Genomic DNA, 56,450 nt, shown 5'->3' with positions numbered 1-56,450 from the left:
ACGCTTTTCGCTTTCCTTCATGGGAGTGGTTGAACTGGCCCGGAAGGCGAGTTTTGGCTGATTTATACGGATGCGGGCGGGGCTAAAAGCCACGGTAAACCGTTACCGTTACAAAATACAGGCCGTATACGGACTGGGCTGTAAATAATTGTTTTTCAGAAAAATAACTTGCCTGTAAGGTACCGCTTTTTCGCCCGGCAACGGCTGGCAACTCCCTCTTCAGCGGCAGTGCCCCTGCCATCGCCTTGATTGTTATCTGGTTTGAGCAACCATACAAAATGCGTGCCTGAGCTAAAAGCAGGTTCCGTCGGAATCACCCAAAGCCAGAAAGCTCATTCGGGCTACCAAATGGGCTTTCCTGAAAGGCTTGCGCGTGCGGCCCAGCCAGTCGAAAAGCACGCGCTGCCAGCGCACCGCGTTTGGTGGCTTCAGCACCCGGTGGCCCGCGTGGAGTGGGCTAGCCGCTGACGCGCAACCGTTCGTTCTGAAATACGGCAAAACAGCCAGGTAATTCAGCGGCATGGCTGTCGAGAATCAAGCGTACAACGGTGGCGCGCTCGGGCCCGGTAGCTTCTTCTAGTCGGAGCAGGAGCACCCCATGATGCGGGTGCATTTCTTTGAAAATCAAGTCACCAAAATCTTTGTCCATGGTGATGACGATGGCCGCATGCCGGCTGGCCAAGGCCAAAACCTCCACATCGGGCATGTGGGGATTAAGGTCCCGAACCGCCACCATATCGTGCCCCAGCTCTTGCAAGAGCCTTTCCACGCTCGTACCCACTCCGGCATCCACCACAAACCGCTTGGCTTAGGCGGTGAGGCGATACACGCGCTGCTCGCCCACTACATCGGCGGCGTAGAGCAGGACGCTCTGAAAATCTTCGGGTTCCAGTTCCGGATATTCCTGCATCAGCTCCGTTGGCGTTTGGCCGGCGGCCAGGGCTTTCAGCACCTGCTGAACCGAAATCCGCAAGCCCCGGATGGTGGGTTTGCCGGCTAAAACACCTGGGTCAACGGTAATGCGGGCGAGAAGAGCATCAGTAGCTTGCATGGTGGAAAGATACGCAAAGCGCCCGTTTGATGCGTCAAACGGGCGCTTTCTGAGGAGAATAGTTGCGAGGATTACGACTTACTTCGCCGCTCCACCGTCGGGCTTGAGCGTGCGGCCCAGCCAGTCGAAAAATACGCGCTGCCAGAGCACCGCGTTCTGGGGCTTCAGCACCCAATGGCCCTCATTGGGCAGGTACAAAAAGCGACTTGGAATGCCCCGCAGCTGCGCCGTGCCGAAGGCTTCAATAGCCTGCCCCTCGGGCACGCGGAAATCCTTGCCGCCCTGAATGACCAGAATGGGCGTATCCCAGTTCTTGGCGAACAGCTGGGGGTTGAATTCCTGATAGGATTTCGTGGGCGTGGCGTCCCAGGGCGTGCCGCCCATGTCGTGTTTGGCGAAGAACATTTCCTCGGTGCTGGGGTACCAGCTGGTGAGGTTGTAGAGGCCGTCGTGGGCGATGAAGGTTTTGAAGCGGCCCTCGTGGTGGCCGGCCATGTAGTACACCGCGAAGCCGCCGTAGCTGGCCCCCACGCAGCCGCGCCGGTCCTTGTCCACAAACGGCTCCTTACTCAGGGCATCAATCGCCGAGAAGTAGTCCCGAATCGGCTGGCCGCCCCAGTCGCCCGAAATAGCGTCGTTCCACTCGCGGCCGAAGCCGGGCAGGCCGCGCCGGTTGGGGGCCACCACGATGTAGCCGTTGGCCGCCATCAGCTGGAAATTCCAGCGGTAGCTCTGGCTCTGGGTTATGGGCGACTGCGGGCCGCCCTGGCAGTAGAGCAGGGTGGGGTACTTCTTGGCGGGGTCGAAATCGGGTGGGTAAATGACATACACCTGCATCTGCTTGTTGTCGGTGGTGGTCACGCGGCGGTCCTCCACGCGGCCCAGCTTGATGCCGGCCAGCTCTTCTTTGTTGATGGTGGTGAGTGGGGTTTCGCGGCCGGTTTTCAGGTCGAGCCGCACGATATCGGCAAAAGCCGAAAGGGTGGTGCGGTTGGCCACGGCCTGGTCTTTTCCGACTAACTCAAAGGCATTATAATTCTGCACGCCGGTGGTAATCTGGCGGATTTTGCCGCCCTTGCTAGGCACCGAATACAGCTGCTCAGTGCCCGTCACCACGGCCACGAAGTAGAGGATTTTGCCATCGGCGCTCCAGCGCACGTTGGCCGCGCTCAGCTCCGAGCCTTTGGTGATGTCGACGCGCTTTTTGCTGGCAAAATCATACACCACGATGCCGTTGCGGTCCGATTCGAAGCCGGGCGTGGCCATGCTCAGCCAGGCCACCTGGCGGCCGTCGGGTGAGAAGGCGGGCTCGGTGTCGTAGCCGCCCAGGCCTTCGCTCAGGTTCACGGTTTTCTGGTCGCGAATGTCGAAGAGGTAAATGTCTGAGTTGGTGCTTTCGGCCTCGGCCTTGCCCGTGAGCTTGCGGCTGGTGTAGGCAATTTTATAGCCATCGGGCGAGAAAGCCAGCTGCTCGGAGCCGCCGTCGGGCAGCAGGGGCGAGTCGAATTTCTCACCGGTCATCACGTCCTTGCCGGAGCCTTCGGGCTTGCCATCGCTGCCGATGGGCTGGAAGAAAACGTGGCTGGCGAGGTGGTCGTCCCACACGTTCCAGTGGCGGTAGTTCAGGTCGTCGATGATTTTGGCATCGGCCTTGGGCAGGTCCGGGAACAGGTCCAGCGTGGTCGGGCTCGATTTCACATCCTGTGTATAGAGGATGAAATTGGCCTTCGGGGCATATTTCAGATTACTCAGGCCTTGGTCGGGAAAGTCGCTGAGCTTGGCTTTGCCCGAGCCATCGGCATTCATCACGTAGAGTTGGTCGGTGCCGCTTTCGCCCGAAATGAAGGTCAGCTTGCCATCGGGCCGCCAGTTCAGGGTGTTTTCCGAGCCGGGCGTGTCGGTGAGACGCTTGGGGGCCCCGCCGGCCACGGGCACGGTGTAGATGTCGGCGTTGCCCTTGTTTTCGGCCAGGTTGTACTTGGTTACGGTGTAGGCCACCGTTTTGGCGTCGGGCGAAACCTGCATTTCGCCCAGCCGGCCCAGCTGCCAGAGCTTTTCGGGGGTGAGAACTTGGGTGGGAGTTTGGGCGGCGGCCGCCAGCGGCAATAGCGCCAGCGCCGCGGATAGGAGCTTGTTCATGGCCGAAAATTACGGCTCAATCCCGCAGTCCCGTCTTCCACGAAAAGCACCCACAAACAAGACGCCTCCCCAATAGTATTGGGAAGGCGTCTTGTTTGTGGGTGACAGCCACTTGCGACCCCGAAGCGCCGCAAGAATTAGGAAAGTTACTTACCCGGCTTTTTACGGCCGGAGCCGCCGGGGAGTTTCCCGCCGCCGTCATTTTTATTCACCGTGGCCCAGGCGCGGGCCTCGGCTTCTTCCTTCGAAACGCCGCTTTTCTCATCGCCTTTTTCGATGTGCTTGGCCGGGCGCTTTTGCTTGTCGGGGTACCTCGATTTATTTCTCTAAGGCATGGCAGTACGTGAGGATAAAAAAATCGGAACAAAAACGGCCCGTAGCGCCGGGCCACCGTATTTTTACGGCCGTGGCAGGGGAGGAGTCAGGCGGGGCTACCTATCTTCGTGGCGGTTCTGGCTACTCAAAACTTCGTTATGCGCCACGTCGCCGACATTCCCCATCCCGCCGTTAAAATCACGCTCCTGGCCTGGAACGGCAAGTTTCTGCTGAAACTGGAGCAGGGCAACCTGGAGCAGACCTACAAAGTGGCCGAGCTGGACCTGCTCACCGGCACCGATGCCGAAGTGCGCGAGCTGCTGGACGAGGAATTCCTGGCCGCCGCCATTGCCCGCTTCCAGGCCATGCGCGCCGATTTGCAGGCTGCCTTCGACCGCCATGAGCTGCGGTAAAAACTGTTGTTCCGTCTTATCCAATGATTAGAATCTACTTCCTGCTACTACTTGCCAGCCTAGTTACGGCCGCCCCGGCCGCCGCCCAGCTCTACGACGTGCGCCCCGGCGAGGTGAACTACAATAAGAAGCCCCGCGCCGCCCTCAAGGTGCAGGTCGACGGCAAGGCCACCGACGTGCGCGAGTACTTCCAGGACTGGATGAAGAGCAGCTACAACGTCAAGTTCAAGACCGGCGGCGTGCTGGGCTTTGGCAAAAGCGACGTGCTGGTGGCTCGCCAAACGCCCGCCAGCACCATTTCCGGCAAGCTCGTAGACCTCTACTCCACCGTCATCGCCCCCACGGACTCAACCGCGGAAGTATCCTTTTTTGGTGGGTTCGACGACAACACGTTCTTCGACCCCAGCAGCACCAAAACCGAGTACGACGCCCTGCGCGCCATGGCCCAGAACTTCGCCGGGGCCTCCCGCCTCAAGGCCTACCGCGACATGATTGCCGAAGCCGAGAAGAAGCTCAAAGCCACCGAAAAGGAAAAGGACCGGCTCGAAAAGGAGCAGGCCAGCCTGCGCACCAACACCGAAGCCAACCTGGCCCGCATCGAAGAGCTGAAGAAGAAGAACGCCGAAAACCGGATGCAGTCGCGCACCGATTCGGCCGCCCAAATCAAGAACACCAGGGTGCTCGACGAAAGCCGCCTGCGCCTGCAGCGCCGCCGCGACCGGCTCTCCGCCCTCGACCGCAAAAACTAGCCCCGCCCCGGGCCGTATGCTGCCTCATGCAAAACCCTCCTTCTCCTCTTGATACGCTGCGCCAGCTGAAGGAAATGCTGGACGCCGGGGCCCTCACGCCCGCCGAGTTCGAGGCCCTGAAGCAGCGGCTGGTGTTTGAAGCGCCCGCCAACACCCCCGCTACCCCGGCACCAGCAGCCCCCGAGGTGCCGGTAGCGCCCCAGGCTTCTTTCGTCGCTCCGGCTTACTCGGAGCCAATACCGGTAACGCTGGAGGAGCTGCCCGCGTCGGCCGTGCCCTACGAAACGGTCGCACCTGCTTACAGTGCCGAGCCGCTGCCCACCGAACCGGTGCCCGCGCCCGCCTGGCAGACCAGCGACGAGTTTCCGGCTGATATGGTGGAGGCGCCGGCCCGCAATCCGCTGGCACTCATATTGTCCATTGGCGGGGTGCTGGTTTTTCTGGCTGTGGTGGCGTACCTCTCGTTCAACCAGCCGCCTTCGGAGCGGGTGTCCAGCACGAGCATGACGGCCGCCGACTCGGCGGCTACGGTTATTGAAACCGGCCCGCAGGCTGAGCCGCTGCCCCAAAGTGCCGCCGTGCCCGAAACCGTGCGCGTGGCGCCCACCAACCCGGCCCCGCCCACGCAGCCCCGGCCCGCGCGGGCCGTGTCCGACTCGATTGCAACACCCGCGCCCGCTGCCGTTCAGGATTCCGCCGCCGGGCAGTAGCCGAGCCCGTTTGCCAGCGTCGAGCTTACGCTTTTAGGGCCCAACATGCCCCGGCCGCCGCCGTATGCAAAACCCCAGCCACTGCGGCTGGGGTTTCTTTTTTCCAGCTACTCCACCTTTCACTTTCTTTCACGATGTCGTTTTCACACCTTTTTTCGTTCCGCTGGCCGCTTGCGCTGGTGGCTACAGGTCTGGTGCTGGGCAGCTGCTCGGGGCCAACTGCCAAAACTGATAATCCGATGGCTGCTGCCCCAGCCGACTCCACGGCTACCGCAACCGCTGCGGCCGCAGGCAACTCCCCGCTGCAAGTGGTAGCCGAATTCACCGACCCCCAGCTGGTGGCCGTGGCCGTGGCTCCCGGCGGCGAGATGTTCGCCTGCTTCCCGCGCTGGGACTACAATCCGGTGTTTCCCATTGCTAAAGTGGGCCCCAAAAGCACCCTCACGCCCTACCCCAACGCCAGCTGGTGCCTGTGGAACGACTCTGTGAAAAACGAGCCCCTCAAGCACTGGATTTGCCCCCAGGCCGTGTTTGCCGATAAAGCGGGGATGCTGTGGGTGCTCGACCCCGCTTCGCCCGGCCTAAAATCCATCGTGCCCGGCGGCCCCAAGCTCGTCAAAACCGACCCCAAGACGGGTCAGGTGCTGCTCACCATTCCGTTTCCGGAAAGCGTGGCCCCGCGCAAATCTTACCTCAACGACGTGCGGATTGACTTACAGCACAACTACGCCTACCTCACCGAATCGGGCATGGGGGCCTTGGTCGTGGTCGATTTGAAAACCCTCAAGTCGCGCCGCCTGCTCGCCAGCCACGCATCCACCAAAGCCGAGAAAGGACTGGTGATAAAAGCGGAAGGCCACCCCATGCTTGACCCCAAAGGCCAGCCCGCGCAATTCAATGCCGACGGTATTGCCCTGAGCACTGACAACACCTACCTCTACTACTGCCCGCTCACCGGGCACACGCTCTACCGCATCAAAACCGCCGCCCTGCGCGATGCCGCCCTCACCGAGGCGCAGCTGGGCCAGCAGGTCGAAACCGTGGGTAAAATACCCGCCTCCGACGGCCTGGAAATCGACGCCAACAACAACGTTTACATCACCTCCTTCGAGCAAAGCGCCCTGCTGCGCCGCACCCCCGCCGGCAAAATCGAAACCGTGGCCAGGGATGCGCGCCTGCAGTGGCCCGACACCTACAGCTTCGCGGCCGATGGCAACTTGTACGTGGCCAACTCCGCCATTCACAAAACGGCTAGCTGGAACAAGGGCGTAGGCCAGCCGCGCCAGCCGTTCCGCATTTTCAAAATTACGCTACCCAAATAGTCCTTCCCGTACCGGCCCAAACACAAAGAAGCCGCGCCTGACAAGGGCGCGGCTTCTTTGCCTGATAGCATAGCATAAGTTGTTTCTACAGCACGGTCAGGGACTGAATCTTCACGCCCTTCTGGAAAATATCGTATTTCTCGGTGGGGTGGGTCAGAATGTCCATGCAGTGGCGATGGCGACGGTTCATGGTATCGTGGATGGTGTACACGCCGTCGAGTTTGGATGAAAGGCCGCGTACGCGCACCTTATCACCGAATTTGAAGGGGCCGCCCCAGGGCTTCAGCAGGTCGCGCGACAGGGCCATCCAGCGCTTCTTGCTCCCGTAGTGCGGCTTGATTTTAGAATTGTCAGCCGTGATAAACGGCTCATCGTCCGTTTGGCCCGGCACGGCTTGGTAAGCGGTGGCCGTCACGGTGTAGGTAAGGGCATGCGCCACCGTTTTCCGGGCTGTGGTGGTGTGCCGTGATGTTGCGGTGGTGTGCCGTAGTACCTCTCGGTTAGGAGCTAAGAACTTTGTCAGGCCTCGGGCTTCAGTGGCAGGCGTGCTATAAAAAAGCGGCGTAGTCAGGGCCGCAGCAGCTAATAATAGGTCGGCTAATAAGTTTGCATTATTCATCAAAATGGCATTCGTACGCCCGCCAATTTGCCCGGCGGTATAGGCCCTGCCCGAGCTTGTAAAACGGGCAGAAAAGTATTAACGATTTGATTCATAGATAAGTTTGCTGAAAAGTAAATATCCAATTCGGATACATCCTTACAGCCTTTCAGGCCATGATATAGAAAAAATGTTATATCAATACTATCTGCCGCATTAGACAGTAACACTCAACTTGAACTGGCAACCTTTCCTTAATGAGCGGGCCGTGATTGCTGAACTTGCGTAGGAGAAAAGCAGGGTGTCCTTTCGATTTTTGATAAATTGACCATCCAAGTGATTACTGCGGATTAGGTTTATTGCCTCATTTAACTGACAACCAAACAGATTTGCGTACCCGAATGTAGGTTTTTGCCTGTGTTTTAAGCATCTTACTTTTACGCGGCCTTACCTAAGCTGCATTCCCAATGGATTCTTACTCCTATATCGCCAACGCCGAAGCGGCGGCCATCGAAACCCTGTACCAGGCTTATCAGCAAAACCCGGAGTCAGTTGATTTTGGCTGGCGTAAGTTTTTTGAAGGATTCGACTTCTCCCAGCAGTTTCCGGAAGGTGCGCCCGTAGTGCCCGGTGCGGCCGCCAATGGCGCGCCCGCTGCCAACGGCAGCGCCGCCGGGGCCACCAAAGCGGAACCGGCCCCCGGCCCCGTGCCCCAGCCCGATACCTACGGTGTACTCAATACCCCGGCCTCGACCAACAACGCCCCGGGCCTGGCCAGCGGCGAAGTGGCCGCCGATAAGGAAACGGCCGTACGCAACCTTATCCACGCCTACCGCAGCCGCGGCCACCTGCGCGCCAAAACCAACCCGGTACGCGAGCGCAAAGACCGCAAGCCCCGCCTCGACCTGACTGATTTCGGCCTGAGCGAAGCCGACCTCGACACCCCGTTCCGCAACGGTGAGGTGCTGGGTCTGGGCACCCAGGCCAAGCTACGCGACATCGTGGCGGCGCTGGAGAAAATCTACACCGGGCCCATCGGCTTCGAGTATATGTATATCCGCGACCCGCAGGTGCTGGACTGGTTCCGCGAGAAAGTGGAGCGCGACTCGCTGGCCTTCAACCCCGGCGTGGAGTACAAAAAGCGCATTCTGAAGAAGCTGAACGAGGCCGTCGTATTCGAGAACTTCCTGCATACCAAATTTTTGGGGCAGAAACGGTTTTCGCTGGAAGGCGGCGAAACCACCATTCCGGCACTCGATGCCATCATCGGCAAGGGGGCGGAGCTGGGTGTAAAAGAAGTGGTGATTGGCATGGCCCACCGCGGCCGTCTCAACGTGCTGGCCAACGTCATGGGCAAAACCTACGAGCAGATTTTCTCGGAGTTTGAAGGCACCGCCGTGCCCGACCTCACCATGGGCGACGGCGACGTGAAGTACCACATGGGCTACAGCTCGGAAGTGGAAACCAGCACCGGCCTGAAAGTCAACCTGAAACTGGCCCCCAACCCCTCGCACCTGGAGGCGGTGAACCCCGTGGTGCAGGGCTTTGTGCGGGCCAAAATCGAGCACCAGTACGGCAACGACTACCACCAGATTCTGCCCATCCTCATTCATGGTGATGCCGCTTTGGCCGGCCAGGGCATCGGCTACGAGCTGACCCAGATGTCGTTGCTGGAAGGCTACAAGACGGGCGGCACGGTGCACTTTGTGATTAACAACCAGGTTGGCTTTACGACCGATTTTGAGGATGCCCGCTCGTCGATTTACTCGACCGACCTCGCCAAAATTATCGATGCGCCGGTGGTCCACGTCAACGGTGACGACCCCGAAGCCGTGGTGTTTGCCGTGCAGCTGGCCACCGAGTACCGCCAGCAGTTCCACGCCGATATCTTCATTGACATGGTGTGCTACCGCCGCCACGGCCACAACGAGTCGGACGAGCCCAAATTCACCCAGCCCACCCTCTACAACCTCATCTCGAAGCACCAGAACCCGCGCGAGGTGTACAACGCCATGCTGGTAGCCCGCGGCGACGTGGACGCCGAGCTGGCCGCCCAGATGGACAAGGACTTCCGCGACACCCTGCAGGCCCGCCTCGATTTGGTGAAGCAGAAGCCGCTTCCTTATAAGTATCAGGCCTTGGAAAACGAGTGGCGCAGCCTGCGCCGCAGCACGCCGGAGGACTTTGAGCAGTCGCCCGAGACCGGCATTTCGGCCGAAATCGTGGAGAAAGTGGCCAAGGCGCTGACCACGATTCCCGACGGCTTTAAGCCCATCAAGCAGATTGATAACCTGCTGAAGGAGCGCCGCAAGATGTTCTTCGAAACCCGCACCCTGAACTGGGCGGCGGGTGAGCTGCTGGCCTACGGCTCGCTGCTGACCGAAAACCACATTGTGCGCGTGAGCGGTCAGGACGTGCAGCGCGGCACCTTTTCGCACCGCCATGCGGTGCTGCACGATGCCGAAACCTCGGCTCCTTATAATTCGCTGAACAACATCGAAGGCGAAAACGAGAAGCTGAGCATTTTCAACTCGCTGCTGAGTGAGTACGCGGTGCTGGGCTTTGAATTCGGCTACGGCATGGCCAATCCCACGGCCCTGGTGGTGTGGGAGGCGCAGTTTGGCGACTTCGCCAACGGGGCCCAGACCATGATTGACCAGTTTGTGGTGAGCTCTGAGAGCAAGTGGCAGCGCATGAACGGCCTCGTGATGCTGCTGCCCCACGGCTACGAAGGCCAGGGCCCCGAGCACTCCAACGCCCGCCCCGAGCGGTTCCTGCAGCTCGCCGCCGAGAATAACATCGTGGTGGCCAACCTGACTACCCCGGCCAACTTCTTCCACGCCCTGCGCCGGCAGCTGACGTGGAGCTTCCGCAAGCCGCTGGTGGTGATGTCGCCCAAGAGCATGCTGCGCCACCCGCTGTGCGTGTCGCCGATTGAGGACTTCACCAGCGGCCGTTTCCGCGAGGTGATTGGCGATGACTTTGCCGAAGCCAAAAAGGTGAAGCGTGTGCTGCTGTGCTCGGGCAAAGTGTATTTCGACCTGCTCGATGAGCAGCGCACTTCCGAGCGCAAGGACGTGGCCATCGTGCGCATGGAGCAGCTGCATCCCTTCCCCAAGAAGCAGCTCGATGCCGAGCTGGCCAGGTACCCCAAAGCCAAGGTGTACTGGGTGCAGGAAGAGCCCGAGAATATGGGCTGTTGGAGCTTCATGCTCCGCTACATGCGCCGCGAGCTGGAAGACGTGATTTCGCGTAAGCCCTCGGCTTCGCCGGCCACGGGCTACAACAAAATCCACATCAAAGAGCAAAAGGACCTGGTGGCCCGCGCCTTCGATAAGCCCAGGGAAGCCGTGGCCGATGACAACATCAAGGCCACCGTCGAAGTGGCCAAGAAGCAGGACTAATTGTAGCGCACGCTTTAGCTTGCGCTTTTCCCACCAGCCGCCGAACAAGCTAAAGCGTGTTCTATAAATGATAACCGAAGCCCAGATTCAAGCCATCGTGCAGCGCATCGTAGCTGGCTACCAGCCCGACCGGATTATTCTGTTCGGCTCGTACGCCTATGGCACGCCTTCGGAGGATTCCGATTTGGACTTGCTGGTGGTGAAGGGTAATGATGAGCGACGCAAAATTGACCGCATTGTGGAAATCAGCGAATTGGCCCATAGTATTCCCGACGCGCCTGCGATGGATATTCTGGTGCTCAACTCCGCGGAGGAGCAGCGGGCACGGCAAATTCGGTTTATTGTTGAACACAAAGCGTTGCGCGACGGGCGCGAACTGTATGCAGCCGCTTAACGCTCTGGAGAAGGACTTGCTGCGGCAATGGCTTCGAAAAGCCGATGGAGACCTCCGGGCTGCGGAGCGGCTTGCCGATGCTCCCGAGGATTACGATGCTGTGGCATTTCATTGCCAGCAGGCGGCCGAAAAATATTTGAAGGCGCGCCTGGCAATAACAGGCGAGGACCCGCCCCGTACACATGATTTGCGCCGTCTGTTGCTCGTGTTGCATCCAGTGGAGCTTTTTACAGCCTCGGAAACGAGCATGGCGGATTTGCTGACGCCTTTCGGGGTAGCTATTCGTTATCCCGGCGAGAATGATGAGCCGCCCGTTCTCGAACTGTTGGCTGCGGCGCGCCATTTTCGCGACAAATTGCGGCCTGTCGTAGAGGCTGCTCTGAACTAGCACTTATTCACCGAAACTATTCAACTCCCCACTTATGGGTCTGGAAATCAAAATTCCCGCCGTTGGCGAATCCATCACTGAAGTCACCATTGCCAAGTGGCTCAAACAGGACGGCGAGGCCGTGAAGCGCGACGAAATAATCGCCGAGCTGGAGTCGGATAAGGCCACGTTTGAGCTGCCCGCCGAAGCCGACGGCGTGCTGAAAATTCGCGTGGCCGAGGGCGAAACCATCGGTATCGGTACCGTGATTGCTGAGTTGGATGGGGCTGCCAGCGGCAGCGCTGCGCCGGATGCTGCACCTGCTGCTTCGGCCCCGGCCAGTGCCCCGGCCGCCGACCCCATTGCCAAAGGCGAGGACAACCCCCAGGCCAGCGACCAGGCCGGTTATGGCGGTACGCCCGCAGGTGGCGCGGCTCCGGCTGCGGCCCCAGCGGCCCCGGCTGCTGGTGGCGGTTCCATCGAAATGAAAATCCCCAACGTGGGAGAATCCATCACGGAAGTGACGGTGGCCAAGTGGCTGAAAGAGGACGGCGCGCAAGTGAGCCGCGACGAGGTGATTGCCGAGCTGGAATCGGACAAAGCCACGTTTGAGCTACCCGCCGAAGCGGCCGGCACGTTGCGCCACGCCGTGAAGGAAGGCGAAACCATCGGCATCGGGGCGGTGATTGCGCGCATTGAAGGTGGCAGCGGTGCTGCCGCAACTGCTCCGGCTCCGGCCGCCGCGACCCCGGCGGCTGCGCCGGTTGCGGCATTGGCTACGGCTCCGGCCGGCAGCGGCGCGGCCACTTATGCCACGGGCGTGCCCTCGCCGGCCGCCGGTAAGATTCTCGGCGAGAAAGGCATTGCCGCTACCGACGTAGCCGGTACGGGCCGCGACGGCCGCATCACCAAAGAAGACGCCCAGAACGCGCAGGCCAAGCCCGCCGCGCCGGCTCCGGCCGCTGCCGCACCTGCACCTGCCCCAGCTGTAGCAGCCCAGGCACCAGGCACCAGTAACCAGGCACCAACCGGCAGCCGCGAAGTGCGCCGCGAGCGCATGAGTAACCTGCGCAAAACGGTGGCCCGCCGCCTGGTGTCGGTGAAGAATGAGACTGCGATGCTCACCACCTTCAACGAGGTGAACATGCAGCCCATCATGGACATGCGCACCAAGTTTAAGGACCAGTTCAAGGCGAAGAATGGCGTGAACCTGGGCTTCATGTCCTTCTTCACCAAGGCCGTGTGCGTGGCCCTGCAGGAATGGCCTTCGGTGAACGCGCAGATTGACGGCACCGACATCGTGTTCAACAGCTTCTGCGATATCAGCATTGCCGTATCGGCTCCGAAAGGCCTGGTAGTGCCCGTGATTCGCAACGCTGAGCAGCTGTCGTTCGACGGTATTGAGAAGGAAGTGGTGCGCCTGGCCACGCTGGCCCGCGACAACAAGCTCACCATCGAGCAGATGACCGGCGGCACGTTCACCATCACCAACGGCGGCGTGTTCGGCTCCATGCTCAGCACCCCGATTATCAACGCGCCGCAATCGGCCATTCTGGGCATGCACAACATCATTCAGCGGCCCATCGCCGAGAATGGCCAGGTCGTGATTCGCCCCATGATGTACCTGGCTTTGAGCTATGACCACCGTATCATCGACGGCCGCGAGTCGGTTTCGTTCCTGGTGCGCGTGAAAGAATTGCTCGAAGACCCCACGCGTTTGCTGTTGGGCGTATAAGCTCCGTGGAATAGTTGAGAAGGCGGCCGGCAACTATTGTCGGCCGCTTTTTTTGTGGTTGTGTCAGCCCAAAAGTTTTGCCTGGCGTTTAAGAACAGTCCTTTCCAACGCGCCATGAAAAATTCGAAGAAGAAAAACCGCCCCGCCAAGTTCTGGCCCGTGATGGGCTTTGCCACCCTGGCCGGCATGCGCAGCATGAGTGCCCCGGCTTTTCTGAGCCATTATCTGTCGCGGCAGCCGCACGCGGGCCTCGATGGGTCGATGCTGCGGTTTATGCAAAAGCCGCTCACGGCCACGGCGCTGAAAGTAATAGCCGCCGGCGAGATGGTGGCCGATAAATTGCCTACTACGCCTGACCGTATTGCCCCGCCCGCGCTGCTAGGGCGGCTGCTATCCGGCGCGCTGGTGGGAGCGGCGTGGTATAAGTCGCGCCACGGCAGCGCCCTGAGCGGCGGAATAGTGGGCGGGCTGGCCGCCGTGGCTTCCACCTTCGTGAGCTACGCCCTGCGCACCGGCATCAGCAAGCAGACCGATACGCCGGTTGCGCTGGTAGGAGTGGGTGAGGATGCCCTGGTAGTAGCGGGTGGAACGGCCCTGCTGCGCGGGGTGCAACCGGCGCACGGCGAGTGGCGGCCGCTGTAATAACCGGCTGACGTGGGCAAGCAAGGCGACTGGTGAGCTACCTGGTAATCCGCGCTGGCGTATTCGCTACTTCTACCGGAACGAGCGGCTTCTTTGTGCGCCCACCCAGCACCACCAGCACCACGGCCACCACAATCAGGGCCGCGCCGCTCAGCATTTGGGGGTTCAGGCTCTCGCCAGCGAAGGCCCAGCCGAGGAGCACGGCCACCACCGGATTTACGAAAGCATACGTGCCGGCCAGCGCCGGCTCTACCGCGCGCAGCAGCCAGATGTAGGCCGAGAAAGCCACGATGGAGCCGAACGAGACCAGGTAAACGTAAGCAATCCAGGACTTGGTGGTGACCTGCGCGAACTCGAACCCCGAGGTTTCGCCGCGCCCCAGGCCCAGCACGAGCATGGCCAGACCGCCGCACAGCATTTGCATACCGCCCGAGATGAAAGGCGACGGGGCCGGCTGGTGCTTCTTGGCGTAGAGTGAGCCAATGGACCAGACCAGCGAGGCCATCAGCACGAGGGCCATGCCCAGGCTGGCGTGGCCGGGCTCCTTCACCGGCGTGGGCGTAGGGTGCGCGGCCAGCAGGTACATGCCCGCCATGCCCGCGCCCAGCCCCAGCGCCACCCACTTGGTGGGCCGGGGCGAAATGCCGCTCAGCCACCCCAGCACCGCCAGAAACATGGGCACCGTGGCCACCAGCAGCGCCGTGGTTCCGCTGGGCAGGTACAGCACCCCAAACGTGGTGCCGCCGTTGCCAAACCCCAGCAGGCACACTCCGATAATGGCCGCGTGGCCCCAGCCCCGGAGGGTGGGCCGGGGCTCGCCGCGCAGGCGCATGAACCCGTAGAGCAGCGCGCCCGCCAGGGCGTAGCGGGTGCCGGCCATGAGCAGCGGCGGCATGCTCGCCACGGCAAATTTCATGACGAGGTAGGTGGAGCCCCAGATAAGATAAACCAGCGCAAAAGCGGTGAATAACGCGGCCCGCGAAGGCGCGGCCGAACCAGAATCAGACATATAATCAATAAGAAACACAGCAAAATTACGCCCGGCAGCGGCCTGGGCAGTCGGGCTCGCGTCTTATTTGCCGGCCCGGCCGTGAGTAGATGCCGCGCCGCTCGTTGCTTTGCACCATGAGAAACCACGTTCTGCTTGCGCTGCTGTTGCTATTGGGGCCGTCGGGGCCGGCCGCCGCGCAGCTGCTCGTGCCGCCACCGGCGGTGTACACCCGCGCCGATTCGTTGCGCGGCGGGCAGACCCCGCTGCGCACCTGTTACGACCTCAACTACTATCACCTCGACGTGCGGCTGGACCCGGCCAAGCGCTTCATCAGCGGCTCGAACATCTTCCGCTTCACCGCCACGCGGGATTTCAACCGCCTGCAATTCGACCTCTTCGCCAACCTGCAAGTCGATAAGGTGCAGTATAAAGGCAAGGATGTGCCGTTTGTCCGCGAGGCCAACGCCGTGTTCGTTACCTTCCCAAAGGCCATTGCCCAGGGCCGCCGCGATGAGTTCACGGTGTATTATTCCGGCAACCCCATCGTGGCCAAAAAAGCCCCCTGGGATGGCGGGATGGTCTTCACCCAGGATGCCGCCGGCAAGCCCTGGGTGGCCACGGCCTGCCAGGGCACGGGGGCCAGCATCTGGTGGCCCACCAAAGACCAGCAGGCCGATGAGGTGGACAGTATGCTTATCAGCGTGAGCGTGCCCACCGGCCTGAAGGACATTTCCAACGGCCGCCTGCGCCGTACCACCAGGCTGAAAGGCGGCTACACCCGCTTCGACTGGGCTGTGACGAACCCCATCAACAACTACGACGTGGCCCTGAACGTGGGCAATTTTCAGCATTTTTCGGACAGCTACGCCGGTGAAAAAGGCCCACTCACGCTCGATTACTGGGTGCTGCCCGAAAATCTCATTAAAGCCAAAATTCAATTCGCCGCCAATGTGAAGCCCATGCTCAAAAGCATGGAGCACTGGTTCGGCCCTTACCCATTTTACCAGGATGGCTACAAGCTGGTGGATGCCCCGCACCTGGGCATGGAGCACCAGAGCGCCGTGGCCTACGGCAACAAGTACGAGAACGGCTATCTCGGCAAAGACCGCAGCAACACTGGCTGGGGCCTGAAATGGGACTTTATCATCATCCACGAAAGCGGCCACGAGTGGTTCGGCAACAGCATCACGAGCAAGGACATTGCTGATATGTGGGTGCACGAGGCCTTCACTACCTACTCCGAAGCCCTGTTTGTGGAAAACCAGTTCGGCAAGCCCGCCGGCCAGGAATACCTGCACGGTCAGCGCCGCAACATTCAAAACGACGGCCCGATAATCGGCCCCTACGGCGTGAACAAGGAAGGCTCGGGCGACATGTACGACAAGGGCAGCAACCTGCTGAATATGCTCCGCACCATCCTCAACGACGACGCGAAGTGGCGGCAGCTGCTGCGCGGCCTCTCCGGCACCTTCTACCACCAAACCGTGACCGGCCAGCAGGTCATCGACTACTTCAACCGTGAAAGCGGCCGGGACTTCACCAAAATATTCGACCAGTACCTGCGCCACCGCAGCCTGCCCATCCTCGAAATCCGCTTCGAAGATGGCAAAACCCTGGCCCGTTGGGTGGCCAATATTGATAAGTTCGACATGCCTGTCCGAATGAGGCTGAGAGGAGGCGAATATCAGTTTGTGACTCTGACAACCAAGTTTGCGCCCATCAAAGAAATGGCCGGTGCGACGAAGGAGAACCTGGAAGTGGACACGTTCAACTACTACATCGGCGTGCTGGTTGATTAGCAACAGCCAAAAGAACGTCATGCTTCGGCTGCGCTCAGCATGACGTTCTTTTATTCGCCCCACTCGCCAAAACCGCCTTGCCCGCGTCGGTCGTGCCGTACCTTTGCGGGGCGTAAAATCATAGAATTCCTTTGCTCATGAATCAATACGACGTCACCGTCATCGGCTCCGGCCCGGGCGGCTATGTAGCGGCTATCCGCTGTGCCCAGCTTGGCCTCAAAACGGCCCTCATCGAGAAATACCCCACCCTGGGCGGCACCTGCCTCAACGTGGGCTGCATCCCCAGCAAGGCCCTGCTCGACTCGTCCGAGCACTACCACAACGCCCATTCAGTATTCGCCGAGCACGGCATCGGCCTCGACAACCTGACGGTGGACATGAACCGCATGATTGACCGCAAGGCCGGCGTGGTGAAGGCCAACGTGGAGGGCATCGGCTACCTGATGAAGAAGAACAAAATCGACGTGCTGCAAGGCCTCGGCTCGTTCGTTGATAAAACGCACATCAGCATCGCGCCCACCGAGGGCGGCGAAGCCCAGACGATTGAAACCAAAAACGTCATCATCGCCACCGGCTCCAAGCCTACGGTGCTGCCGTTCATCGCCCAGGACAAAGAGCGCATCATCACCAGCACCGAGGCCCTGAACATCCGCGAAGTGCCCCGGCACATGGTCGTGATTGGCGGCGGCGTGATTGGCCTCGAAATGGCCTCCATCTACGCCCGCCTCGGGGCCAAAGTATCGGTGGTGGAGTTCATGGATTCGCTCATCCCGACCATGGACCGCGGCCTGGGCAAGGAGCTGAAGCGCGTGCTGGGCAAAATCGGCATCGAGTTTTTCATGAGCCACAAAGTGACCGGGGCTACCCGCGAGGGTGATTCCGTAACCGTCACCGCCCTTAACCCGAAAGGGGAGGAGGTGACTTTTGAGGGCGACTACTGCCTGGTGGCCGTGGGCCGCTCGCCCTACACCGCCGGCCTCAACCTCGAAGCCGCCGGCATCGAAATGGAAGAGCGCGGCCGCATCAAGGTCGATGCCCACCTGCAAACCAACGTGCCCGGCATCTACGCCATCGGCGACGTGGTGCGCGGCGCCATGCTGGCCCACAAGGCCGAGGAAGAAGGCGTGTTCGTGGCCGAAACCATCGTGGGCCAGAAGCCGCACATCAACTACCTGCTCATCCCCGGCGTGGTGTACACCTGGCCCGAGGTGGCGGGCGTGGGCTACACCGAAGAGCAGCTCAAGGAGCAGGGCAAGGCCTACAAAGTGGGCTCCTTCCCCTTCAAAGCCAGCGGCCGCGCCCGTGCCAGCGGCGACACCGACGGCTTCGTAAAAGTGCTGGCCGACAAAACCACCGACGAAATCCTGGGCGTCCACATGATTGGCCCGCGCATCGCCGACCTCATTGCCGAAGCCGTGACCGCCATGGAGTTCCGCGCCTCCGCCGAGGACGTGGCCCGCATGAGCCACTCGCACCCCACCTACGCCGAGGCCATGAAAGAAGCGTGTCTGGCCGCCACGGAGAACCGGGCCATTCATATGTAATCCCGCCCTCGCGGCAGAAACTGAAAGAGGCTGAAGCTACGGGAGCTTCAGCCTCTTTTTGGCTACTGAGTACTGCATTCATTTTGCTGATTAGTACATACTTGAAATTTTATCCTACTTCGGATTTATATCCTTCGTGTTTGCTTAGAATTACGGCCACGTTTACCAGTAAGATTCCGTAAATTACTTTTGAAACAATGTCTGCTACCGTGTAGGTAATCTGGCGGCCAACAACCCCGGCTTCGTTAAAAAGTCCGCCTTCGATTCCCAGCAAGTGCGGCATCAGGTAGGCACCGGGGTATAGCATCCATGATATTAGAAACAAAATCCAGATGGAACTCAGGACTTTCTGCGCTTCAATCGGAATACCTTCTTTTCCTTCGTTAATTACCTTCCTCATCAGGTAAAGAATGTGGATAAAAAACACGGTTGAGATGGCTCCCCAGGCGGCAAACGCTACCAGGTTACTAACTTCATAAAACTGGCCGATGTATCCGGTAATAATCATCCCGGCCCCTGAAAACCAGAACTGATTGCGGATGCTGCTGAAGCTGGACCGGGTTAGCGAAACGACAAACAAAATCTGAAAAAGCAGCATGGGTACATCGATGAGCCAGTTCAGGTAGCGGTAACCGTTGTTAAACAGGTCGACTCCATCTTTCAAGTAGTATCTACCCCGTTCTAAATCAAACACAAAGCTGCTCGTCCAGTTGTTTGCCTGGGCATATAGCAATAGGAAGGCCGATACCATTACTACCACCGAAAGTGCGGATGATACCCGGTATTTGGGTGCTACTGACTTGGTAGTGAGTATAAAATAAAAAAGTGCGGCCAGCATTACTGCATAACCGAGGCTAAGCACATGGGCCACTATTTGGTAGGCCATCTCGCTGAATCCCTGTTGCAGGCCCACGTAGTTTTCAAAATTCGCGTTTCCTAAATTATTCATCTTGATTGTTTGGCCTGAACCATTTATACATGAATTTAGCCACATTGATTTGATTATCAAGAAGAAATCTGACAGCCATTAGCTAAAGGCTATTGGCTCCCGCTTAGGGTGCAATTCAAACCTTTGCTCGGCTGTTTTTTAGCAGTTAGGTGACTAGGCCAAACTTGTTGCTCTCATAGGCTACGCGCTGGAGCAGTAGATGGTTATGGCCGTGGTTGGCCTGGCGCTGGCCGGAGCGTTTCATGCGCATTTGCAGTATACTGCGGTGAGCGGCCTCAATCGAACCGCTGCCGACGAGCAGGCCGTCGGCCTGATAGGAGCCATTGCGCAGGCGATAGTGAGCGGCTTCCGAAGCACATTCCCGCCCTTCGGAAGGCTCGCCAGCTACTGCCGAAACACTACTAGAGCGGTTTCGGAGTCAGTGTACAGGTTGTCAGGCTCCCCTCTCCTTGGGAGAGGGGCCGGGGGTGAGGTTTACGCGGCCGCGCCATGTACACTGTTTCAGAAACCGCACTAGAGGCTTCCGAATGTCTGCCAACCGCTTCGCGACGTCCGCCAACCTTACCCCAGATTACCCGCCAACAGCTTCATAGGCATAAACCCTCGGTCAGTGTTACAAACCTTCGGCTGATTCACAAACCTTCGCTTAATTCACGGACCTTATGCTCTGCCGAGTGGCCGTAACGGTTGCCCCAATCAATGGTCGTAGCTCACGACGCGCGTGATTCTCCAGGTGCCGGCCTGCTGCTGCCACACCATCACGAACTTGGAGTTGCCGCAGTCGTCGCGGCCGTTTTCGACGTGGCAGAAGCGCTGGGTGGCAATGTGCATGGCCCCGTATTCTTTCACGGGGTACACTTCCAAGGTGCCGGGCACCAGCGTGCGGGTGATGTCGGGGCTTTGGGCAAACAGGCGGGCAAAGCCTTCCTTGGTTTGGGTGAAGTTAGACAGGCCGCCTTTGTCGTGGTAAAACTCCACGTTTGGGGCGAAGTAGGCCATGAGCTTATTCACGTCATGGGCGTTGAAGGCGGCAAACATTTCCGCGTCAAGTCGGGCCACCAGTTGGTGTAGCTCGTCTTTGGTAGCTGGTTTCGGGGCCGAGGCGGCCGCTGGCGGAGGCGAATTGGCTGGCGCAGCCTTGCGCGGCGTGCTTTGGCCACGGGCAGTGGTGCCCGACAGGGCAGAAAGTAATAAGAGGGTTGCAAGTGTACTACGCATAACAAGAACGGTGATTGCGAAGCTAAATATAGCCAGTCAAGAGCAGCACCAAGCAGCCCGCTTGCATTGCGCGGGAGAACTGAGGCCGCAAACTCCATCGGCCGCGCCAGCCTGCCGCAAGTAGAAAACTGGCATCTTGCAACACCTGTTCTCAATGGCAACTTCTGCCCAAATACTACCCAGGCCCCGTCCCGACACCTACCTCCAAACCCAGCCCGCCAGCCGCGCCGGGTGGCGGCAGTGGCTGGCCGAGCAGCACCACGCCAGCGCCCCCGGCCTGTGGCTGGTGTATTGCAAAAAGGCTATTGGCCAGCCCAGCGTGACCCACGCCGACGCCGTGGAAGAGGCCTTGTGCTTCGGCTGGATTGATTCGCTGCCCCGCAAGCTCGATGCCGACCGGACGCAGCTGCTTTTCATGGCCCGCCAGCTTAAAAGCGGCTGGAGCAAGGTGAACAAGGAGCGGCTGGAGCGGCCAATTGGAATCATGCCAACCGGCCAGCCCAGGTACATGCTCAATGATTTGGGTAAGCGCTTGCTGAGTTAGCTCCTCATTAGCAGGCACGAGGCCGCAAGTAGCCAGGCCATTCCGCAGGTGTCGCGTGTGTGCCCCGGCCCGTCGCTTGCGCCAACAGCGTCTTGCTCCTGATAATCAGCGTACATCTGCCGCTGATTACCCTATAAAACGGCAACTTTTGAGGCCCGGCTTGCGAATACAGTCATTCGCCGGTCGAGCAATAGCAGGCAGTGCGTTAGTTCTCTCAAAACGATGGGTTTCCCGTTGCCGCTCCTGCTGAAAACCGTTTTTATCCCGGATTCTTATGGCCAAAGACAAAAAGAAGAACTCGAAGAAAGAACAGGTGACGGAAGACCTGCTGGATGTCGCGCGCGCCTCGTTGAAGAAATTTCGAAAGGTGACCCGCGAAATTTCCAGGCTCAGCACCGGGCAAAAGCTGGTGGGCGGGCTGGCCCTGGCCGCAGCGGGCCTGACCTATCTCGCCACCCTCGATTCTGAAGCGACCCCCGCCGCTGCTGCCCCCGCCGTTACGCCGCCCTCCGATACCGACAAGGCCAGCGCCGCTTCAGCAGTAGCAGCGCGCCCCCGCCGCAAATCCCCGAAAGCCTGACGCTGATGTCGCCGGTCCCGCACCCCACGCATTGTCAACCCTCTAATCCTCGCCAAGATGAAAAAGACCAAAGCCAAAAAGAATAAAGCAGGCAAAAATACCCTCCTGAGTGGGGCTGCCAAGTCGCTCAAAAAGCTGCGCATGTCCAAGCTCAGCACCACCCAGAAGGTAGTGGGCGGTGCCGCCCTCGTGGCCCTGGGCCTGGGCTACCTCTCGAAGCGCCTGAATGGGGCCGACATTCCAGCGCCGAATGACGCCACCACTACCGCCGACGCCCCGGCGGCCGAAGCCAGCCTGGCCGCCATGGACGGCAACGCCTAGCAAACATGGGCGCTAAAAGGCCGAGCACCCCGAATTTTCAATTCGGCCGCCGGAACGAGTACCCCGAATTTTCAATTCGGCCCGTGAGCGCCGTAAGGATTAGTCGTGCCAATAAGCCGCATGGGCCGAATTGAAAATTCGGGGTATTCGGCCAACGGGTCCTTACAGCGGCACCAGCGGCATTACCATTACCACGCAAAAAGCGGCGGCTGCTCCGGAGAGCGGCCGCCGCTTTTTGCGGTGTTGGGTGGGAAGTCGAAACTTATTCGGCCGGAGCCGGAGCGGCGGCTGCGGGGGGCGGAGTGGCGCTGGCCAGCTTCACGCGCACGGCGTTGGGGCCTTTGGGGCCCATTTCTACTTCAAACGTTACCTTGTCATTCTCGCCGATGGTAGCCCCGGACAAGCCGTTGGCGTGCACGAAAATGCTTTCCTGCGTCTGCGAATCACGGATGAAGCCGTAGCCTTTCGACGTGTTGAAGAACGTCACCGAGCCAGTGCGCAAGGTGTCTTCGGGCTCCCGGTCCTCCTGCTTGGCAATGCTGATGCGGATGTCCTCGTCCTTGATGATGCGCTTCTTGGTGGGGTCGGGGGGAGTGGCGGTGATGTTGCCGTTCTCGTCCACGTAGGCGAACATTTCTTCCAGCGGCGCGCCGGCCTTGGCGTTTGCCTGGCGCTCAACTTTGCGCTCTTCCTTTTCGGTTTTCTTCTTAGCGCGCTTTTTCTCGTTGTCTTTCTTACCAAATGTCTCTTGAGACCTACCCATAGTGCTGTGTTGCTAAATCATTGTATCCGTGTGGCGTAATCAGGCTAGATAAGCCACCGGAGGAGTGAATTGTTACGAAGATACGCAATATAAGAAGGGCAATCAATGTCCGGCTTCGGGGGCGGTGTTCCAGCGGGTACGCCGCCACGTTTCCTGCTGCCTGGGCGAGAGAAAAGTCCAGGCTACGAGCCGGCTTTTTTTCTGGCCCTGGGCCATGTCGATGGTTCGCACCTCGGTGGCACCGGCCGTTTTCAAGGCCCGGTACACGCCGGGCAGGGTGTCTTTTTTCGAAACCAGCGTGGTGAACCAGTAGCATGAGCCGGGCCGTCGGCCGCTTTCCTGCACCATGCGGCGAATGAAGGCCGCCTCACCGCCTTCGCACCACAATTCGTTGTTCTGGCCACCAAAATTCAGGACTGGCCGCGGGCCACGGCCCGCGGTGCCCTGGCCGGTGCCCAGACCGGTGCTTTTGCGCTTAGCGCCGGCCGCCGCCTCGGCCGCTGAGGCATGAAACGGTGGGTTGCACATGGTGAGGTCGAACCCTTCGCCGGTCTGAATAAGGCCGTCGAAAATGCGGGTGCGGGCGGGCTGCAAGCGGCACTCAATGGCCCCGGCCAGGCTCGGGTTGGCCGCCTCAATCTGCTGGGCGGCGCGCACGGCCACCCCGTCCACATCGGAGCCCACGAAGTGCCAGCCGTACTCGCGCCGGCCGATGATGGGGTAGATGCAGTTGGCCCCCACGCCCACGTCGAGCACCAGGATATCCTCGCCGGCCGGCAGGGTGCCGCCGTTGCTTTCGGCCAGCAAATCGGCCAGGTAATGCACGTAGTCGGCCCGGCCGGGAATTGGCGGGCACAGGTAGCCTTTGGGGATGTCCCAATTCTGAACACCGTAGAACTGCCGCAGCAGCGCCCGGTTCAGGGCTTTCACCGCGGCCGGATTGGCGAAATCAATTGATAGGACACCGTACGGATTGGGCCGTACGAAGGCCGCGAGCTCCGGGCTGGCCTTGCTGAGCTGCGGGAAATCGTAGGGCGCGCGGTGCGGGTTGCGCGGGTGCAGCTGGTCTTTTTCGGCGATGGTGGGGGTAGCAATGGGCTTCATTGGGGTATTTATGCGGTTTTGTAAAGGTACCAGCCGTCGCCCAGGGGCCGCAGCACCATGAGGCCGTCGGGGTGCATGGCGGGCAGCTGTGCGGGCTGGGGCTGGTAGAGCAGGCCCACCGTGCTATCGGTTTTGCCCCCGATAACGAAGGCCAGGCAGCTGCCGCAGCTGGTGGCGCGGCGCGTGACCCGGCCCAGGTAGAGCCGGCGGAGCAGGGCGTGTACGGCGGGGTCGGCGTTGACGGCCTGCTCATCAGTGGCTTCGCCCGGGGCAATGGCGGCATCGAAATAACCGCCCTTTTGCACCAGTCGCACCATTTTCTGAAACTCGGCCTGATGCCGGTGGAAGTGGGCGGCGATGTCGGCATCGGCGCTGGTCCACAGGCGCAGGTTGCCGAGCGTGAAGGCGTGGTCGGCGTCGGGGTGCTTGACGTCGTAGGCGGCTACTTCGGCCGGCGGCATGGCGGCCAGCAGCGCCACCATGGGCGGGCCGAGGTGCGTCATGGCCAGGTTGCGAATCGCGCCCAGCTTCCAGCCATCCTCCCCGTGACGGAAGTGCAGGTAGAAGTCGCGCCGGCTCACCGAGTCGCGCAGCTCCACGGCCACCACCGCCGTGGTCGAGTCCTGGCGCACCAGCTCGCAGGTGCGGGCCACGCGCGGCGGAATCTGCTGGCCAAGGGTTTGGTTTTTGGCCTGGCCGGCAGCTTCGCAGCAGAGGTAGCTTTTTAGCGGCGGCCAGCCCTCGCGGGACACAAACTGCTCGGCAATGCGGAGTGGAGGCAGCGGGGCGGGCGTTTCCGCGCCGCCGGTGCCGCCGGGCAGCCACAGGCAAAGGACAAGGAGCAGGTGATTCATTCGGGGGCTAACGGCAAACCAGGGGGCGATAATTCCGCAGGCCGCTAGCGGGGCCGGCTCGGGCCTTTGCTGCGGCCGGCCGGGCGGCTGCCCAGGCTGCCGCCTTTGGGGCGGGGCGGGCCACCGGGGCCGTTGCTTTTGGGGCGCGCCGCGCCGCCTGGGCCAGGTTTGGCCGGGCGCCTGGTGCCGGGCCCGGCTTTGGGGCCGCCGGCCTTGGGCTTTTCGGGGCGTGGGCCCCACCAGCCGGTGCCCGAGGGATTGTGCATGGAGGGCGGGCCCGATTTGCGGGGCCGCGCCGTTCGGCCATCGCCCGTAGCCGACGTTTCGGCCGGGGCTTTCGACGTTTTTAGACTGCGCCGGCCACCTGAGGCTTCTTCGGTGCCGCTCGAATTGGCCACCATTTTCATGATGCCGGCCAGCTCGGCGGGCGTTAGCTCGCGCCAGTCGCCCACGGGCAGGCCCTTCAGGCTCACGTTCATGATGCGGACACGCTCCAGCTTGGTCACTTCGTAGCCGAAATGCTCCACCATGCGCCGCACCTGGCGGTTGAGCCCCTGCACCAGCGTGATGCGGAAGATGTAGGGCGTTTCCTTCTGCACCACGCAACGCTTGGTCACCACGCCTAGCATGGGGATGCCGCTGGCCATTTCGTCCAGCATGTGGTCGGTCAGGATGCGGTTCACGGTCACCACGTACTCCTTTTCGTGCTGGTTGCCGGCGCGCAGAATCTTGTTCACGATGTCGCCGTCGCTGGTCAGGAAAATCAGGCCCGAGGAGTCTTTGTCGAGTCGCCCGATGGGGAACACGCGGGCGGCGTGGTTCACGTAGTCCACAATGTTGCCGCGCACGCCCGGCTCCGAAGTGCTGGTGACGCCCACCGGTTTGTTAAAGGCCAGGTACACGGCATCTTCGGCCTGCTTGGGCTCCAGCTTGTGGCCGTTTACGGTCACGCGGTCGCGCGGGCCCACCTGGTCGCCTATCTGGGCAGGCTTGCCGTTGAGTAGCACCGCGCCCTGCTCGATGTAGCGGTCGGCCTCGCGGCGCGAGCACATACCGCTTTCGCTGATGAATTTATTGAGGCGGGTGGAGGAAACGGGAGGCATCGGGGCGGGGGGAAGGAGTTAAAAGTTAAAAGTGAAGAGTTAAAAGGAAGCCAGCATTTTCAACTCCTTACTTTTAACTTTTACCTTATGCACGGGGCGAAGTTACGGCCTTTGGGTTTGGGGTTTTGGCGGTCTTCATCTTCCAGTAGGAGCAACCCACCAGAAATCTGTCCGTTAGCAAAGGCGTAATCTTTCATCGTTACTTCTGATTTTATGTCTGACAAACCCACCATTTTTCCGCCCCAAAAGCAGGATGCCGGGTCCGGCCACCCCGGCCTGGAATACAAGATGACGCCCGAGCCCGAGTTCATTCGCGAAGGCTACAAAGGGGCCGAAAAACTCAAAGGCAAAGTGGCTCTCATCACGGGCGGCGACTCGGGAATTGGCCGCGCCGTGGCCGTACATTTTGCCGTGGAAGGGGCCGACGTGGCCATTTGCTACTTTCCCACCGAGCAGCAGGACGCCGAAAAGGTGCAGGAAATAGTGCAGGCCCACGGCCGCCGCTGCCTGCTACTGCCCGGCGACCTCAGACAGCCCGCCTTCTGCCAGGAAATAGTGGAGCGCACCGTGGCCGAGTTGGGCGGGCTGAACATTCTGGTGAACAACGCCGCCGAGCAGAACTGGCACGAATCGCTCGAAGAAATCAAGGACGAGGAGCTCGACAGCATCTTCAACCTTAATATTATCGCCATGTTCCGCATTTCGCGCACGGCGCTGAAGTACCTGAAGGAAGGCGATTCCATTATCAACACCGCTTCGGTGAACGGCTTCAAGGGCAACGAGATGCTGTTGGACTATACCTCGACCAAGGGAGCCATCACGGCGTTCACGCGGGCCTTGTCGTTGCAGCTTATCAAGAAAGGTATTCGGGTGAATTCGGTGGCCCCGGGGCCTATCTGGACGCCGTTTATCACAGGGATAGGCCTGCTCAAGCTACCGCTGTTTGGGCACGATGTGCCGATGGGCCGCGCTGGCCAGCCCTCGGAAGTGGCCCCTTCTTATGTGTTTCTGGCGTCGGAAGACGCTTCGTATTTTTCGGGCCAGACGCTGCACCCCAACGGTGGCTCAGTGGTGAACGCCTAAGCCCGGCGGGCCCGCGCATACCAAAACCCACCGTCCGTGCCCGCCGTAACAGGCCTAAAAATGACCAAACGGACATTTTTATTTATTTCAAATTTCAAACATATGAACATGAAATTGCTTGGCCTGCTGGCCGCTGCCTCGCTGGCCACCGCCGCCTGCTCGCAGGAGAAAAAAGTTGAAACCACGACTACCGTGCCCGTTACCGATGCCAACACTGCCGTGGTAATTCCCGACACGATGGCCGCGCACGACGAAGCCCGCCGCCTGGCCGCCCGGGTGGCCGAGGACCTGAAACTGACCGATACCGTGGTGGTTACGCGCATTGAGCGGACCTACTATACCCGCGGCCGCCAGATGGGTGAGTACCAGACCCGCTACGCCACCGACACCACCGGCCGCTACCTGGCCATGCGCCAGACCAACGACCAGGCCGATGCGGAAGTGCGCACGGCCCTCAACAACCCGACCTACTACAACACTTATTCGGCCAACCGCGCCAACTACGGCGATGGACCGTACTCGCTGGTGCCGGCCCGGGTAGAGCCCATCAGCACGGCCGCGCCGCGCGGTGGTAACGTAGGCCAGGGCTCTGGCGTGAAGAAAATGGAGCATCAAAACGATGGCGACCACAAGACGAAATATGTCAACGGGGCCAAAGTGAAACGTGACGACGACGGCTCGGTCAAAATCAAGCGGGCCGACGGCACGAAGATTAAGATTGACGAAAACGGCAACCGCACCGTGAAAAAAGGCCTGTTCAAATAAGTTGTTAGTCATTAGTTGTTAATAGGATTGTAATCATATGACTGACAACTAATAACGAGCAACTGACAACCCGTTTGCTTTTGAACGACTACTTAAGCCTTCATTACCGCAAAAAAAGAACCCCGCTCCAATCAAGGAGCGGGGTTCTTTTTTGTAGCGGTTGGCCGCCGGCGAGTCAGCTTACCAGCGCAGCGACCAGGATGCCCCGGTGAAGGGGCCGTAGTTGTACGGCGCAAATTTGCCCTTGCGGTACCAGGGCTGGGGGCGGCGGGGCGGGGCCAGGCCGGTGCCCTGCGGCTTGGCCGGGTCGATGGGGGCTTCGACGCGGGTACGGCCGCTGCGCACGGCAATCTTGCCGAAGGCGTAGCCCAGGGCAACCCCAATGGGGTAATCGGAGGCCCAATGCACGCCGTTGTTGAGCATGGAGTAGCCCAGCAACCCTATGAGCGAATAGCCCAGCGGGCGGATGAAGTGGTATTCGGGGTAGTTATCGGCGATGACCGTGACGGTGGCCATGGCCGTGGCCATGTGGCCAGTGGGAAAGGCGTCGTAGTTGGGTACGAAGCTCTGGTAGCGGGTAAAGGACGGGAACAGGTGCCACTCGCCGCGGTCTTTGGTGGCTACGTAGGGGCTCTGGCGGCCGGTGAGGCGCTTGAGGCCCTGCACCACCAGGCCGGTGCTCAATATGGCTTCGCCGAGCTGGCTGGAGGTTTGCAGGGCGCGGTTGTCTTTCTTGATGCCGCCGTAAATCCAGAAGCTGGAGGCCACGGTGAGGTGCGTCCAGCCATCGCCGAGGTAGTAGAACGTGCTGTTGAGGTTGTCGGGCACGTTGAACTCGAACGGCAAGTTAGTCGAGCCAATGCGGAACGGAATGTAAACCAACGACTTCTGGGTGCTCTTGGGCGTCAGGCCGACGAATCGGCCAAAATCCTGCGACCAATCCAGAATGGCCTGGTCGGCCACCCACAGCACCACCGAGCTCACGGCCAGCCCTACCAGCGTTTCGGTGTTTTCCCTGCGGAACGCATAGGCCGGAAACTGGCCCAAGTCGCGCGGAATGTGCAGTGCCCAGCGGAAGGGGCGGGGCTTGTCGTAGTGCCACGTCACGCCCGGGGCCACGGTGTAAGTTGAAATCCGGCCGTTCGTGTCGCGGGTGTAGTGTTGAATCGTTGTGTCGACGGGAATCGCGGATAGCGGCTGCGCGGCAGGTGCTGCGGCAGCGGCGGCCACGCTATCGGGGCAGGCGGCTACCGGGTTGAGCGCCAGCGAATCGGCTGTGCCGCCCGAGGGCGGGAGCGAATGGGCAAAGCTGGCGGATATAAAAAACTGACTCAGCAGCAACGCAACAAATAGCCGCGTAGGGCGGCAGGGGTAATAAAAGCTCACGAACAAACAGCGATAATAACAGCGGCGCAGCCCGTTGCTAAGCGCGTGGGGCGGGGTGTAGTGCAACGAGAATAGGCAGGCCCAGCCCGCATAGCAAAGCGCAAAGGTAACACCAGAGTTATGTTGGGCTAACGTGCAGCCGCTACTTTACCCGCTGACGGCCAGCGGCCCGGAATGTTGCAGCGGCGGTGTATCTTTCAGCGAGCCAGTGGGAAGATGTCCGGTGGTTTTTTAATTTCGCTAATTTTTCTGCCCATGCAACCTGCTGTTTTAGTGCCTGATGCTGCTGCTGCCGCTCCAGTTTCGGCTCCCGTAGCTAACTTGTTTCAGGCGCAGTTTGATGCCTTGCGGGAGTACGCGCCCGCTCTGCGCCGCGAAGACGTGGCGGCCCGCCGCGCCCGCCTGCAAAAGCTGGCCAACTGGATACGCGCCAACCGCGCGGCCATTCAGGCAGCCCTGTACGTCGATTTTAAGAAGCCGACGGCCGAAACCGACACCAGCGAAATATGGGCGGTGCTGGTCGAAATCAAGCACACGATTAGCCACTTGGGGCGGTGGATGGGGCGGCGAACGGTGGGTACGCCGCTGCCGCTGCTGGGCTCCCGCTCGTGGGTGCAGGTCGAGCCGAAGGGCGCGGTGCTGATAATCGCGCCCTGGAACTACCCGTTTTACCTGGCCGTGGACCCGCTGGTATCGGCCCTGGCCGCCGGCAACGCCGTGGTTATCAAGCCCGCCGAGCAAACCCCGGCCACCTCGGCCCTGCTCCGGCGGATGGCCGAAGAGCTGTTTCGGCCCGACGAGGTGCTGGTGCTGGAAGGCGGAAAGGACGTGGCCACCGACCTGCTGCGCTTGCCCTGGGACCACATCTTTTTCACCGGCTCGCCCCAGATTGGCAAGCTAGTGATGCGGGCGGCCGCCGAACACCTCAGCGGCATCACCCTGGAGCTGGGCGGCAAAAGCCCGGCCGTAGTGGATGCCACGGCCAACCTGCGCGACGCGGCCGAGAAAATTGCCTGGGGCAAGTTTCTCAACGCCGGCCAAACCTGCATCGCCCCCGACTATGTGCTGGTGGAAGCCAGCGTGAAAGAGGCGTTCGTGCGGGAAATCACGGCCGCCCTGCAACGCTACTACAACCCCGACGGGGCCGGGGCCGAGCAGTCCGACTCGCTGGCCCGTATCGTGAACCCGCACCATTTCGAGCGGGTAAGCGCCCTGCTCGCCGATGCCCGGCAGCGCGGGGCCACCATCGCGGCCGGCGGCCACACCAACGCCGCCACCTGCTACATCGAACCCACGCTGCTGCTGGACATCCCCGCCGGGGCCGCCATTCTGGAGGAGGAAATATTCGGCCCGCTGCTGCCCATCCTCACTTTCGACACCTTGCCGGAGGCCGCCGACTACATCAACGCCCGGCCCAAGCCGCTGGCGCAGTACGTGTTCACGACCAACGCCGCCAACCGCCGCTTCCTGCTCGACACGGTGTCGGCGGGCGGGGCGGCCGTGAATGAAACCATTATCCACGTCGCCAACCCCGGCCTGCCGTTTGGGGGCGTGGGCAACTCGGGGGTGGGCAAGGCCCACGGCCACGCGGGCTTTCTGGCCTTCAGCAACGAGAAATCGGTGCTGCGGCAGCGGGTGGGCTTCACGGGCATCAAGCTAATGTATCCGCCGTATACGCCCAAGGTAAAGCGGCTGATTGGGTTGATGATGAAGTGTTTGTAGTGTGCAAGGTGGTGCCGGGCAACCTCGCCCCCGGCCCTTCTTCAAAAGAGCGGCGAGCCAAGCGTACGGTACAGCAACCTGACAACCGCTCTACAGCAATTTTCAGGTTGGTGTACCGAGTTAAAAGTTAAAAGACAGACGGATTGGATTTTAACTTTTAACTCTCAACTTTTAACTCGGTATAAAGACGCTAAAACCACTCTACTGACTGGCTTGGCGCGCGTCGGCCCGCAACAGCCGGTAGGCCAGCGGCGCCGTGACGAACACAAACACCCCGAACAAGGCTTGGTCGAGCAAGTGCAGCGGCACCATGTTAGGCACGGGAGGGCCGAAGTAGCCGGCCAGGTAAGTGGCCGTGTTCACGCACACATCAGCCACCATAATGGCCAGCGCCAACCGGATGCCAGCCTTGGGGCGCCACCACAGCAGCGCAACGGCCAGGGGGGTCGAGCAGAGTCAGGGCATCCCAAAACACGCCGATGGCGAGCGGAACCGGAAAAGCCAGAAAGCCGCGCCGGGCAAGCCCGGCCGTGTGCGTGTAGGTTCCCACTAAGAAGCAGATAGTGTAGACCGCAAAAATCAGCGTCACCGGGCGAGGGTATTCGGAAGCGCGCCACCCGAACTTCGCCGCTAGCTGCCACTCGCCGCCTGCCGCGGCTACTTCTGCCGCTGCTTCATCTCGGCGGCCATTTTGCGCTGGTTGGCTTGCAGCTGCTTGAATTTGGCCGGGCCCAGCACCTGCTGAAGCTCTTTTTGGGAAGCAATGTTGATGCGCTTCTGCTCGGCCAGCAGTTGGGGCGACTGGGCCGGGAATTTACTCTTTGCGGCGTTGGCCTGCTCCACGGTGCTGGTGAGGATGGTACGGACCCGCGTTGTCTGGTCGGGCGTGAGGCTGAGGTCAGTTGCCATCACGTCGGCCAGGTCGCGGGCGGCCGTGGGCGGCGTGGGCGAGTCGGCCGTGCGCACGGTTTCGACTACCGGAGCCGGTTTATCACGATGCCGGAAGATAGAACAGCTGGCGGTGGTCAGGCCGAAGGCCAGCAGCCCGGCCAGGGACGCGGAACGAAGAAGAGAAGGTGTCATGTGCAAAAGAAGTAGGGCTGAATGCACCTACTTACGCAAATCCTGGCCCGGCCGGCGGAACACCGTGAGAATGGGCAGGCCTCCTACCCGAATCTCATGCACGACCGAGCCGTAGACGGTGGTATCGTAGGGCGCGGGGTGCCACCGGTACAGGCCAATGTAGTACCGCGCTTGCGCATGGGACACAAACCGGAGCCGGGCCTGGTCGGCCAGGGGCAGTAGCTGCGCGTTGTTGCGCACGGGCCCCACCAGCAGGACGGTATCGCTGACGGTGATAATGGCGCTGCGGTCGTGCGCCATTATCCAGGCCAGCCCATCGAGGCTAGATACGCCCCAGTAGTCGCGTTCGAAGAGCCGGGCCACCGTGGGGCCGGGCAAAAAGCTGAAATACGTGTACTGGTACGGGTGGTCGGCTACCTGGCGCACGGCCGTGTGGGCCACGCCCAGCGCCAGCGCCGTGCCCGCCACCCAACCCAGCCGCCGCGTGGCCGAAGCCGGCGGGGCGGCCCGCCAGGCCCGTACGCCCGCCCACAGGCCCCGCACGGCCAGCAGCACGAAAGCCGGATAGATAAAATAGACGTGTCGCCAGCCGTCGTACACCACCGAGCGAATGAGGATGATGAGCACCAGCGGCCCCACGCACCAGGCTCCGAAGAGCAGGTCGCGGCGGGTAGCCACGCGGCGCAGCTCTTCCCACGGCCGCCGGAAAAAGGCCCGCAGCACACTGCCCGCACCTGCAAAAAAGAGCACGCAATAAGCCACCGGCGTCGTTATCAGCACCCACACGGTGAGGTAGTGCCAGGGCAGATTCTGGCAGCCTTGCATGGTGCCAAAATACAGTAGTTGAAGGGTTTGACGGTAGTACCGGAAGCTGCGGAAGTTGGCCCACAGGCGCTGCACGGGCGCTTCCCAGAGGTAGGGCCAGAACAATATCACCAACGGCACCACCGCTCCCGCGTACAGCGCCAGCGCGCGGGTGAAGGCTGGCCGCCGCACCGGCCGGGCCCACATTTCCAGCCCGCCAAAGCCAACCGTGAGCACGGGCAGCAGCAGGCCCATGATGCGGACATCGGCGGCCAGGGCCGTGACCAGGGCGTGCGTGAGCGCCCGGCCCGCCGTGGGCCGGCGCAGCAGCCGCGTGAGCGTGTAGGCCCCCAGCGCAAACAGGTTCATGAACACGAGGTCCTTGTAATTATAAAAGGCCTCGCCAAAAATGCGGGGCGAGAGCACCAGGATGGCGGCCCCCACCAGCCCCCAGCGCCAGCTGCCAAACCGCTCGCGGCCCAGCCGGTACACCGCCCAGGCCCCCAGCACAAACGTGGCGAAGCACAGAAAATGCCGCAGCCAGTAGGCCCCGCGCAGGTCGTGGCGGAAAAAGGTGGCTTCCAGCACAGCCATGGGCAGCTGAAAAGCCACGCCGTGGTCGGCATCCGAAAAGGTGGCTAGCTCGGGCAGGTTGGCCAGGTGGCCGGCCTCGAGCACGGACGGGGCCAGGCGCTGGGCCACGTAGCGCAGGCTGATGTAGCCGGCCCGGCGCTCGGCCGGCTCGTCCCAGCACATGCCGTAGTCGCTGGTGAGCAGCAGGCCCAGCAGCAGCATCCCGCCAAAAAAGACGGTCGTGGATATCCGGCGGAGAGTGTTTTCGTTAAAGTTGCGTCGCATACTGGCCCTGGGTAGGGGCCAAAGGTACCGCGTGGGCTGCCTGCTTTACCGGGTTTTTCAGGCCCTGGGCCGTGAAGTGCGCCAGCGCCATGATGGTGAGCATGGGGTTGACCCCGCTACAGGCCGGGAAGGCCGAGCCATCGGCCACGAAGAGGTTTTGCACCTCCACGGTTTCGCCGTTGAGCTTGAGCGGGTGGGTGGCCGCGTCGCCGCCCATGCGGCAGGTGCTCATCTGGTGGGCACTGTAGAGGCCAAACTGGTTGGGTTTCCAGCTCAGGTGGGGCAGCTGGTCGAGCACGGCGGGGTTTTGCAGCACGCCGTTTTCGATGTGCAGCGTGGGCAGGGTGCCGTGGGGCAGGTACACGGTGGTGGCCCCGGCCGCGACGTGAATTTGGGCGGCGGCGCGCACGCCTTCCAGCATACTGGCCCGGTCAAAGTCCGACAGCGTGTAGTCAATCAGCGGCATGCCGTTTTTGTCGATGGTGACGCGGCCGCCGTCGCGGTCGCGGGTGAGCACGATGAACGAGCCGAGGTGGTCGGCATCGCGCAGCATTTCGTGGTGCTGGCGGCCCGAGCGCCAGGGCAGCACCATGCTCAGCAGGCCGGGATGGGTGGGCGGCGTTTCGAGCTTCGCGCCGAAATTGGTGCCGTGCAGCATGGTGTAGGTATCGTTTACCACGCTCATGCTGGGGCCGTGCCAGGAGTTCATGGCGTGGGGGTAGCGGCCGGCCACCACCACCGTGGGGTGCAGGTGCAGGTGCTGGCCCAGGTGCGGGTGCTTCAGGCCGGAGCGCAGCAACAGCGCGGGTGTTTGGATGGCCCCGCCGGCCACCACCACGCGTCGGGCCCGCACGGTGATGCGCACGGTGCGGCCGTCGGGCATGATGTGCACGGCTTCGGCTCCGGTGGCACGGCCCTGGGCAATGGTTACTTTATCAACTTTGGTATCGGCCAGAATGCGGGCTCCGTGCTCGAAGGCGGTGAGCAGGTACGTATTCAGCGTGCCCTGCTTGATGCCGTGGGCATCGCCCAGCGTGGAGTAGCCGAGGGCGCGGAAGTCCGCATCGGAATCAGTCAGGCCCTTTTCGTTGCGCGGAATCAGCTTTACTTCCTGGCCCAGCGCGGTCGAGCCGTCCCAGAGGGCCTGGTTCTGGCCGTTGTGGCGGGCGTAGTTGGTGTTCACGCCAATGGTGCGGGCCACGGCGCTGATGCTCTCCTTGAATTCGGGAGTGGTGAAATGGGGCGCGTCGTGCTCCCTGGCCCATTCCTGCAACACGTAATCGGGGGTGCGGAAGGCTCCGGCCCAGTTCACGGTGGTGCCGCCGCCCAGGCAGGAGCCGGCCAGGATGCCAATGCTGCCATCCTGGGTGCTCAGCGTGCCTTTGGCGTCGTAGAGCGCGCCGAGCATGTCTACTTCGCGCTGGGTGAAGTCGCAGCCGTGGCAGTAGGGGCCTTTTTCGATGACCAGCACGTCGTGCCCGGCCTGGGCCAGCTCGCCGGCCACCACGCCGCCGCCCGCGCCGCTGCCAATCACCAGCACGTCGCATTCCAGCACCGTGTCCTGGGTGGGGTGCAGGGTGTGGATGGGCTTGGGCGTGTCGACGGGCCGCTCAGCGGGGCCGGGGTAGCCGAGGCGGCCCCATGCGGCGGGCACGTCGGCCATGCTGCCGCCGTAGTACAGCAGCGTACACAGCTTGCGCAGCGCGTTGAAGCCCTTCCGCAGCTGCGGCACATTCGACGATGACCAGCTTTGCAGCAGCTCCTCGCGCTGGGCGGCATCCAGCTTGCGGAAGGGTTTCAGCGGCCCAAACCAAGTGAGGCCCAGCAGCGGCTTCTCCATCAGGTCGAGCAGCTTACCGAATTCGGCCTGCGCACCGGCCGGCTGCTCCCGGATGGCCTCCTGCAATTTATCCAGATTCAGCCCCAGTGAGCCAGCCGGGCTGCCGTCGGCCAGGGCCGGAATGAAGGTGTCGGCCAGGGCTTGGAGGACGGCGGAGCGGTTGGGGGTAAGCGTGAACATGATGCGGGGTTTTTGGGTGGTAAAAGGTAAGGACTTTTCCGCAAAGTGTTAGGCGTGCCGAGTAGTTATTGAGTATGAGTGGCCAAAAAAAGGAACGTCATGCTCATCTGGCGTCCGCGCAGCCGAAGCATCTCGCTCGTATCGTTCAACGATTGAGTTACTACCACACGCGAGATGCTTCGGCTGCGCGGACGCCAGATGAGCATGACGTTCTTTCAAATCATCATCGCCACCGACCTTTGCTCCCCAAGCCACTTCTGCTGCTCATGTCCCGCCTCATCCAAACGCCCGAATCCACCCACCACGTCTACTTTCAGGACTGCGACATGCTGGGCCACCTGAATAACGCCCGCTACCTCGACTATTTCCTGAATGCCCGCGAGGACCACACCACGGCGCACTATGCCCTGAACATGGGCGAGCTGACCCGCGAGCAGCACGCGGCCTGGGTCATCACCAAGCACCATATCAGCTACCTGAAGCCGGCGCGGCAGGGCGTGCGGGTGCGCATTCTGAGCCAGCTCATCCACTTCGATAATTCCAACCTGGTGCTGGAAATGCAGATGCGCAGCGAGGACGGCCAGCGCCTGCTGGCCCTGCTGTGGTCGGAAATGACCTACGTGGCCATGCCCGCCGGCACCCGCGCCGACCATTCCGATGCCCTGATGGACCTGCTCGACGAACTCGACGTGGAAGAAGTGAGCTACGACCCCGATGGGTTCGACGACCGGGTGAAGGAGGTGCGGCGGGAGCTGAAGCAGGGGCGGCGGTGAGAGTTAGGAGTTAAGAGTTAAAAAGAGCGTCACTCCTAACTCTTAACTCCTAACTCTTAACTGAGCCCGGTGCCGGGCTGGGAGGGAGGTTAGCGGCCGAAGGAATTATCCTTCTCGTTGGCATCCATGAAAATGCCGCCTTCCAGCTTTACTGACTTCACGGCTTTGGGTACGGTTATCACGGCTTGCTGCTGGTTGGCTTGCCAGATGGCGGGCGACTGGTGCAGGGTGGCTTTGCTGCCGTCGGTGTACTCCACGGCCATGTCGAAGGGGACGGCGAAGCCGCCGATGTTCTGGATGGTGACGCTGGTGCCGGACACCGGGCCCACGGCGAGGTCGATGTAGTTGTTGGTGAAAAACCAGTTGGTGAAAAACCAGCTCAGGTCCTGGCCGGTGGCGCTGTTCATGGTGTTGAAATAGTCCCAGGGAATGGGGTGCTTGCCGTGCCAGCGGTCCATGAACTCGTGCAGGGCTTTCTTGAAGAGGGCATCGCCGAGCATATCTTTCAGGGCGAGGTAGCTGAGGGAGGGCTTGCCGTAGGCGTTGTTGCCGTAGCCGGCGCGCAGCTCGGAGCTGGGCGTGATGATGGGCAGGTCCTGGACGGTGGAACGGTCGTTTATCCAGCGGTTGACGCGAAATTTCCGGTACGACTCATCGGCCTCGGCCGTGCCGTTTTCGCTGCGGCCGATGAGCAGCTCGAACGTGGTGGCCCAGCCTTCGTCCATGAAAGCGTAGCGGCTTTCGTTGATGCCCATGTAGAAGGGGAAGTAGGTGTGGGCGATTTCGTGGTCCTGCACGAACTGCGCAAACTTGGGGTCTTCCTGCGGGCTGTCGTTCACCATCATCGGGTATTCCATGTCGGCGAAGCCCTGGAAGGTCGTCATTTTGGGGAAGGGGTAGGCCACGCCGGGCCAGTTGCTGGGGTTGGAGAACCAGCCCAGGGCGTATTGGGCGTTTTTGACGGACTGCCGGAAGTCGACGGTGGAATCGGCGTAGGCGGCCTGCACGCTGGCGCGGCGCTTGGCTTTGGCATCGACGATGACGCTGGCGGCATCCCAGACGTAGTGGTTGCTGAGGCCGAAGGTGACGTCGGAGATGTCGCGGGCGGTCCAGACCCAGGTGTTGGTGGGCTGCTGGGCGGTGATGCTGTTTTTGGCGAGGTCGGCGGCGGTGGCGACGTGGATGAGGGCGTCGCTGGTCATGGATTTGGCCAGGCGTTTGGCGGGGGCGGGCTGGAGGACTTGCCGCGGGTTTTGGAGGGTGCCGGTGGCCCACACGATGTAGTTGGCGGGCACTTGCACGCGCAGGGTGTAGTCGTTGAAATCGTTGTAGAACTCTTTGCTGTCGACGAAGGGCAGGCGGTCCCAGCCGGCGTAGTCGTCGTAGACGGCGATGCGGGGGTAGAAGTAGGCCAGGAAGTAGGTGGTGGGGTCAATCATGCCCTCGCGGCCGCTTTCGAGGGAAATGGGGAAGTGCCAGGCCACGGTGAACTTCACCGAATCGTGGGGGGCGAGGGGCTGGGGCAGGCGGATGCTTTGCACGGTGGCGGGGCCGGCTTTGCCGGTGTAGGGGCGGATTTGGCCGGCTATCGTGAACGTATCGACTTGCAGGCCGGTGGTGAGGTAGTCGGCGGCGGCGTCGCTGTCGCGGGCCGCGCCGGGCTGGTGAATATTCTGGATAATGCGCAGCACGACCTGCTTCAGGGTGTCGGGGCTGTTGTTGAAGTAGGTGATGGTTTCGCGGCCCCGGATGTCGCGGGCGGGCGGGGCGGCCTGCATCGTGATGTCGTAGCGGGCGCGGTTTTGCCAGTAGCGGGGGCCGGGGCGGCCGTCGGGGCTGCGGGTGCCTTTGGCAAAGGCGGCCTTGATATCGCGCGGCATGTAGAGGGATTGCGCGGCGGCGGGGCGGGCGAGGCCGGCGAGCAGGAGGAGGGCGGTGAGGAGTCGAAGCATGAGAACGGACAGACAGTGACGGCGCGGCGAGCGTTGCACCCGCGCCGGGCAAATGTAGGGCTGCCAACCAGGGCCGCGCGGCATCGTGCCTGAAAAATAAGATGTTTCGGGTGCCGCCGAGAAACGGAATTGGCGCGTTGGGGAATGAAATTGGAGCGGGAGGGAGCTGCCGTGGCGGGGCGAGGGACGGAATTGGCGCAGCGCGGGGCGGCCGTGGAGCGGGCCAAAAGGGCTTTGGAGGGAGGGAGAAGGGCCTGGGAGCGCAGGAGCGCGGCGGGGGAGCGGGGCGGAGGCCGGCCGGGGCGCGCCGGGGCCGCGGGGCTGCCGATAAGGGCGGCAGCGGGGGCTGGGGAAGCAGCGGTTTTGCATTTTTCTTCTAATATGGGCCGGGGCTGGGGTTTTGGGGGAGGCGGCAGGAATGCGGGCCTACATTTGGCCCGGAACATTCCACCAAACAGTCTCTCCTGACCGGATGAGAACCTTACCAATGTCGCAGAGCGACCTGGCGCTGCTGTTGCCCCTGGCCTGGCAGAACTACCTCGATAACCAACCCAAATTCGGGAATTACAAAAGCAGCTACTCGGCGGCTTTGGCGGCGGAGGCGCTGGCCCGCTTCCGGGCGGCCGATGCCCTGCCCGACGATGCGGCCCGCACGGCCAACGCCGAGCTGACGCGGGGCGAGCTGCTGGAGCAGGGACGCGAGTTTCTGGATGCCTGGCAGCAGCTGGAGGGCTACATCGAGGGGGCGTTTCCGGCCCCGACGGCCTACAAGGCCATGCGTGAGGCGGCGGGCCACGGCAGCTACGAGCGGGGGCAAGCCCCGCACCCTACTCGACTAGGACTTGGGGGTGGCGCGTAAGTCTTGTATTAGAGCAGTTTCCGAGTCAGTGTACATTTTTGAAAACAGTTAAAAGTTGAGAGTTAAAACCCACTACGTCTTATTTTTAACTTTTAACTCTCAACTTTTAACTCTCAACTTTTAACTCTGTACATGGACTTGGAAACCGCTGTAGAAGCAACCCCAGTTACTTCAGCAGTGCGGGTTGGGTGGCGTCGGCGGGTGTGCGGAGCAGGGTGAGGCCGTTGGGGCACGAAAGCCCAAATTCTGCGGGAACCAATGGCCGCCGGGGGCGTAAAGCAACCGGGCCGGGTATATCCCCGGTGCCATTCTTTTCATCCGGTTTTACCTATGAGCATCTTCAGCAGCGACAAACTCAAGGGCAAGAAAATTGCCATTATTGCTACCGACGGCTTCGAGCAGTCCGAGCTCGACGAACCCAAAAAATACCTGGAGGGCGAGGGGGCCGAAACCCACGTTATTTCCCTCAAAAGCGGCTCTATCAAGGGCTGGGACGGGCCCAAGAAAGACTGGGGCGACAAGGTTGATGTGGACAAGGTGATTACCGATGCCCGGCCCGCCGACTACGATGCCCTGGTGCTGCCCGGCGGCCAGATGAACCCCGACATTCTGCGGATGGACAAGGACGTGGTGGCCTTCGTGAAGGAATTTGCCGGTTCGGGCAAGGTGCTGGCCGCCATCTGCCACGGCCCCTGGCTGCTGATTGAGGCCGATGTGGTGCGCGGCAAGCGCGTGACCAGCTGGCCCAGCCTGCATACCGACCTCAAAAACGCCGGGGCTCATTGGGAGGACTCCGAAGTGGTGACCGACCACGGCCTGATTACCAGCCGCAAGCCGGAAGACATTCCGGCCTTCAACAAGAAAATAGTGGAAGAGATGCTGGAGCCCCAGCACGGTGGGAACAGCTAGCCGCCTGGCGCTTAACTATCCAAAAAAGAGCCCCGATGCTGCAAAGCGTCGGGGTTCTTTTGGTGGGGCGTGGGCTACGCCGGGCAGTATACTTCTCTGCTGTTACGTAGCGGGATGTAGCGCGGACTTTGTAGGCTGCGAGCTCAACGGTTCTACTCGCGGACTACAGAGTCCGCGCTACATCCTGTTGCGTAGCGTCGGTTACTTCTGGCTGATAATCCAGGTGTGAATATTGGTTTGCACATCGGGGGAGATGGGGGCGGGGACCAGGCCGGCCGCCTCGGCACCGGTAATCTCCAGGGCGTGGTTGAGGCCGGGGAGGCGCAGCTCGGCCACGCGGGGATTGGCGCGCAGGCCTTTTTTGAGCAGCGGCAGGTTTACCGCGGCATTCACGGCTGCATCCTCCTCGCCTTGCAGCAGCAGCACGGGGCAGCGCACGGCGGCCAGGCTGGGCTGGGGGTCGAAGACAAGGAAGCTGCGATAAGCGGGAGTGGTGAGGGTGCGGACGCTGGCTTGCACGTCGGCCGGGGCAATGCCGGGGTAGCGCTGGCGCAGCATATTGCCCAGAATGGCCTGGGCCTGGGCGTTGTCGGTGGTCTGGCGCACTATTTCGAGCATGGCCCGCTGGTGCTTCACGCGGGCTTCGTCGTCGCGGCGCAGGGCGGCTTTCTGGCGCAGGCGCTGCTGGTCGAGGTAGGTTTGCACCTGGGCGGCGTTGGAGCCGTGGGCCCGCATTTTCACGGCTTCCTGCCCGGCGGCCAGCAGCTCGCGCTGGTATTGGTGCTGGCGCTGCACATCGGTCGAGTCCTGGCCGAGGACCTTGCCGTACATCACGGGTTGGGCGGCCAGCAGCTCGCGGCCCGACAGGCCCGCAGCGGCCAGGGCCACCACGAAGGTGGGGGCCAGGGGCTGGGCACCGGCCAGCAGGGCCACGTTACCGCCCTCGCCGTGGCCGATGAGGCCCAGGTGGGTCACGTCGATTTGGGGGCGGGTGCGCAGGTAGTTCAGCGCCGCGATGGCATCGGCCGAGCGCTCGGCCATGGTGGTAGTGGTGGCTGAGCCTTCGGAGCCGCCCAGGCCGCGCTCTTGCAGGCGCAGCACGGCGATGCCCCGGCTCACGAGGTGGTCGGCCAGGCTATTGAGCAGGCGGTTGTCGGCCGAGCTCGGGTCTTCGGCATCGGCCCCGCGCTCGGCCAGCAGCACGGCGGCCGGAAACGGCCCGGTGCCCACGGGCAGGCGCAACAGGCCGTGGAGGCGAACCCCATCGGTGGGCGAAGTCAGCGTAATCGTTTCGCCCCGGTCGAACAGCGGCCTGGCCTGAACGCCGAAGCTGAGCAGGAGGCAAAAAGAGGCGAAAGCGAGCAGGAATGGGCGCATAGTATAGTTGAAAAGCCACTCCCAAGAAAAGGCCAGGCGGCTCCCGCGGAGGTGAAAGAAGTACGCAAAGCTCCCCCAGCCGTATTTCGAGCTTGTCGGATTCAAGCCGAACCGCTGTTTTTCGTCGGCTTACGCAGGCTTTCGCCGTACGAATGGAAACGGTGCTTTCTCAAAATGGGCCTTTTTCCCAAATCAGGAATTCAGCATTTTCCCATCAGGGTAGCTGAGGAAGCCAGGCCTTGCCCTGGCTGTGCAGCAGGCTCCACATCGCGACGTCGAACACCAGCAGAAAACCGCCCTGCACCCACAGCGAATGGCCAAAACCCAGCAGCCGCGCCGGCAGCGGCTGCCCCGGCACCCGGGCCTGGGCCCGCAGGTAGTAGCCCGTCATGATGTAGGCGGCATCCAGCCCGGCATTGAGCAGGAATACGTTTTCGTTGAAGAGCTGCGCCTGGACCAAATCGGCCAGGCGCAGGCCGGCGGGCGCGGTGAGCCGCAGGTGCCAGATGCCCCACAGGGCCAGCCCCGCGTTGATAAATGCCCAGGCCACGTTCATGCCGTGGAAGTAGTAGGGCGCGTGGCGGCGGTCGGCGCGGGCCAGGCGGTAGCCGCTGCCCAGCAGGTTGAGCAGCACCCAGGCGGCCAGCACGGCCAGGCCCTGGCCCAGCAGTAGCTCGCGGGCGTGGTGCAGGGCGGCAAGTTCGGCAGCAGTGATTGCGGGCATGGAGGAGAAGGCAAGGAGTAGGGCCTGACAACAAAAAAGGAAGCCCGGATGATGGGCTTCCTTTTTAAGAAAATGCGACCGTCGGGTTCGACTATTGCGTGAAGCCGATGCCCACGTACACCTGAAGCAGGTTGTTGTAGAGCTTGCTGTTGGCAAATGCCCCGGCTTTGGTATTGCCATCTTCAAATATTTTGCCCAGGCTCAAGTTGTAGCGGGCACCCACGCGGGCGGGCCCTACGCGGGCTTCGAGGCCGCCCACACCGCCAAAGTCGAAGGAGTTGAAGCCGTTGGCGGCAATGTCCAGGGTCTGCTCATTATTGCGGATGTTGGTGAGCAGCGACACCTGCGGCCCAACGTGAAAGCTGATGGTTTCGGTGACGTTGCCCACGTACATGATGGGCAGCATCACATAGTCCATGCGGAAGCGCTGGCGGGCCCCACCGGCACCCGTGTTGGCCTCGAAGCCTTGGCGCGAGTACAGCAATTCGGTCTGAATGGACGAAAACTCATTGAAGCCCAGCTGGCCATATACCCCGGCGTGGAAGTCGCTGCGGGAGTTGCGGTTGATGCCTGAGATGTCATCGCCGCGTAGGCCGTTGAGGTTGTAGCCACCTTTAATGCCGAAGCCCGTGTTGCGCGAGCTCGTCACGCCGCCGCCGGTGAAATCCTTCGAGGACATCTCACCGCCCGGACGGTTTTGCGCAAAAGCCGCGGGCGCGGAAGCCATTGCCAACAGCAAAAATAGAAGAGTCTTTTTCATGGGTGAAAGAGGTGGGGAAGTGGTGTCGTTATCGGGGGAAAATTACTATTCTCGTTTGCCCCTATACTTTTCCGGGGCCAGAAGGTTGCCTGACGCGGCCGGAGTGAGCAAAAAAAACGCGTGCCATCAGTGCATCATGGGCTTGATAGCGCTACCTTTGGGGCTCCACTGCCGCAGCCCGGCACTGGTAATGGGGTGTTAGCTCAGTTGGTTCAGAGCGCCACCCTGACACGGTGGAGGTCGTTGGTTCGAGCCCAATACGCCTCACGAAAACCCTCACTGCATGCCGCGGTGGGGGTTTTTTTGGTTAGTGCCCGGCCCGGATTCCTGAAACCAGGCTTTTCGAGCGGCCAGCTTCCCGGCCGCCACGGCCAAACCCCCCGGTCTGCTCCGCTGTTGCCGCCCCATGCTTCCCATTGCCTTCGCGCCCAGCTACGCCCATGCCCTGCCGCCGGGCCACCGCTTTCCCATGCTGAAATACGAGCTGCTGCCCGAGCAGCTGCTGCACGAAGGCACGGCCACGGCCACCGACTTTTTCGTGGCCCAGCCACCGCCGGATGAGGACATTCTGCGGGTACACGATGCCGACTATTACCAGCGCCTGCGCCTGGGCCAGCTCACGCGGCAGGAGGAGCGGGCCACGGGCTTCCCGTGGTCGGCGGCGTTGTTCGAGCGCGAAATCACCATTCTGGGGGGGACTATCGAGGCGGCGCGCCTGGCGCTGGTGCACGGCGTGGCGTTCAATATCGCGGGGGGCACGCACCACGCGTTTCGGGCGCGGGGCGAAGGCTTTTGCCTGCTGAATGACCAGGCCGCCGCCGCCGCCTGGCTGCTGGCCCAGGGCCACGCCCGGCAGGTGCTCATCGTCGACCTCGACGTGCATCAGGGCAATGGCACGGCCGCTATTTTTCAGGATGAGCCCCGCGTGTTCACGTTTTCGATGCACGGGGCCCGCAACTACCCCGCCCGTAAAGAGCAGTCCGACCTCGACCTGGCCCTGCCCGATGGTACCGACGATGCCACCTACCTGAAGCTGCTGGCCGAAACGCTGCCCCGACTGCTTGATACCCAGCAGCCCGATTTCGTCTTCTACCTGGCCGGGGTCGATGTGCTGGCCACCGACAAGCTGGGCCACCTCGCGCTCAGCCGCGAAGGCTGCCGCCGCCGCGATGAGTTGGTGCTCGGCCTCTGCCACCGCCACCGCCTGCCCGTGGTCGTATGCATGGGCGGCGGCTACTCCGAGCGCATCGCCGACATCGTGGAAGCGCATGCGAATACGTACCGGGCAGCAGCGGGGCTTTTTTAGTGGTGAATGGTTAATGGTGACCGGTAAGCTCTTAGATATTAACCACTAATCATTCACCACTAACCACTAAAAAATCACCTGCCAGCGAAACGCCCAGCGCCAGCGCAGCTCATAATTTTTGATACCGGCCCGTGCCAATAGCGCCACCCAGTCTTCGCGCCTAAAAGCGCGGGCCACCGACAGCGGCGCATCGTGCCGCACCAGATAAGAGCCGCCCAGCAGCCGCGTGAGCCACTTGATGCTGTGGTAGGCCAGCCAGTGCCGGTGCAAATCGTTGATAATGACGGCTACCTGGGCCTGGGCCTGCCACTGGCGCAGCAGCGTCACCAATTCGTCATCGGTGAAGTGGTGGCAAAACAGGCTGCACGTCAGGATATCGTAGGGCTGGTTCTGAAATTCGGGGGAGAAAATATCGAATTTCCGGTAGCTTATTTCCGGGTATGCGTGGCTCTTGGCCGTGGCGTAGTCCAGCATAAACTGGTTGGCGTCGATACCGGTCAGCTGCACGGGAAAGGCCTTTTTGCGGGCCCAGCGGGCAATGTGGCGCAGGGTGTCGCCGCCGCCGCTGCCCAGGTCGGCCAGGCGCAAGGGCCGGCCCGGCGCGAAGCGGGGCCGCAGCCGGTTCAGCGCGTTCAGCACGGGCTGGTAGCCGCCCAGCCAGGTATTGATGGTCTCGAGCTCGTCGAGATTCTGGCGCAGGGCATCGGTGGCCAGCGTCAGGTCGTCCATCAGCTCCGGACCTGAGGCTCTTTCATTTAACATTCTCAGTGAGCAGTTATCAGTTAGCAGTGAGCAATTGGGCTGTCTGCTCTACCGCCTCTTCCCGATGGTTGGCGACAACTGCAAACTGCTCATTGTTCACTGTTAACTGCAACAGCATGGCCTCCATAGTCAGGCCCGGCCCGAAGGCGAAGCTGAGCACCGGCGCGCCGTGGTCGGCGGGGGTGGCGGCGGCCAGCACCTCGCGCAGCACAAACAGCACCGTGGCCGACGACATGTTGCCGTAGTCGCGCAACACCCGGTAGGCGTGGCGGTTATCCTCGCGCGTCAGGCCCAGCTCGGTTTCAATGGTTTCCAGAATCTTGCGCCCGCCGGGATGAATGGCAAAGTGCCGGATGTCGCCCAGCTGCACCGGCAGGCTGGCCAGCAGCCCATCGGTGAGCTTGCGAATGCCGCGCTGAATGAGCTTGGGCACGTAGCTGCTCAGCGTCATCTCAAACCCAAAGTCGTTGATGTGCCAGGCCATGTCGTCGTGGCCATCGGGTTCCAGGCCGCAGTGGAAGCCCTGCAGAGCCAGGCTGGGCGCGCCGTTGGGCAGCGGCTCGGCCAGCACCAGGGTGGCCGCCGCGCCATCGCCAAACAGCGCGTTGCTGATGAGGTGGTCTTCCTCGGGGCTTTTCTGGAAATGAAGGGTGCATAGCTCCACGCTCACGATGAGCACCCGAGCATCGGCATCGGCCCGGCAAAAGGCATCGGCCAGCTTCACGGCGTTCACGGCGGCGTAGCAGCCCATGAAATTTACGCAGGTGCGGCGCACGTCGGGGCGCAGGCCCAGGGCCTGCACCAGCTCAATGTCGAGCCCCGGCGCGTACATGCCCGTGCAGCTCACCGTCACCAGGTGCGTGATGCTGGCCGGAGCCACGTCGGGTACCTGGAGCAGACAGTTGCGCACGGCCTCGATGGCCAAGGGCAGGGCCTCACGCCGGTAAACGGCCATGCGCTGGCCCACACTCGGAAAAGGCTCCAGAGTAGGCGTGTTGGGGAAAAATGTGTAGTCGCCGTTGGCCCGGCCGTAGTCGGGCAGCACCGAGTAGCGGTGCTCAATGCCCGACACCCGGTACAGGGCCCGCAACTTGCGCGTGTCGCCCTCGCCAAACTGCAGGGCCTGGGCCATGAAATCGGCAATCTGGGGCTGCGCAATGCGGTGAACAGGGTTGGCAGTGCCAATAGCACCTAAATAACTCGGCATGCCGGAAGGTAATTACAAATGGTAAAACAGGGTAGACCAGTTGCTAAAACCCCACCGGGCCGGTCGCAATGGCAATATTCAGACTACTTACGGTAAAGCAAACACCTTTACGCGTTGCTTGGATAAAATAGTGCCAATAACATTGTGGTGTTTGTAGCGTCAGTCGCAAGCTTTTTCGCATAGTTCAGTTAAAACGGTGTGCCGTGGGTGCGGCGCATTAGGGCCTGCACTGCCCCGGGCCAGTGGCGCAGGCCGCCCACCACGGCCTCGCTCAGCACCGGCCCGCCAAACAGGCGCTGCACGGCGCGGCCCACCCGCAGCCGGGCCCCAAACTGGGCACGCCAAGCCTGGGCATACTGCATTTCCATGGCGGCGCGGGTCGTTTTGCCAGCCAGAAAATCGTGCGCCGCATCAGCGGCGATGGCCGCGCCGTGCAGGGCCATGGCCATGCCATTGCCGCACAGCGGCGTGATGAGGCCCGCCGCGTCGCCGCACATCAGCACATGCTGCTCCACCGGCTGCTTGGGCGCGAAGGATATTTCATTGATGACCTCGGGCTGCGGATACAGCACTTCGCCCGCGCTCAGAATCTCCCGTAAGTGTGGGTTTTTGGCCAGCACAGCCGCCTCCATCGCCGGAATGGTGCCGTGGCGCTTGAGATTTTGGCGGGAGGTGAGGTAGCAAAAGCACAGCTTATCTTCCTCAATGGCCGAAATGCCGGCGTAGCCATCGGCGAAATTGTGCAGTGCAATTACATCGCGCGGGAAGCCCGGCAGGCGCAGGTGGTACTTCACCCCGAGGTAGGGCGAGCGCTGGGCAAAAAAGGACCGCTGCAGCTGCCGGTCCAGGTTGGCGCGCTTGCCGTAGGTGCCCAGCACCACGCGGGCCGTGAGCTGGCGGCCATCGGCCAGGGTCACGCGGTGCTGGTTCGTAGCCGGGTCAAACGCCACGTCCGTCACGGTGCTTTTCAGGTGAAAAGTCACGCCCCGGGCCAGGCCCCGCTGGTACAGAAAATCATCGAGCAGGAAGCGGCTCACGCCAAAGCCGCCTAGGTCGAGCGGGCTGCTGAGGGTGCGCCCGCCCGGCGACGAGAGCAGGAACTGGCTAATGGCCGCCGGGGCCAGCTCCGCCGGGTCGGCCCCGAGGCGGCGCAGGTAGGGCAGTACCTCGTTGCTTACGTACTCGCCGCACACTTTGTGAAACGGGTACTGCTTGCGCTCCACCACGGCTACGCGGTGCCCGCGCCCGGCCAGGTCCAGGGCCGCCGCCAGGCCCGCCAATCCGCCGCCAATTAAAAGAATATCCACCTAATTGGTCGTGAAAATGAGAACCGTGATAATCAAAATACCGTAGTTTATCGGGTTTTCTGTATATTTGAGTAGGCCCGTCGGTTGAACCGCCGTACCTTTGTCAACTAAAATCAACACCACTCGTTAAGCTGCTAGGCCCCGTGCCTGTTTTGATTAACCATTAATTATTACTATGATGCAACGCCTACTCTTACCTTTTCTGCTGGTTGCTTGTCTGAGCTTCGGCCTGGGTCCGCTATTGACTACCGTACCCGCCGCTTCGGCCGCTCCTACTGTCCGTCCCGGGCAGCAAGGTAAACCCGTTGAAGACAACAAAACCCTGCTGGTGTATCCCAATCCCAGCACTGGCATCGTGCACCTCACCATCAGCAACCTGCAAGGCAAGAAAGTGGAGTTGAGCGTGCTCAACGTCATCGGTTCGGTGATGTACCGCGAAACACTGACAGAAATGAACGACCGGTACACGAAAATGCTCGACCTCAGCAAGTTTGCCAACGGCCTGTACTACGTGCGCCTCGAAGCCGACAACACCAGCCAGATGTGCAAGCTGGTTATTCGATAACTGGATTCTGATTTCACAACCAGCATAAAAAAGGCAGCCCGAAGGCTGCCTTTTTTTATATAAAAATCCGACAAAGACTACTTAACCCGAACACGTACGGGAACCAGCAGCGGTTTGGCGTTTGAGGTAGTTTTGAGCGCGACGAAGGCAGTGGCCGTTAACAGGCCCAGCATGAAGATAAACATGAGTCAGGATATAAAGGCGGGTGAATAAATAGCAGTTTGCTTCTGGCAGCTGCTTCTATTCGTGTCAACCCCAAAACGCCCGGCTGGGTTTCAACAACATTAGGGCATTGCTACGGCGTGCCCAGCAGGGCTGCTACCACGCGCCGGGCATCGGCACCCGCGCCGTTCAGCAGCGCCGAATTGCGGCTGTTGAGCCAGTCCAGGCCCAGGAAGGCCACGCCCGGCGCGGCCGTGAGGCCCTGGTGGTGCCGCGGCTGTCCATCGGGGCTGATGATGGGCAGGTCGACCCAGGCATAATCGGGCCGGTAGCCGGTGGCCCACACCACGGCGGCCAGTGGCGGCGAAGTGGCCCGCTGGCCCTGCAGCGCCCCCGTGGGCAGGGCCGCCGTGGCCCGCCCGATGAACGTGGCATTGGCAAAGCGGCGCAGCCGGGCCAGGTCGCCGCTCACCACGGGTTCGGGCTGGTCCATCATGAGGCGGCCCAGCGGCGTGTGCCGGGTCACTCGCAGCAGGCGCGTCGCCGTGAGAAAAGCCCACATGAATTGGTTGTTGGGCATGGCAGGCGTCTTCTCATTAAACGCCACCACCACCGCCCGGCCGGTGGCCGCGATGTCGGCCGCAATTTGCAGCGCGGAGTTGCCACTGCCCACCACGGCTACCGGGCCGGAGCCGGGCAGTTGGGCGGGCCGCTGGTAGGCGCTGCTGTGCAGCTGCGCCACGGTGGGCGGCAGGGTGGCAGCCCATTCGGGCACGCGGGGCGTGGTGTAGGGGCCGGTGGCCACAATCACCCGGCGGGCGTGGTAGGTGCGCCCGGCGGCCGTCTGCACCACGTAGCCGCCGGCCGGGCTGGGGGCAGCGGCCAGGCGGGTAGCGCGCTGCTGCACGTCGAGGGGGAAGCCAAAGTGCGCGGCGTAGGCCCGCAGGTAGGCGGTGGTTTCGTCGCGGGTGGGGTAGTGCAGCGGCGGCGTGGGCCACGCGTAGCCGGGCAAGCCACTGGCCCACGCCGGGGAAAACAGCCGGAGCGAGTCGTAGCGGCTACCCCAGGCTGCTCCGGCCGTGGGGCCGGCATCCAGCACCCGGAAGTCGATGTGCGCCTGCTGGAGGTAGTATGCCGCTGCCAGCCCCGCCTGTCCCGCCCCGATAACGACGGTATCGGTCGTGATGCCCGCGGGCGTGGTGAAATCAGCCATTGATGATTGCTGGAGCGGCTTCCGCTTTGAAAAAATTAAAAATGAAGAATTAAAAATTTAAAAATCAGGGCTTTTGATTTTTAATTCGACAACACATTGATAACCAAACTGCTCACACCTCACACCTCACCTACGCCTGTTGCTCCGGGAATTCAGTGCGTAGGGCGGCCATCACTTTTTCGGTGGTGGCACGCACCAGCGCTACCTGCTGGGCCGCCTGAGTGGGCGCGGGCGGGTTGTCGCCGTAGGCTTCCACTTCCCGGATGACGAGGCGTAGGCTTTCCACTCCCAGGCCATCGAGGGAGCTTTTGAGGTGGTGAGCGGCGTCGCCCACGGCTTCCCAGTCGGCCTTGGTCAGGGCTTCGTCGAGGGCGGTGAGAATGGCGGGCGTGGTTTCGATGAAGGCCCAGGCCAGGCGCCGCACAATGGCTTCATCGTGGCGCACCAGCTGGCGCACGTTATTCAGGTCGTAGAGAGGGGCAGGCATTGCAGAAGAAGGGTTAGGTGCGGGTTCGGGACTGGTGGCGCGGGTGCGGCGGGCCAGCGCGGCCTGCATGGTTTCGAGCAGCTGTTCTTCGCGGTAGGGCTTGGCCAGGTAGCCGGCAAAGCCGGTGGCTTGCAGGCGCTCGGCCTCGCCGGGTTGGGAACGGGCCGTGAGGGCGATAATGGGCGTGGCCGCTTGCACGGGGTTGGGGTGCTCGCGCAGGGCGCGGGCGGCCGTTTCGCCGTCCATGCCCGGCATCTGAATGTCCATGAGCACAAGGTCGAAAGGCCGGAACTCAAACAGCTGAATAGCGGCCGGGCCGCTGGCCGCCGTGGTCACTTCCCAGCCCCAGTTGCGCAACACGGTTTCGGCCAGCAGGCTGTTCACCAGGTTGTCCTCGACCAGCAAAACCCGACCCGTGACCGCGCTGGGTCCGGCCGCTGCCGCAAGAGCGGCCGGTGCCGATGGAGCCATCGGCACCGGCCGAAAGGCCAGGCTGAAGGCAAACGTGCTGCCCTCGCCTACCTCGCTGCACACCCGCAGCATGCCGCCCATCAGCTTCACCAGCTCGGCCGAAATACTCAGGCCCAGGCCCGAGCCGCCGTATTCGCGGTCGGTGCTGGCGGCGGCCTGCGCAAAGGGCTCGAAGACCCTGTCCAGGGTGTCGGGCGGGATGCCAACTCCCGTATCGCTCACCAGGAATTGCAGCCAGACGGTATCGGCCGGCTCGTGGTGGCCCACCGGCGCCGTCCCGACCTGGCAGCGCAGCCGCACCTGGCCGGTGGTCGTGAACTTGATGGCGTTGCTGACCAGGTTGAGCAGTACCTGCCGCAGGCGGTAGGTATCGCCGAGCACGGCGGGCAGCGAATCGGGCTTTTCCACGCGCAGGCGCAGGCCCTTTTCGCGGGCGCGGGGCCGCAGCAGGGCCGCGCAGCCCGCGAGCACGTCGGCGGGCTGGAAGGCAATGGACTCGGGCTGCAGCTTGCCGGCCCCGAGCCGGGCGGTGGTCAGCACGTCGTTCAGCACCATGAGCAGGTGCTCGGCCGATTCGCCCAGCAGGCGCAGGTAGTCGTGCTGGCTGCGGCTGAGGGTGGTTTTGGCGAGTACGCCGGTCAGGCCCAGAATGCCGTGCAGCGGCGTCCGGATTTCGTGGCTCATGTTGGCCAGAAAGTCCTCTTTGGCCTGCGCATTCACGCTGGCCGTGGCAATGGCGCCTTCCAGCGCCTGCTGCGTGCGCTTGAGCTCCGTGATGTTGCTGCTGATGCCCAGTACGTGCCGAACTCCACTGCCATCCACAAACAGCCGCTTCACGCTCGTGAACCACGCCGGCTGCCCTTCGGCATCGACATATGATTCTTCCTGGGTCGAGTCCTGGCCGGTGGCCAGCACCTGCTGGTCCTGGTCGTAGTAGGGGCTTTGGTCAGCCACGCCGGTTGCCGGCAGGGCACCCGCGCCGCGCCGCATCAGCTCTTCCATGGTGAGGCCGAAGAGGTCGGCGGTAGCCTGGTTGGCCAGCTGGTAGTTGCCCTGGTCGTTCTGGAGGTAGATGGGATGGGGCAGCGTGTCGATAACCTGGCGGAACAAGCGGTACTGCTCGGCCAGGCGCAGGGTGGCCGCCCGGCTCTGCTCGTCGGCGGCCCGCTGTTCGGTAATGTCTTCAACTACGCCAATAATGCTGCGCATGGTGCCATCGGGGGCGCGGGCAAAGGGCGTGGTGGTGGTGCGCATCCAGCGCATGGTGCCGTTGCGGTGCCGCACGGGGTATTCCAGCGTGCGGGTCTTGCCGTCGGCCAGCTCCGCTACCGCGGTCAGGTGCTCCTGAAACTGCATGAGTACCTCGGGCGACATCAACGAAGCCAGCAGCGAGCCATCCTCAAACGCCAGTACTTCCTCGCTGCTATACCCCAGCAGCAGCTCTACCCGCTCGTTGATGTAGGTGGTGCGGTTGTGGTGCAGGTCGTAGATGTAGATGACGTTCGGAGCCAGGTCTACTATCTGCCGCAGCAGCTGCCGGTTGCGGCGCAGCTCCTGCACGGCCGCGCGGTGGCGGGTCACATCTTCGGCGCTGCCCGTTATTTCCCGCACCTGCCCGTCGGGGCCAACTCTTGCGGCCCGCACCCGGATGCGCAGCCACCGCCAGCTGCCGTCGCGGTGCCGCACCCGGCAGTCCCAGCTCAGGGTTCGCCCCTGGGCCAGCTTTTCCTCAAAGTTTTCCGCGTGCAGCTTGGCCAGCGAAGCCGGGTGCATCATGCTGGGGCCGAGGGACGCTCCCAAATCCAGCAGCTCCTGGCTGCTGAAACCCAGCACGGTGTGGCAATGCCGGTTGCAGTGGAGCAGCCGCCGGCCCCTGGTGTCGTAGCTGAATAGAATGAGGGGCACCTTATCGGCCAGGCCAGGCCCAAAGGGTGGCGGGGCGGCAGCGGCTGGGGGCAAGCCGTTGGCCGGGGCCACTGTTCGTCGCACTGCTGGCACGGCAGCCCTGCGGGACGAGCGGGAGAAGCGGGAGCGGCGCATTATTCGGAAACTACAAGACGGGAGAGCGAAGGTAGAACAGCAGCAACGATAACAACACAAAACGTAATACGGCGGCCGCCTGGTTTCATTTTTTAGCTTACATGTACTTCCCGCAGCTGTATCATCCGGTAAATGGTCGACTTACCGATTTGCAGGCGGGCGGCCACGGCCAGCACATCACCACCCAGCTCATCGAGGCAGCCCTGCACGATGGCCGTCGTTTGGTCGCGCAGCGAAAGCTGGCTGCCCGCCCCAATCAGGGCCTTGCCGGCGCACAGAGGCAGGTCGGTGGCCTGAATCTGTTCGCCATCGGCGAGCACCGTGGCCAGCTCCACCACCGCTTTCAGCTCGCGCACGTTGCCCGGAAAGGGGTGGGTCATCAGCTGCGCCCGGGCCGCTTCGGTGAGCTGGCGTAGGGCCAGGTTGTTGAAGCGGCAAAATTCGCGCACGAACACATCGGCCAGGAGCAAAATATCGTTGCCGCGCTGGCGCAACGGCGGCAGGGCGATGGGCAGGCCCAGTAGCCGGTAGTACAAGTCCTCGCGAAAGCGCCCGGCCTGCACTTCGGCCAGCAGGTCGCGGTGGGTGGCCACTATCAGGCGTACATCGAAGGCAATGTGCTGGTTGCCCCCCACGCGGGTCACCTCCCGCTCCTGGAGCACGCGCAGCAGCTTGGCCTGCAGACTGAGGTCGAGGTCCGCGATTTCGTCCAGAAACAGGGTGCCGCCGGTGGCTTCTTCCAGCCGGCCCACGCGCCGCGCCACCGCCCCGGTAAAGGCCCCTTTCTCGTGCCCAAACAGCTCGCTTTCCACCAGCTCGCGCGGGATAGCGGCCATGTTGACGGCCACGAACGGCCGGGCCGCCCGGTCCGACTGGAAGTGGATAGCCTTGGCTGCCAATTCTTTGCCCGTACCGGTTTCCCCGCTCACGCTCACCGTGATGGCCGTGCGTGCCGCTTTGGCAATGAGCAGGTGCACCTGCTGCACCGACGGATGCTCGCCGAGGATGGCCTGACCGGGGCCGTAGCGGGCCCCGATTTGCTGGCGCAGCTGGGCATTTTCGCGCCGCAGGCGCACCTGCTGCTCCACTTTGCCCACAATGTTCCACAGCCGGTCGAGGGTGTTTTCGTCCTTCACCAGGTAGTCGTAGGCACCCTGTTGCAGCATCCGCACGGCGGTGCCCACGTCTTCCTGCCCCGAAATAACCAGGACTTCGGTGCCTGGCAGGCGGTCGGAAATCTGGCGCAGCAGCTGCTCGCCCTTGGCATCGGGAAGGGAGTAGTCGAGGGTGATGAAGTCGGGTTTTTCGCCCAGCTGGTCGAGGCAGGCCTGGCCCGTCGAAAACCGGTACACGCTATGGTTGGGGTTCTGGCCCAGGCGATGCATGAGGAGCTCGCCGTACCACTCGTTGTCCTCGACCACGAAAATCTTGAATGGTAAAGATGGGGTCATGAAAGCGGAGTTTTGGTCGGATGTGAGCCGTAAGGAAAGCTACTTATATCTATTAGTACGGGTAAAGCAGCGTTTGCTCCGTATTGTTAGAAAAATTATATTGCTAAAATACGGCTCAATGTGTCTGGATGACAAAAAATAAGGCCAAAAGGCGCCATTTACGAATTTAAATCACGTTCGGATTGCGAATCGTAACAGCGCTATTTCCGTATTTAGGAATAAACTCCCTAGTTGGGACAAGAAGTGTAATAGCGTAAAAACGCTATGTATCTGACTATTAGCTAGCGAGGTGATGATGACGGGTATGGTAGCAGAATTGCAAGCAACTAAGCAACGCAATGCCATTCAGTTAAACATTTTTTCGTCGTCCCTATGCAATCCGCTACGCACGCTCTCCGTCCAGGTATCCATATTCGGATATGGCTATTATTTACTGTCGCTTCCCTGCTGGCTGTCCGGGTCGGCGTTTGCGCGCCCATCTATTCAACTGGTAGCGTGACGTCTGCCAGCAGCACTTGCCTGATACCGGCAATCTGCAACCTGACCGGGCTGCTGGGTGGCGAGGTAGACAACCCCGACTATGCCGCCGATGGCATTACCAGCACCTACGCCACCATCTACAAATTTGTGGGCGTGAGCTCGGGCGTGACGCTGCGCGTGGGACTGGACTCCCGGGCCCGTCTCGGCGACCGGGTTGGGCTGCTGGTGGCCCTCGATGCCAGCATCCTCAGTACCTCCGCGCTGGGCACCTACACGCTCCGAACCTACCTGCGCGGCTCCACCACGGTAGTGGAAACGCAGGTGGTTTCGGCCGCCGTGGTGCAAAGCCTGCGCGTGCTGACGGGCACTGGCCGGCCGGTGCAGCTGGAGTTCGTGGCTTCCCAGCCCTTCGATGACATCGAGCTGGAGGTTGCGGGTGCCGTGGATGTCCTCTATCGCCTGCGGGTGTACAATGCCTACGCCGTGGAAGCGCTGCTGCAGCAGCCGGTGCAGGGCCTGCTATCGCGGTTCACGGCCCCCGACCTGTCCCCGTACTACAGCACGGCCGTTACGCCCGGCAACCTGGGTGTATGCGTCAACACCGACGTCATCAACCCGGCCAATGCCGTGGATGCCAGCCTGACCAACTTTGCGCAGTTCAGCACCTTGGTGTCGGTCAGCTGTCCCTCAACGTTGGCGGTGAAGCTGGAGAACCTGCGCAACGCGCCGGCGGGCTACTACGCCGGATTCGTGCTGGGCACTACCGGCCTGATTGACGTGACGGCGCTGTCCAACCTGCGCCTCACCACCTACAAAACCATCAATGGGGTACGCACCAGGCAGGAGTCGGCTTCCGGCCCCAGCCTGCTCGACCTGAACGTGCTGCCCAATGGCAAATTCCAGATGAGCTTCCCCACTACCTTACTCTTCGATGAAGTACAGATAGAGCAGCTTGATGCCCTGGCCGTCCTCAGCGACCTGAAAATCTACTACGGTTTCGGCATCGAGCCCAGCGCATTTATTGGCAGCACGCGCATTTTGTCGGACTTCGACCAGGCCACTTCTTCCACTAAAGTCACCGTCAGCATGAGCGGGGTGGCTTGCGCGCTGTGCGGCGTAGCAACGCCGGAGGGTGCGGCCGACAGCAACCCAACCACCAAAGCCGTGCTGAATGTGACGGTCGGGCTGGCTACCAGCGTAGAGCTGAAAGTAGCGCTACGGGGCACGGGCGTGGCCGGCTACCGGGCCGGCATGGTTATCAGCAGCAACACGGGGCTGCTCGATGTCAGCCTGCTCGACCGCCTCACGCTGACTACCTACGGCAGCGACGGCCAGCTAGTGGAAAGCGCCTCCGGCTCATCGTTGCTGGCCCTGAATGTGCTGCCCGACGGCCAGCACGAGATTTCCTTCCTGACTACCCGGGATTTTGCCTCCGTGCAGCTCAGCACGTCGGCCCTGGCCGGCATTGGGGTGAATATCAACATCTTTCAGGCCTTTGCCGATAACCTGGCCAGCGGGCTGTTCACGACCATCACGGCCCCGCTGCCCGTCGAGCTCACGGCCTTCGCCGGCCGCTGGGTTGCCGGTGCCGCCGAGCTGAGCTGGAGCACGGCTTCGGAGCAAAACAGCAGCCATTTCGTGGTGGAGCGCTCGGCCGGGGGCGATGGTGCTTTCCGGGCAGTGGGTCAGGTCTCGGCGGCGGGCAACACCACCAGTGCCTATACCTACCAGCTGCGCGATGCCGAGGCCGGTGCGCAAGGCGTGGCTACCCTCTACTATCGCCTGCGGCAGGTCGATAAGGACGGTAAGCAGTCGTTCTCGCCGCTCGTAACCGTCACGGTCGGTAAGCTGACTGCCGCCGCGCCCGCTGTGGAAGTGTACCCGAACCCCACCGCCGATGCCCAGGTAGTGTCCGTACGCATCCTCAACCTGCCCGCTGCCGGGGCCGTGGTTCAAACGTATTCGCAGCTGGGCCAGCTCGTAGGCCAGGTACCCGTGGGCAAAGCCACCACGCGTTTGGAGCTGCCCGCCTTGGCCCTGGGCCTCTACCATGTGGTGCTGCGTAGCGCCAGTGGTCAGCGGCTGGCTACTCAGCCGCTGGTAGTAGGCGGCCGCTAGGCCAGCCGGCCGCATTGCCCGTTGCCTTTTGGCGGACTACTATGTTTTCAGGTAAGTACCCGTTGCTAAGTAACCCAAGTTGCGGAGTAGTTGGAGAGCACAAAAAAAGTCTGCTCGGCAGAGCAGAAGTAGGTTTGAGGTCTCTAACCGCCTCATTCCTACTTTCCCCATGCGCGAACAGACCGTTGCAATGTACT

At 61.9% G+C, this 56,450-nt stretch carries 50 protein-coding genes and 1 tRNA gene (1 of these 51 running past the window's edge); 24 read left to right on the top strand and 27 right to left on the bottom strand.

Features of this window, described 5'->3' with window-relative positions:
- The 4 genes from ABD819_RS10345 to ABD819_RS10330 form a co-directional block, all read right to left on the bottom strand.
- Positions 1 to 21 carry part of the coding region annotated (locus ABD819_RS10345; protein ID WP_345123849.1) for a PAS domain S-box protein on the bottom strand (this coding region is incomplete at its 3' end). 507 nt of the annotated region lie to the left of the window's left edge, so 21 of the 528 annotated nt are shown.
- A gap of 436 nt (positions 22 to 457) precedes the next feature.
- A complete protein-coding gene (locus tag ABD819_RS10340) occupies positions 458 to 793 on the bottom strand; it encodes a DUF5615 family PIN-like protein (protein ID WP_345123992.1) in 336 nt (111 codons plus the stop codon).
- Between the two features lie 15 nt (positions 794 to 808).
- A complete protein-coding gene (locus ABD819_RS10335) occupies positions 809 to 1,051 on the bottom strand; it encodes a DUF433 domain-containing protein (protein ID WP_345123847.1) in 243 nt (80 codons plus the stop codon).
- 78 nt (positions 1,052 to 1,129) lie between these two features.
- Positions 1,130 to 3,190 (bottom strand): S9 family peptidase, encoded by a 2,061-nt coding sequence (locus ABD819_RS10330; RefSeq protein WP_345123845.1) that lies wholly within the window; start codon positions 3,188 to 3,190, stop codon positions 1,130 to 1,132.
- Between the two features lie 473 nt (positions 3,191 to 3,663).
- Here ABD819_RS10330 and ABD819_RS10325 point away from each other — a divergent pair, with 473 nt between their 5' ends.
- From ABD819_RS10325 to ABD819_RS10310, 4 genes are all read left to right on the top strand, one after another.
- Positions 3,664 to 3,918, top strand: a complete 255-nt coding sequence (locus ABD819_RS10325) for a hypothetical protein (protein WP_345123843.1) — start codon at positions 3,664 to 3,666, stop codon at positions 3,916 to 3,918.
- Between the two features lie 23 nt (positions 3,919 to 3,941).
- Positions 3,942 to 4,667, top strand: coding sequence for a hypothetical protein (locus ABD819_RS10320; RefSeq protein WP_345123841.1), 726 nt, complete (start codon positions 3,942 to 3,944; stop codon positions 4,665 to 4,667).
- A gap of 26 nt (positions 4,668 to 4,693) precedes the next feature.
- On the top strand, positions 4,694 to 5,377 hold the full coding sequence (locus tag ABD819_RS10315; RefSeq protein ID WP_345123839.1) for an SHOCT domain-containing protein: 684 nt from the start codon (positions 4,694 to 4,696) through the stop codon (positions 5,375 to 5,377).
- A 134-nt stretch (positions 5,378 to 5,511) separates the two neighbouring features.
- Entirely contained in the window at positions 5,512 to 6,699 is a 1,188-nt protein-coding gene (locus ABD819_RS10310) for an L-dopachrome tautomerase-related protein (RefSeq protein WP_345123836.1), read from the top strand.
- A gap of 85 nt (positions 6,700 to 6,784) precedes the next feature.
- On the opposite strand, the gene ABD819_RS10305 is transcribed toward ABD819_RS10310, so the two are convergent.
- The gene (locus tag ABD819_RS10305; RefSeq protein ID WP_345123834.1) at positions 6,785 to 7,138 is read right to left on the bottom strand and encodes an RlpA-like double-psi beta-barrel domain-containing protein; all 354 of its coding nucleotides are present in this window, start codon (positions 7,136 to 7,138) and stop codon (positions 6,785 to 6,787) included.
- 626 nt (positions 7,139 to 7,764) lie between these two features.
- On the opposite strand from ABD819_RS10305, the gene ABD819_RS10300 reads away from it, so the two are divergent.
- From ABD819_RS10300 to ABD819_RS10280, 5 genes are all read left to right on the top strand, one after another.
- Entirely contained in the window at positions 7,765 to 10,701 is a 2,937-nt protein-coding gene (locus tag ABD819_RS10300) for a 2-oxoglutarate dehydrogenase E1 component (RefSeq protein ID WP_345123832.1), read from the top strand.
- 67 nt (positions 10,702 to 10,768) lie between these two features.
- On the top strand, positions 10,769 to 11,095 hold the full coding sequence (locus ABD819_RS10295; RefSeq protein WP_345123830.1) for a nucleotidyltransferase domain-containing protein: 327 nt from the start codon (positions 10,769 to 10,771) through the stop codon (positions 11,093 to 11,095).
- Positions 11,082 to 11,483 carry a HEPN domain-containing protein gene (locus ABD819_RS10290; RefSeq protein ID WP_345123828.1) on the top strand — a complete coding sequence of 134 codons (402 nt, stop codon included), beginning with the start codon at positions 11,082 to 11,084 and terminating at the stop codon, positions 11,481 to 11,483. The genes ABD819_RS10295 and ABD819_RS10290 overlap by 14 nt, the downstream gene beginning before the upstream one ends.
- 34 nt (positions 11,484 to 11,517) lie before the next feature.
- Positions 11,518 to 13,197, top strand: a complete 1,680-nt coding sequence (odhB, locus tag ABD819_RS10285) for a 2-oxoglutarate dehydrogenase complex dihydrolipoyllysine-residue succinyltransferase (protein WP_345123825.1) — start codon at positions 11,518 to 11,520, stop codon at positions 13,195 to 13,197.
- Positions 13,198 to 13,311: 114 nt separating this feature from the next.
- Positions 13,312 to 13,839, top strand: a complete 528-nt coding sequence (locus ABD819_RS10280; RefSeq protein ID WP_345123822.1) for a DUF4126 family protein — start codon at positions 13,312 to 13,314, stop codon at positions 13,837 to 13,839.
- 37 nt (positions 13,840 to 13,876) lie between these two features.
- Here the strand turns inward: ABD819_RS10280 and ABD819_RS10275 are convergent, their stop codons facing one another.
- Complete coding sequence (locus tag ABD819_RS10275; protein WP_345123820.1) at positions 13,877 to 14,848, bottom strand: EamA family transporter; 972 nt, start codon at positions 14,846 to 14,848, stop codon at positions 13,877 to 13,879.
- Between the two features lie 116 nt (positions 14,849 to 14,964).
- On the opposite strand from ABD819_RS10275, the gene ABD819_RS10270 reads away from it, so the two are divergent.
- Together ABD819_RS10270 and lpdA are read left to right on the top strand one after the other, a co-directional pair.
- Positions 14,965 to 16,629 carry a M1 family metallopeptidase gene (locus tag ABD819_RS10270; protein WP_345123815.1) on the top strand — a complete coding sequence of 555 codons (1,665 nt, stop codon included), beginning with the start codon at positions 14,965 to 14,967 and terminating at the stop codon, positions 16,627 to 16,629.
- 137 nt (positions 16,630 to 16,766) lie between these two features.
- A complete protein-coding gene (gene lpdA / locus ABD819_RS10265; protein ID WP_345123813.1) occupies positions 16,767 to 18,173 on the top strand; it encodes a dihydrolipoyl dehydrogenase in 1,407 nt (468 codons plus the stop codon).
- 109 nt (positions 18,174 to 18,282) lie between these two features.
- Here the strand turns inward: lpdA and ABD819_RS10260 are convergent, their stop codons facing one another.
- Both ABD819_RS10260 and ABD819_RS10255 read right to left on the bottom strand, forming a co-directional pair.
- Positions 18,283 to 19,122, bottom strand: coding sequence for a bacteriorhodopsin (locus ABD819_RS10260; RefSeq protein WP_345123811.1), 840 nt, complete (start codon positions 19,120 to 19,122; stop codon positions 18,283 to 18,285).
- A 696-nt stretch (positions 19,123 to 19,818) separates the two neighbouring features.
- Complete coding sequence (locus ABD819_RS10255; protein WP_345123809.1) at positions 19,819 to 20,340, bottom strand: nuclear transport factor 2 family protein; 522 nt, start codon at positions 20,338 to 20,340, stop codon at positions 19,819 to 19,821.
- 154 nt (positions 20,341 to 20,494) lie between these two features.
- Here ABD819_RS10255 and ABD819_RS10250 point away from each other — a divergent pair, with 154 nt between their 5' ends.
- The 3 genes from ABD819_RS10250 to ABD819_RS10240 all read left to right on the top strand — a co-directional run bounded on the left by ABD819_RS10250 (position 20,495) and on the right by ABD819_RS10240 (position 21,785).
- A complete protein-coding gene (locus ABD819_RS10250; protein ID WP_345123807.1) occupies positions 20,495 to 20,884 on the top strand; it encodes a YdeI/OmpD-associated family protein in 390 nt (129 codons plus the stop codon).
- Positions 20,885 to 21,158: 274 nt separating this feature from the next.
- Entirely contained in the window at positions 21,159 to 21,464 is a 306-nt protein-coding gene (locus ABD819_RS10245; protein WP_345123805.1) for a hypothetical protein, read from the top strand.
- A gap of 57 nt (positions 21,465 to 21,521) precedes the next feature.
- The gene (locus ABD819_RS10240) at positions 21,522 to 21,785 is read left to right on the top strand and encodes a hypothetical protein (RefSeq protein ID WP_345123803.1); all 264 of its coding nucleotides are present in this window, start codon (positions 21,522 to 21,524) and stop codon (positions 21,783 to 21,785) included.
- A gap of 262 nt (positions 21,786 to 22,047) precedes the next feature.
- Here the strand turns inward: ABD819_RS10240 and ABD819_RS10235 are convergent, their stop codons facing one another.
- The 4 genes from ABD819_RS10235 to rluF form a co-directional block, all read right to left on the bottom strand.
- Positions 22,048 to 22,548 carry a cold-shock protein gene (locus tag ABD819_RS10235; protein WP_345123801.1) on the bottom strand — a complete coding sequence of 167 codons (501 nt, stop codon included), beginning with the start codon at positions 22,546 to 22,548 and terminating at the stop codon, positions 22,048 to 22,050.
- A gap of 102 nt (positions 22,549 to 22,650) precedes the next feature.
- Entirely contained in the window at positions 22,651 to 23,652 is a 1,002-nt protein-coding gene (gene rlmF, locus ABD819_RS10230; RefSeq protein ID WP_345123799.1) for a 23S rRNA (adenine(1618)-N(6))-methyltransferase RlmF, read from the bottom strand.
- An 8-nt stretch (positions 23,653 to 23,660) separates the two neighbouring features.
- Positions 23,661 to 24,506, bottom strand: a complete 846-nt coding sequence (locus ABD819_RS10225; protein WP_345123797.1) for a hypothetical protein — start codon at positions 24,504 to 24,506, stop codon at positions 23,661 to 23,663.
- 44 nt (positions 24,507 to 24,550) lie between these two features.
- Positions 24,551 to 25,609, bottom strand: coding sequence for a 23S rRNA pseudouridine(2604) synthase RluF (gene rluF / locus ABD819_RS10220; protein ID WP_345123795.1), 1,059 nt, complete (start codon positions 25,607 to 25,609; stop codon positions 24,551 to 24,553).
- A gap of 213 nt (positions 25,610 to 25,822) precedes the next feature.
- On the opposite strand from rluF, the gene ABD819_RS10215 reads away from it, so the two are divergent.
- Both ABD819_RS10215 and ABD819_RS10210 read left to right on the top strand, forming a co-directional pair.
- On the top strand, positions 25,823 to 26,692 hold the full coding sequence (locus ABD819_RS10215) for an SDR family oxidoreductase (RefSeq protein WP_345123793.1): 870 nt from the start codon (positions 25,823 to 25,825) through the stop codon (positions 26,690 to 26,692).
- A 102-nt stretch (positions 26,693 to 26,794) separates the two neighbouring features.
- The gene (locus ABD819_RS10210; protein ID WP_345123791.1) at positions 26,795 to 27,457 is read left to right on the top strand and encodes a hypothetical protein; all 663 of its coding nucleotides are present in this window, start codon (positions 26,795 to 26,797) and stop codon (positions 27,455 to 27,457) included.
- Between the two features lie 180 nt (positions 27,458 to 27,637).
- On the opposite strand, the gene ABD819_RS10205 is transcribed toward ABD819_RS10210, so the two are convergent.
- A complete protein-coding gene (locus ABD819_RS10205; RefSeq protein ID WP_345123789.1) occupies positions 27,638 to 28,843 on the bottom strand; it encodes a phosphatase PAP2 family protein in 1,206 nt (401 codons plus the stop codon).
- A gap of 255 nt (positions 28,844 to 29,098) precedes the next feature.
- Between ABD819_RS10205 and ABD819_RS10200 the strand changes: the two genes are divergently transcribed.
- Positions 29,099 to 30,565, top strand: a complete 1,467-nt coding sequence (locus ABD819_RS10200; RefSeq protein WP_345123787.1) for an aldehyde dehydrogenase family protein — start codon at positions 29,099 to 29,101, stop codon at positions 30,563 to 30,565.
- A gap of 201 nt (positions 30,566 to 30,766) precedes the next feature.
- On the opposite strand, the gene ABD819_RS10195 is transcribed toward ABD819_RS10200, so the two are convergent.
- The 4 genes from ABD819_RS10195 to ABD819_RS10180 form a co-directional block, all read right to left on the bottom strand.
- Complete coding sequence (locus ABD819_RS10195) at positions 30,767 to 30,961, bottom strand: hypothetical protein (RefSeq protein ID WP_345123785.1); 195 nt, start codon at positions 30,959 to 30,961, stop codon at positions 30,767 to 30,769.
- 261 nt (positions 30,962 to 31,222) lie between these two features.
- A complete protein-coding gene (locus ABD819_RS10190; protein WP_345123783.1) occupies positions 31,223 to 31,648 on the bottom strand; it encodes a hypothetical protein in 426 nt (141 codons plus the stop codon).
- Between the two features lie 27 nt (positions 31,649 to 31,675).
- Positions 31,676 to 33,310 (bottom strand): hypothetical protein, encoded by a 1,635-nt coding sequence (locus ABD819_RS10185; RefSeq protein WP_345123780.1) that lies wholly within the window; start codon positions 33,308 to 33,310, stop codon positions 31,676 to 31,678.
- The gene (locus ABD819_RS10180) at positions 33,294 to 35,330 is read right to left on the bottom strand and encodes an FAD-dependent oxidoreductase (protein WP_345123778.1); all 2,037 of its coding nucleotides are present in this window, start codon (positions 35,328 to 35,330) and stop codon (positions 33,294 to 33,296) included. Before ABD819_RS10180 ends, ABD819_RS10185 begins: the two co-directional genes overlap by 17 nt.
- 266 nt (positions 35,331 to 35,596) lie before the next feature.
- Between ABD819_RS10180 and ABD819_RS10175 the strand changes: the two genes are divergently transcribed.
- On the top strand, positions 35,597 to 36,103 hold the full coding sequence (locus tag ABD819_RS10175) for an acyl-CoA thioesterase (protein WP_345123776.1): 507 nt from the start codon (positions 35,597 to 35,599) through the stop codon (positions 36,101 to 36,103).
- Between the two features lie 89 nt (positions 36,104 to 36,192).
- On the opposite strand, the gene ABD819_RS10170 is transcribed toward ABD819_RS10175, so the two are convergent.
- The gene (locus tag ABD819_RS10170; RefSeq protein WP_345123774.1) at positions 36,193 to 38,055 is read right to left on the bottom strand and encodes a M1 family metallopeptidase; all 1,863 of its coding nucleotides are present in this window, start codon (positions 38,053 to 38,055) and stop codon (positions 36,193 to 36,195) included.
- A 472-nt stretch (positions 38,056 to 38,527) separates the two neighbouring features.
- Here ABD819_RS10170 and ABD819_RS10165 point away from each other — a divergent pair, with 472 nt between their 5' ends.
- Positions 38,528 to 38,914, top strand: coding sequence for a hypothetical protein (locus tag ABD819_RS10165; protein WP_345123772.1), 387 nt, complete (start codon positions 38,528 to 38,530; stop codon positions 38,912 to 38,914).
- Positions 38,915 to 39,244: 330 nt separating this feature from the next.
- On the top strand, positions 39,245 to 39,823 hold the full coding sequence (locus ABD819_RS10160; RefSeq protein WP_345123770.1) for a type 1 glutamine amidotransferase domain-containing protein: 579 nt from the start codon (positions 39,245 to 39,247) through the stop codon (positions 39,821 to 39,823).
- Between the two features lie 201 nt (positions 39,824 to 40,024).
- Here the strand turns inward: ABD819_RS10160 and ABD819_RS10155 are convergent, their stop codons facing one another.
- The 3 genes from ABD819_RS10155 to ABD819_RS10145 form a co-directional block, all read right to left on the bottom strand.
- Positions 40,025 to 41,200 carry an alpha/beta hydrolase gene (locus tag ABD819_RS10155; protein WP_345123768.1) on the bottom strand — a complete coding sequence of 392 codons (1,176 nt, stop codon included), beginning with the start codon at positions 41,198 to 41,200 and terminating at the stop codon, positions 40,025 to 40,027.
- A gap of 214 nt (positions 41,201 to 41,414) precedes the next feature.
- Entirely contained in the window at positions 41,415 to 41,924 is a 510-nt protein-coding gene (locus tag ABD819_RS10150; RefSeq protein WP_345123766.1) for a DUF6992 family protein, read from the bottom strand.
- A gap of 91 nt (positions 41,925 to 42,015) precedes the next feature.
- A complete protein-coding gene (locus ABD819_RS10145) occupies positions 42,016 to 42,684 on the bottom strand; it encodes a porin family protein (protein WP_345123764.1) in 669 nt (222 codons plus the stop codon).
- A gap of 192 nt (positions 42,685 to 42,876) precedes the next feature.
- Here ABD819_RS10145 and ABD819_RS10140 point away from each other — a divergent pair.
- A tRNA-Val gene (locus ABD819_RS10140) sits at positions 42,877 to 42,951 on the top strand.
- A 139-nt stretch (positions 42,952 to 43,090) separates the two neighbouring features.
- A complete protein-coding gene (locus tag ABD819_RS10135; protein ID WP_345123762.1) occupies positions 43,091 to 43,990 on the top strand; it encodes a histone deacetylase family protein in 900 nt (299 codons plus the stop codon).
- Between the two features lie 66 nt (positions 43,991 to 44,056).
- Here the strand turns inward: ABD819_RS10135 and ABD819_RS10130 are convergent, their stop codons facing one another.
- The 3 genes from ABD819_RS10130 to ABD819_RS10120 all read right to left on the bottom strand — a co-directional run bounded on the left by ABD819_RS10130 (position 44,057) and on the right by ABD819_RS10120 (position 47,266).
- Entirely contained in the window at positions 44,057 to 44,752 is a 696-nt protein-coding gene (locus ABD819_RS10130; RefSeq protein WP_345123759.1) for a methyltransferase domain-containing protein, read from the bottom strand.
- A gap of 16 nt (positions 44,753 to 44,768) precedes the next feature.
- On the bottom strand, positions 44,769 to 45,959 hold the full coding sequence (locus ABD819_RS10125; protein WP_345123757.1) for a type III polyketide synthase: 1,191 nt from the start codon (positions 45,957 to 45,959) through the stop codon (positions 44,769 to 44,771).
- Between the two features lie 188 nt (positions 45,960 to 46,147).
- Positions 46,148 to 47,266, bottom strand: a complete 1,119-nt coding sequence (locus ABD819_RS10120) for an NAD(P)/FAD-dependent oxidoreductase (protein ID WP_345123755.1) — start codon at positions 47,264 to 47,266, stop codon at positions 46,148 to 46,150.
- 175 nt (positions 47,267 to 47,441) lie between these two features.
- Between ABD819_RS10120 and ABD819_RS10115 the strand changes: the two genes are divergently transcribed.
- Complete coding sequence (locus ABD819_RS10115; protein WP_345123753.1) at positions 47,442 to 47,831, top strand: T9SS type A sorting domain-containing protein; 390 nt, start codon at positions 47,442 to 47,444, stop codon at positions 47,829 to 47,831.
- Positions 47,832 to 48,126: 295 nt separating this feature from the next.
- Here ABD819_RS10115 and ABD819_RS10110 read toward each other — a convergent pair whose 3' ends face one another.
- From ABD819_RS10110 to ABD819_RS10100, 3 genes are all read right to left on the bottom strand, one after another.
- A complete protein-coding gene (locus tag ABD819_RS10110) occupies positions 48,127 to 49,206 on the bottom strand; it encodes a flavin-containing monooxygenase (RefSeq protein WP_345123750.1) in 1,080 nt (359 codons plus the stop codon).
- Between the two features lie 130 nt (positions 49,207 to 49,336).
- A complete protein-coding gene (locus ABD819_RS10105) occupies positions 49,337 to 52,204 on the bottom strand; it encodes a PAS domain S-box protein (RefSeq protein ID WP_345123748.1) in 2,868 nt (955 codons plus the stop codon).
- Between the two features lie 92 nt (positions 52,205 to 52,296).
- Complete coding sequence (locus tag ABD819_RS10100; RefSeq protein WP_345123746.1) at positions 52,297 to 53,655, bottom strand: sigma-54-dependent transcriptional regulator; 1,359 nt, start codon at positions 53,653 to 53,655, stop codon at positions 52,297 to 52,299.
- A gap of 495 nt (positions 53,656 to 54,150) precedes the next feature.
- On the opposite strand from ABD819_RS10100, the gene ABD819_RS10095 reads away from it, so the two are divergent.
- On the top strand, positions 54,151 to 56,253 hold the full coding sequence (locus ABD819_RS10095) for a hypothetical protein (protein ID WP_345123744.1): 2,103 nt from the start codon (positions 54,151 to 54,153) through the stop codon (positions 56,251 to 56,253).
- Positions 56,254 to 56,450: the final 197 nt, after the last annotated feature.

This window comes from Hymenobacter antarcticus (assembly GCF_039539545.1).
GTDB classification, from domain to species: Bacteria; Bacteroidota; Bacteroidia; order Cytophagales; family Hymenobacteraceae; genus Hymenobacter; species Hymenobacter antarcticus.
This window is presented reverse-complemented; position numbering and strand designations above follow the sequence as displayed.

Coding starts and splice junctions, on each gene's coding strand:
- ABD819_RS10235 (WP_345123801.1), bottom strand. CDS start 22,548: ATGGGTAGGTCTCAAGAGACATTTGGTAAGAAAGACAACGAGAAAAAG.
- ABD819_RS10310 (WP_345123836.1), top strand. CDS start 5,512: ATGTCGTTTTCACACCTTTTTTCGTTCCGCTGGCCGCTTGCGCTGGTG.
- ABD819_RS10145 (WP_345123764.1), bottom strand. CDS start 42,684: ATGAAAAAGACTCTTCTATTTTTGCTGTTGGCAATGGCTTCCGCGCCC.
- odhB (WP_345123825.1), top strand. CDS start 11,518: ATGGGTCTGGAAATCAAAATTCCCGCCGTTGGCGAATCCATCACTGAA.
- ABD819_RS10135 (WP_345123762.1), top strand. CDS start 43,091: ATGCTTCCCATTGCCTTCGCGCCCAGCTACGCCCATGCCCTGCCGCCG.
- ABD819_RS10170 (WP_345123774.1), bottom strand. CDS start 38,055: ATGCTTCGACTCCTCACCGCCCTCCTCCTGCTCGCCGGCCTCGCCCGC.
- ABD819_RS10200 (WP_345123787.1), top strand. CDS start 29,099: ATGCAACCTGCTGTTTTAGTGCCTGATGCTGCTGCTGCCGCTCCAGTT.
- ABD819_RS10240 (WP_345123803.1), top strand. CDS start 21,522: ATGAAAAAGACCAAAGCCAAAAAGAATAAAGCAGGCAAAAATACCCTC.
- ABD819_RS10165 (WP_345123772.1), top strand. CDS start 38,528: ATGAGAACCTTACCAATGTCGCAGAGCGACCTGGCGCTGCTGTTGCCC.
- ABD819_RS10175 (WP_345123776.1), top strand. CDS start 35,597: ATGTCCCGCCTCATCCAAACGCCCGAATCCACCCACCACGTCTACTTT.
- ABD819_RS10280 (WP_345123822.1), top strand. CDS start 13,312: ATGAAAAATTCGAAGAAGAAAAACCGCCCCGCCAAGTTCTGGCCCGTG.
- ABD819_RS10300 (WP_345123832.1), top strand. CDS start 7,765: ATGGATTCTTACTCCTATATCGCCAACGCCGAAGCGGCGGCCATCGAA.
- ABD819_RS10335 (WP_345123847.1), bottom strand. CDS start 1,051: ATGCAAGCTACTGATGCTCTTCTCGCCCGCATTACCGTTGACCCAGGT.
- rlmF (WP_345123799.1), bottom strand. CDS start 23,652: ATGAAGCCCATTGCTACCCCCACCATCGCCGAAAAAGACCAGCTGCAC.
- ABD819_RS10295 (WP_345123830.1), top strand. CDS start 10,769: ATGATAACCGAAGCCCAGATTCAAGCCATCGTGCAGCGCATCGTAGCT.
- ABD819_RS10260 (WP_345123811.1), bottom strand. CDS start 19,122: ATGAATAATTTAGGAAACGCGAATTTTGAAAACTACGTGGGCCTGCAA.
- lpdA (WP_345123813.1), top strand. CDS start 16,767: ATGAATCAATACGACGTCACCGTCATCGGCTCCGGCCCGGGCGGCTAT.
- ABD819_RS10210 (WP_345123791.1), top strand. CDS start 26,795: ATGAACATGAAATTGCTTGGCCTGCTGGCCGCTGCCTCGCTGGCCACC.
- ABD819_RS10290 (WP_345123828.1), top strand. CDS start 11,082: ATGCAGCCGCTTAACGCTCTGGAGAAGGACTTGCTGCGGCAATGGCTT.
- ABD819_RS10330 (WP_345123845.1), bottom strand. CDS start 3,190: ATGAACAAGCTCCTATCCGCGGCGCTGGCGCTATTGCCGCTGGCGGCC.
- ABD819_RS10245 (WP_345123805.1), top strand. CDS start 21,159: ATGGCCAAAGACAAAAAGAAGAACTCGAAGAAAGAACAGGTGACGGAA.
- ABD819_RS10110 (WP_345123750.1), bottom strand. CDS start 49,206: ATGGCTGATTTCACCACGCCCGCGGGCATCACGACCGATACCGTCGTT.
- ABD819_RS10215 (WP_345123793.1), top strand. CDS start 25,823: ATGTCTGACAAACCCACCATTTTTCCGCCCCAAAAGCAGGATGCCGGG.
- ABD819_RS10180 (WP_345123778.1), bottom strand. CDS start 35,330: ATGTTCACGCTTACCCCCAACCGCTCCGCCGTCCTCCAAGCCCTGGCC.
- ABD819_RS10160 (WP_345123770.1), top strand. CDS start 39,245: ATGAGCATCTTCAGCAGCGACAAACTCAAGGGCAAGAAAATTGCCATT.
- ABD819_RS10105 (WP_345123748.1), bottom strand. CDS start 52,204: ATGCGCCGCTCCCGCTTCTCCCGCTCGTCCCGCAGGGCTGCCGTGCCA.
- ABD819_RS10250 (WP_345123807.1), top strand. CDS start 20,495: ATGGCAACTTCTGCCCAAATACTACCCAGGCCCCGTCCCGACACCTAC.
- ABD819_RS10185 (WP_345123780.1), bottom strand. CDS start 33,310: ATGCGACGCAACTTTAACGAAAACACTCTCCGCCGGATATCCACGACC.
- ABD819_RS10315 (WP_345123839.1), top strand. CDS start 4,694: ATGCAAAACCCTCCTTCTCCTCTTGATACGCTGCGCCAGCTGAAGGAA.
- ABD819_RS10325 (WP_345123843.1), top strand. CDS start 3,664: ATGCGCCACGTCGCCGACATTCCCCATCCCGCCGTTAAAATCACGCTC.
- ABD819_RS10225 (WP_345123797.1), bottom strand. CDS start 24,506: ATGAATCACCTGCTCCTTGTCCTTTGCCTGTGGCTGCCCGGCGGCACC.
- ABD819_RS10255 (WP_345123809.1), bottom strand. CDS start 20,340: ATGCGTAGTACACTTGCAACCCTCTTATTACTTTCTGCCCTGTCGGGC.
- ABD819_RS10155 (WP_345123768.1), bottom strand. CDS start 41,200: ATGCGCCCATTCCTGCTCGCTTTCGCCTCTTTTTGCCTCCTGCTCAGC.
- ABD819_RS10270 (WP_345123815.1), top strand. CDS start 14,965: ATGAGAAACCACGTTCTGCTTGCGCTGCTGTTGCTATTGGGGCCGTCG.
- ABD819_RS10125 (WP_345123757.1), bottom strand. CDS start 45,959: ATGCCGAGTTATTTAGGTGCTATTGGCACTGCCAACCCTGTTCACCGC.
- ABD819_RS10100 (WP_345123746.1), bottom strand. CDS start 53,655: ATGACCCCATCTTTACCATTCAAGATTTTCGTGGTCGAGGACAACGAG.
- ABD819_RS10130 (WP_345123759.1), bottom strand. CDS start 44,752: ATGTTAAATGAAAGAGCCTCAGGTCCGGAGCTGATGGACGACCTGACG.
- ABD819_RS10320 (WP_345123841.1), top strand. CDS start 3,942: ATGATTAGAATCTACTTCCTGCTACTACTTGCCAGCCTAGTTACGGCC.
- rluF (WP_345123795.1), bottom strand. CDS start 25,609: ATGCCTCCCGTTTCCTCCACCCGCCTCAATAAATTCATCAGCGAAAGC.
- ABD819_RS10275 (WP_345123820.1), bottom strand. CDS start 14,848: ATGTCTGATTCTGGTTCGGCCGCGCCTTCGCGGGCCGCGTTATTCACC.
- ABD819_RS10150 (WP_345123766.1), bottom strand. CDS start 41,924: ATGCCCGCAATCACTGCTGCCGAACTTGCCGCCCTGCACCACGCCCGC.
- ABD819_RS10190 (WP_345123783.1), bottom strand. CDS start 31,648: ATGACACCTTCTCTTCTTCGTTCCGCGTCCCTGGCCGGGCTGCTGGCC.
- ABD819_RS10115 (WP_345123753.1), top strand. CDS start 47,442: ATGATGCAACGCCTACTCTTACCTTTTCTGCTGGTTGCTTGTCTGAGC.